Annotated in this window: 57 protein-coding genes (2 of these 57 only partly in view); 24 read left to right on the plus strand and 33 right to left on the minus strand. The window is 42.3% G+C overall.

All coding sequences use genetic code 11. The annotated features are described in order from the left end of the window. The 3 genes in view from CMAQ_RS10845 to CMAQ_RS04205 are tightly spaced (at most 50 nt apart) and all read right to left on the minus strand, a layout consistent with a single transcriptional unit that may run on beyond the window. Positions 1–495, minus strand: partial view of a helicase-related protein gene (locus CMAQ_RS10845; protein WP_012185876.1) — the 5' portion only. The gene continues 2166 nt to the left of window position 1, outside the view; only the first 495 of its 2661 coding nucleotides appear in the window; it begins with the start codon at positions 493–495; the stop codon falls past the left edge of the window. Positions 496–541: 46 nt separating this feature from the next. Then, positions 542–1510, minus strand: coding sequence for a DUF2208 family protein (locus tag CMAQ_RS04200; RefSeq protein ID WP_012185877.1), 969 nt, complete (start codon positions 1508–1510; stop codon positions 542–544). A 50-nt stretch (positions 1511–1560) separates the two neighbouring features. Next, positions 1561–1989 carry a YkgJ family cysteine cluster protein gene (locus CMAQ_RS04205; RefSeq protein ID WP_012185878.1) on the minus strand — a complete coding sequence of 143 codons (429 nt, stop codon included), beginning with the start codon at positions 1987–1989 and terminating at the stop codon, positions 1561–1563. 168 nt (positions 1990–2157) lie between these two features. Between CMAQ_RS04205 and cysS the strand changes: the two genes are divergently transcribed. Then, entirely contained in the window at positions 2158–3600 is a 1443-nt protein-coding gene (gene cysS / locus CMAQ_RS04210; RefSeq protein ID WP_048062925.1) for a cysteine--tRNA ligase, read from the plus strand. On the opposite strand, the gene CMAQ_RS04215 is transcribed toward cysS, so the two are convergent. Further along, positions 3597–3851: a hypothetical protein gene (locus CMAQ_RS04215; RefSeq protein ID WP_012185880.1), complete on the minus strand. Its 255-nt coding sequence runs from the start codon at positions 3849–3851 to the stop codon at positions 3597–3599. The genes cysS and CMAQ_RS04215 overlap by 4 nt on opposite strands. Positions 3852–3926: 75 nt before the next feature. Here CMAQ_RS04215 and CMAQ_RS04220 point away from each other — a divergent pair, with 75 nt between their 5' ends. Further along, positions 3927–4604 (plus strand): hypothetical protein, encoded by a 678-nt coding sequence (locus CMAQ_RS04220; protein WP_048062666.1) that lies wholly within the window; start codon positions 3927–3929, stop codon positions 4602–4604. Positions 4605–4607: 3 nt separating this feature from the next. On the opposite strand, the gene CMAQ_RS04225 is transcribed toward CMAQ_RS04220, so the two are convergent. From CMAQ_RS04225 to CMAQ_RS04235, 3 genes are all read right to left on the minus strand, one after another. After that, positions 4608–5102, minus strand: coding sequence for an Lrp/AsnC family transcriptional regulator (locus tag CMAQ_RS04225; protein WP_012185882.1), 495 nt, complete (start codon positions 5100–5102; stop codon positions 4608–4610). A 57-nt stretch (positions 5103–5159) separates the two neighbouring features. After that, a complete protein-coding gene (locus tag CMAQ_RS04230) occupies positions 5160–6275 on the minus strand; it encodes a DNA primase large subunit (protein WP_012185883.1) in 1116 nt (371 codons plus the stop codon). Positions 6276–6796: 521 nt separating this feature from the next. Beyond that, positions 6797–8191 (minus strand): alpha-glucosidase/alpha-galactosidase, encoded by a 1395-nt coding sequence (locus CMAQ_RS04235; RefSeq protein WP_012185884.1) that lies wholly within the window; start codon positions 8189–8191, stop codon positions 6797–6799. Between the two features lie 410 nt (positions 8192–8601). On the opposite strand from CMAQ_RS04235, the gene CMAQ_RS10370 reads away from it, so the two are divergent. Further along, positions 8602–9579 carry a BadF/BadG/BcrA/BcrD ATPase family protein gene (locus CMAQ_RS10370; RefSeq protein ID WP_012185885.1) on the plus strand — a complete coding sequence of 326 codons (978 nt, stop codon included), beginning with the start codon at positions 8602–8604 and terminating at the stop codon, positions 9577–9579. Between the two features lie 219 nt (positions 9580–9798). Here the strand turns inward: CMAQ_RS10370 and CMAQ_RS04245 are convergent, their stop codons facing one another. Continuing rightward, a complete protein-coding gene (locus CMAQ_RS04245) occupies positions 9799–10860 on the minus strand; it encodes an SIS domain-containing protein (RefSeq protein WP_012185886.1) in 1062 nt (353 codons plus the stop codon). Positions 10861–11357: 497 nt separating this feature from the next. Between CMAQ_RS04245 and CMAQ_RS04250 the strand changes: the two genes are divergently transcribed. The 3 genes from CMAQ_RS04250 (at position 11358) to CMAQ_RS04260 (ending at position 14907) form a co-directional block, all read left to right on the plus strand. Continuing rightward, a complete protein-coding gene (locus CMAQ_RS04250; RefSeq protein ID WP_012185887.1) occupies positions 11358–11999 on the plus strand; it encodes a PIG-L deacetylase family protein in 642 nt (213 codons plus the stop codon). A gap of 199 nt (positions 12000–12198) precedes the next feature. After that, positions 12199–13833, plus strand: coding sequence for an APC family permease (locus CMAQ_RS04255; protein ID WP_012185888.1), 1635 nt, complete (start codon positions 12199–12201; stop codon positions 13831–13833). Between the two features lie 93 nt (positions 13834–13926). Further along, on the plus strand, positions 13927–14907 hold the full coding sequence (locus CMAQ_RS04260; protein ID WP_012185889.1) for a metallophosphoesterase family protein: 981 nt from the start codon (positions 13927–13929) through the stop codon (positions 14905–14907). A 131-nt stretch (positions 14908–15038) separates the two neighbouring features. Here the strand turns inward: CMAQ_RS04260 and CMAQ_RS04265 are convergent, their stop codons facing one another. Beyond that, positions 15039–15617, minus strand: coding sequence for a hypothetical protein (locus CMAQ_RS04265; protein ID WP_012185890.1), 579 nt, complete (start codon positions 15615–15617; stop codon positions 15039–15041). Between the two features lie 438 nt (positions 15618–16055). Between CMAQ_RS04265 and CMAQ_RS04270 the strand changes: the two genes are divergently transcribed. From CMAQ_RS04270 to CMAQ_RS04280, 3 genes are all read left to right on the plus strand, one after another. Next, a complete protein-coding gene (locus tag CMAQ_RS04270; RefSeq protein ID WP_012185891.1) occupies positions 16056–17357 on the plus strand; it encodes a DegT/DnrJ/EryC1/StrS family aminotransferase in 1302 nt (433 codons plus the stop codon). Between the two features lie 3 nt (positions 17358–17360). After that, the gene (locus tag CMAQ_RS04275; protein WP_012185892.1) at positions 17361–18125 is read left to right on the plus strand and encodes a PIG-L deacetylase family protein; all 765 of its coding nucleotides are present in this window, start codon (positions 17361–17363) and stop codon (positions 18123–18125) included. 83 nt (positions 18126–18208) lie between these two features. Then, positions 18209–19000 carry an SDR family oxidoreductase gene (locus CMAQ_RS04280; protein ID WP_012185893.1) on the plus strand — a complete coding sequence of 264 codons (792 nt, stop codon included), beginning with the start codon at positions 18209–18211 and terminating at the stop codon, positions 18998–19000. On the opposite strand, the gene CMAQ_RS04285 is transcribed toward CMAQ_RS04280, so the two are convergent. From CMAQ_RS04285 to CMAQ_RS04310, 6 genes are read right to left on the minus strand one after another with little or no spacing between them, the layout of a single operon-like run. Then, positions 18984–20189 (minus strand): NAD(P)/FAD-dependent oxidoreductase, encoded by a 1206-nt coding sequence (locus CMAQ_RS04285; protein ID WP_012185894.1) that lies wholly within the window; start codon positions 20187–20189, stop codon positions 18984–18986. The genes CMAQ_RS04280 and CMAQ_RS04285 overlap by 17 nt on opposite strands. Further along, positions 20176–21471 (minus strand): RNA-guided endonuclease InsQ/TnpB family protein, encoded by a 1296-nt coding sequence (locus CMAQ_RS04290; protein WP_012185895.1) that lies wholly within the window; start codon positions 21469–21471, stop codon positions 20176–20178. The genes CMAQ_RS04285 and CMAQ_RS04290 overlap by 14 nt, the downstream gene beginning before the upstream one ends. After that, positions 21464–22054 carry an IS607 family transposase gene (locus CMAQ_RS04295; protein ID WP_012185896.1) on the minus strand — a complete coding sequence of 197 codons (591 nt, stop codon included), beginning with the start codon at positions 22052–22054 and terminating at the stop codon, positions 21464–21466. Before CMAQ_RS04295 ends, CMAQ_RS04290 begins: the two co-directional genes overlap by 8 nt. A 23-nt stretch (positions 22055–22077) precedes the next feature. Next, the gene (locus tag CMAQ_RS04300) at positions 22078–22935 is read right to left on the minus strand and encodes an N-glycosylase/DNA lyase (protein ID WP_012185897.1); all 858 of its coding nucleotides are present in this window, start codon (positions 22933–22935) and stop codon (positions 22078–22080) included. Next, positions 22922–23419, minus strand: coding sequence for a hypothetical protein (locus tag CMAQ_RS04305; RefSeq protein WP_012185898.1), 498 nt, complete (start codon positions 23417–23419; stop codon positions 22922–22924). The genes CMAQ_RS04300 and CMAQ_RS04305 overlap by 14 nt, the downstream gene beginning before the upstream one ends. Next, on the minus strand, positions 23416–24672 hold the full coding sequence (locus tag CMAQ_RS04310) for a M50 family metallopeptidase (RefSeq protein WP_012185899.1): 1257 nt from the start codon (positions 24670–24672) through the stop codon (positions 23416–23418). Before CMAQ_RS04310 ends, CMAQ_RS04305 begins: the two co-directional genes overlap by 4 nt. A 142-nt stretch (positions 24673–24814) precedes the next feature. On the opposite strand from CMAQ_RS04310, the gene CMAQ_RS04315 reads away from it, so the two are divergent. The 3 genes from CMAQ_RS04315 to CMAQ_RS04325 all read left to right on the plus strand — a co-directional run bounded on the left by CMAQ_RS04315 (position 24815) and on the right by CMAQ_RS04325 (position 28470). Beyond that, positions 24815–25807 (plus strand): 2-hydroxyacid dehydrogenase, encoded by a 993-nt coding sequence (locus CMAQ_RS04315; protein WP_048062667.1) that lies wholly within the window; start codon positions 24815–24817, stop codon positions 25805–25807. A gap of 114 nt (positions 25808–25921) precedes the next feature. After that, the gene (locus tag CMAQ_RS04320; RefSeq protein ID WP_048062668.1) at positions 25922–27112 is read left to right on the plus strand and encodes a glycoside hydrolase family 12 protein; all 1191 of its coding nucleotides are present in this window, start codon (positions 25922–25924) and stop codon (positions 27110–27112) included. Between the two features lie 44 nt (positions 27113–27156). After that, positions 27157–28470: a hypothetical protein gene (locus tag CMAQ_RS04325; protein WP_012185902.1), complete on the plus strand. Its 1314-nt coding sequence runs from the start codon at positions 27157–27159 to the stop codon at positions 28468–28470. A gap of 43 nt (positions 28471–28513) precedes the next feature. Here CMAQ_RS04325 and CMAQ_RS04330 read toward each other — a convergent pair whose 3' ends face one another. Further along, positions 28514–29812 carry an MFS transporter gene (locus tag CMAQ_RS04330; RefSeq protein WP_156769830.1) on the minus strand — a complete coding sequence of 433 codons (1299 nt, stop codon included), beginning with the start codon at positions 29810–29812 and terminating at the stop codon, positions 28514–28516. Positions 29813–30050: 238 nt separating this feature from the next. Between CMAQ_RS04330 and CMAQ_RS04335 the strand changes: the two genes are divergently transcribed. Further along, on the plus strand, positions 30051–30662 hold the full coding sequence (locus CMAQ_RS04335) for an alpha/beta hydrolase family protein (protein ID WP_012185904.1): 612 nt from the start codon (positions 30051–30053) through the stop codon (positions 30660–30662). On the opposite strand, the gene CMAQ_RS04340 is transcribed toward CMAQ_RS04335, so the two are convergent. From CMAQ_RS04340 to CMAQ_RS04350, 3 genes are read right to left on the minus strand one after another with little or no spacing between them, the layout of a single operon-like run. Beyond that, positions 30659–32140, minus strand: a complete 1482-nt coding sequence (locus tag CMAQ_RS04340; RefSeq protein ID WP_012185905.1) for a (Fe-S)-binding protein — start codon at positions 32138–32140, stop codon at positions 30659–30661. The genes CMAQ_RS04335 and CMAQ_RS04340 overlap by 4 nt on opposite strands. Then, a complete protein-coding gene (locus CMAQ_RS04345) occupies positions 32133–32918 on the minus strand; it encodes a respiratory nitrate reductase subunit gamma (protein WP_012185906.1) in 786 nt (261 codons plus the stop codon). The genes CMAQ_RS04340 and CMAQ_RS04345 overlap by 8 nt, the downstream gene beginning before the upstream one ends. Before the next feature lie 5 nt (positions 32919–32923). Then, positions 32924–34216, minus strand: coding sequence for a hydrogensulfite reductase (locus CMAQ_RS04350; protein ID WP_012185907.1), 1293 nt, complete (start codon positions 34214–34216; stop codon positions 32924–32926). A gap of 66 nt (positions 34217–34282) precedes the next feature. On the opposite strand from CMAQ_RS04350, the gene dsrB reads away from it, so the two are divergent. After that, complete coding sequence (gene dsrB / locus CMAQ_RS04355) at positions 34283–35515, plus strand: dissimilatory-type sulfite reductase subunit beta (protein WP_012185908.1); 1233 nt, start codon at positions 34283–34285, stop codon at positions 35513–35515. Here the strand turns inward: dsrB and CMAQ_RS04360 are convergent. Both CMAQ_RS04360 and CMAQ_RS04365 read right to left on the minus strand, forming a co-directional pair. Beyond that, positions 35512–36051 carry an NUDIX hydrolase gene (locus CMAQ_RS04360; protein WP_012185909.1) on the minus strand — a complete coding sequence of 180 codons (540 nt, stop codon included), beginning with the start codon at positions 36049–36051 and terminating at the stop codon, positions 35512–35514. The genes dsrB and CMAQ_RS04360 overlap by 4 nt on opposite strands. A 167-nt stretch (positions 36052–36218) precedes the next feature. Further along, the gene (locus CMAQ_RS04365) at positions 36219–36563 is read right to left on the minus strand and encodes a TusE/DsrC/DsvC family sulfur relay protein (protein WP_012185910.1); all 345 of its coding nucleotides are present in this window, start codon (positions 36561–36563) and stop codon (positions 36219–36221) included. 170 nt (positions 36564–36733) lie between these two features. On the opposite strand from CMAQ_RS04365, the gene CMAQ_RS04370 reads away from it, so the two are divergent. The 4 genes from CMAQ_RS04370 (at position 36734) to CMAQ_RS04385 (ending at position 40314) form a co-directional block, all read left to right on the plus strand. Beyond that, positions 36734–37264, plus strand: coding sequence for a winged helix-turn-helix transcriptional regulator (locus CMAQ_RS04370; RefSeq protein ID WP_012185911.1), 531 nt, complete (start codon positions 36734–36736; stop codon positions 37262–37264). Positions 37265–37519: 255 nt separating this feature from the next. Next, positions 37520–37804 carry a sulfurtransferase TusA family protein gene (locus CMAQ_RS04375; RefSeq protein WP_012185912.1) on the plus strand — a complete coding sequence of 95 codons (285 nt, stop codon included), beginning with the start codon at positions 37520–37522 and terminating at the stop codon, positions 37802–37804. A gap of 357 nt (positions 37805–38161) precedes the next feature. Further along, positions 38162–39262 (plus strand): MFS transporter, encoded by a 1101-nt coding sequence (locus CMAQ_RS04380; protein WP_012185913.1) that lies wholly within the window; start codon positions 38162–38164, stop codon positions 39260–39262. Between the two features lie 134 nt (positions 39263–39396). Then, positions 39397–40314, plus strand: coding sequence for a hypothetical protein (locus tag CMAQ_RS04385; RefSeq protein ID WP_012185914.1), 918 nt, complete (start codon positions 39397–39399; stop codon positions 40312–40314). Here the strand turns inward: CMAQ_RS04385 and CMAQ_RS04390 are convergent. Next, positions 40286–40741 (minus strand): hypothetical protein, encoded by a 456-nt coding sequence (locus CMAQ_RS04390; protein WP_012185915.1) that lies wholly within the window; start codon positions 40739–40741, stop codon positions 40286–40288. The two genes, CMAQ_RS04385 and CMAQ_RS04390, sit on opposite strands and share 29 nt — an antisense overlap. A gap of 344 nt (positions 40742–41085) precedes the next feature. Further along, positions 41086–41424 (minus strand): hypothetical protein, encoded by a 339-nt coding sequence (locus tag CMAQ_RS04395; RefSeq protein WP_012185916.1) that lies wholly within the window; start codon positions 41422–41424, stop codon positions 41086–41088. Between the two features lie 163 nt (positions 41425–41587). On the opposite strand from CMAQ_RS04395, the gene CMAQ_RS04400 reads away from it, so the two are divergent. Further along, positions 41588–43507, plus strand: coding sequence for a DUF460 domain-containing protein (locus CMAQ_RS04400; RefSeq protein ID WP_012185917.1), 1920 nt, complete (start codon positions 41588–41590; stop codon positions 43505–43507). A 327-nt stretch (positions 43508–43834) separates the two neighbouring features. On the opposite strand, the gene CMAQ_RS04405 is transcribed toward CMAQ_RS04400, so the two are convergent. The 5 genes from CMAQ_RS04405 to CMAQ_RS04425 form a co-directional block, all read right to left on the minus strand. Next, positions 43835–44542, minus strand: a complete 708-nt coding sequence (locus CMAQ_RS04405) for a class I SAM-dependent methyltransferase (RefSeq protein WP_012185918.1) — start codon at positions 44540–44542, stop codon at positions 43835–43837. 118 nt (positions 44543–44660) lie between these two features. After that, positions 44661–45887, minus strand: coding sequence for a methionine adenosyltransferase (locus tag CMAQ_RS04410; protein ID WP_012185919.1), 1227 nt, complete (start codon positions 45885–45887; stop codon positions 44661–44663). 6 nt (positions 45888–45893) lie between these two features. Continuing rightward, positions 45894–46154, minus strand: coding sequence for a U6 snRNA-associated Sm-like protein LSm6 (locus CMAQ_RS04415; protein WP_012185920.1), 261 nt, complete (start codon positions 46152–46154; stop codon positions 45894–45896). A 154-nt stretch (positions 46155–46308) separates the two neighbouring features. Continuing rightward, positions 46309–47760: an NCS2 family permease gene (locus CMAQ_RS04420; protein WP_012185921.1), complete on the minus strand. Its 1452-nt coding sequence runs from the start codon at positions 47758–47760 to the stop codon at positions 46309–46311. A gap of 182 nt (positions 47761–47942) precedes the next feature. Beyond that, a complete protein-coding gene (locus tag CMAQ_RS04425; protein WP_012185922.1) occupies positions 47943–48923 on the minus strand; it encodes an NAD-dependent epimerase/dehydratase family protein in 981 nt (326 codons plus the stop codon). Positions 48924–49013: 90 nt separating this feature from the next. Between CMAQ_RS04425 and CMAQ_RS04430 the strand changes: the two genes are divergently transcribed. Beyond that, positions 49014–49850, plus strand: coding sequence for an SDR family NAD(P)-dependent oxidoreductase (locus tag CMAQ_RS04430; protein ID WP_012185923.1), 837 nt, complete (start codon positions 49014–49016; stop codon positions 49848–49850). A 74-nt stretch (positions 49851–49924) separates the two neighbouring features. Here CMAQ_RS04430 and ftsY read toward each other — a convergent pair whose 3' ends face one another. The 3 genes from ftsY to rpl18a are packed head-to-tail and all read right to left on the minus strand — an operon-like array spanning position 49925 to position 51569. Continuing rightward, entirely contained in the window at positions 49925–50833 is a 909-nt protein-coding gene (gene ftsY / locus CMAQ_RS04435; protein WP_012185924.1) for a signal recognition particle-docking protein FtsY, read from the minus strand. A 2-nt stretch (positions 50834–50835) separates the two neighbouring features. Continuing rightward, entirely contained in the window at positions 50836–51309 is a 474-nt protein-coding gene (gene pfdA / locus CMAQ_RS04440; RefSeq protein WP_012185925.1) for a prefoldin subunit alpha, read from the minus strand. A gap of 2 nt (positions 51310–51311) precedes the next feature. Then, complete coding sequence (gene rpl18a, locus CMAQ_RS04445; RefSeq protein ID WP_012185926.1) at positions 51312–51569, minus strand: 50S ribosomal protein L18Ae; 258 nt, start codon at positions 51567–51569, stop codon at positions 51312–51314. Between the two features lie 125 nt (positions 51570–51694). Between rpl18a and CMAQ_RS04450 the strand changes: the two genes are divergently transcribed. Next, positions 51695–53005 (plus strand): crenactin, encoded by a 1311-nt coding sequence (locus CMAQ_RS04450; RefSeq protein ID WP_012185927.1) that lies wholly within the window; start codon positions 51695–51697, stop codon positions 53003–53005. Positions 53006–53028: 23 nt separating this feature from the next. Here the strand turns inward: CMAQ_RS04450 and CMAQ_RS10375 are convergent, their stop codons facing one another. Further along, the gene (locus CMAQ_RS10375; protein ID WP_012185928.1) at positions 53029–53700 is read right to left on the minus strand and encodes a helix-turn-helix domain-containing protein; all 672 of its coding nucleotides are present in this window, start codon (positions 53698–53700) and stop codon (positions 53029–53031) included. A 125-nt stretch (positions 53701–53825) separates the two neighbouring features. Between CMAQ_RS10375 and CMAQ_RS04460 the strand changes: the two genes are divergently transcribed. Then, on the plus strand, positions 53826–56111 hold the full coding sequence (locus CMAQ_RS04460; protein ID WP_048062671.1) for an ABC transporter substrate-binding protein: 2286 nt from the start codon (positions 53826–53828) through the stop codon (positions 56109–56111). Between the two features lie 69 nt (positions 56112–56180). Continuing rightward, positions 56181–56360 carry a hypothetical protein gene (locus CMAQ_RS04465; RefSeq protein WP_012185930.1) on the plus strand — a complete coding sequence of 60 codons (180 nt, stop codon included), beginning with the start codon at positions 56181–56183 and terminating at the stop codon, positions 56358–56360. 50 nt (positions 56361–56410) lie between these two features. Here CMAQ_RS04465 and CMAQ_RS04470 read toward each other — a convergent pair whose 3' ends face one another. Then, positions 56411–57265: an NAD(P)-dependent oxidoreductase gene (locus CMAQ_RS04470; RefSeq protein ID WP_012185931.1), complete on the minus strand. Its 855-nt coding sequence runs from the start codon at positions 57263–57265 to the stop codon at positions 56411–56413. A gap of 90 nt (positions 57266–57355) precedes the next feature. On the opposite strand from CMAQ_RS04470, the gene CMAQ_RS04475 reads away from it, so the two are divergent. Continuing rightward, a protein-coding gene (locus CMAQ_RS04475) for an aminotransferase-like domain-containing protein (protein ID WP_048062939.1) crosses the window boundary here: on the plus strand, positions 57356–57671 show its start. 833 nt of this gene lie beyond the right edge of the window; 316 of the gene's 1149 nt are visible here — the first part of the coding sequence; the start codon lies at positions 57356–57358; its stop codon lies off the right edge, out of view.

Genomic DNA, 57671 nt, shown 5'->3' on the forward strand with positions numbered 1-57671 from the left:
AAGTCTCCATTCAATTCTCCTACCGTAAGTCTCCCTTAGGGAATGATCATTCAGGAGTATTTTCACGGCCTCCTCAACGGCATCATCACTCTTAACCCCTAGTTTCTCCATCGCCTTACCCACAAGCTTAGTAACGTAATCCTCGAATGACTCAGCCTCAACGTATTCATCCTCCATTATGAGTTTAGCAACACATGGTACATTAACCCTATTACCCATTGCACACTGCTTAAACTCCTCCGGAACCTTAGGAACCTTAATTGATGCCTTAAGTAATGGCTTAACAATTAACTCATACTCACTGGCGCTTAACCTAAGTAGCTCCCTAAGCTTCTCAACGTCATTAATCCTACTTAATTTACCCACCCAGGTTGTATCACTGGGATTCCACTTAAACCCCATTCTCTTCAACTCATCCTTAACCTTGACTACAGTCCCCCAGTTCCATTGCCTCTTAATTAATACACCATTAACATTAACCTTAAACTCCACCACTGAGTAGCCATTCCCAGTGTGTAAGTTATAAACCTATGGTCACTGATTATTCATACGCCTTCCTTAACTCATCCCATGGAATCTTTCTACCGCATTTAGGGCAGTACTCCCAATCCTCGCTTAATAATGCACCACAGTACGGGCACCTGTATTCCCTTGGCTTTTCAGGTTCAGGTTCAGGGCGTTTAACCTCCTCAACCTTCACCTGTGTCTCAAGGTACTTACTTACGTACTTCTCCCAAACACCCCTGGGATCCCTGGTGTATATTCTGAGCCTACGGTATGGTAAATTACTCATTGGCTTCTTAAGAACAATCTCCACGAACCTCCTCTTCTCATCAACCATTACGCTATCCGCATCTAAGGGTGCCTTGAGTACGTAAAGGTCATCAAATATTACTGCATCCTTATAGAAGGTAATGCTCTTAGTGGGTATGTAAGGCATGTTCTGCATCATTGAGGTGTTTTGGCTTAGGTACGGTAAACCAGTATACCTAGCTACAACATAGAAGACGGCGAACCATATCCCAAACATTATTAGGTAGGTTATGAAGTATCTCAGGAACTCCACCGTTGACTGAGCCATTGATGTACTGCCCAGTAATGCTGATATGACTTCAGCTATCTTATTGAATAAGGTTGAGTAAACCAGTAGTACAGCAATCAGTAGAACTATCATTATGCCTAGGTTAAGGAACATCTTCTTACTTAAAGCTGAGTACTCCTTAGGTAACTCATAATCCCTCTCCATGGCCTTCTTAATATCATCACCAGTTAACCTACTTAAGGCCTGTCTCCTCCTATACTGTTCACCCTCCCTCCTATTCCTTGAGTATGACTTATAGCCAGCATAAGCTGATATACCGAATATTAGTATGAAGTATGCTATGAATAAGCCTATTGGCATCCAGTAATTCTTAATAACCTGCCCCCATGCGAAGAATGCCGCAAAGGCAACTGGGGTAGCTACCCAAAGCACATACGTCATAGGCTTAGATGTCATTGTGTAAGACATAGCTAACTACCATTTGCGTATCTCGTTTTAAACTTTTCCACAAGATTAAATTAACCATTTGAACTACCCTTACTAAGCCTAATCACAACCCTATGAAGCGCCTTAGCCTCCTCAGGGAAGTCACTTAGGTTAATGCCACCGTTCTTAACAGTCTCCTCAACCCATGGGCAATCCTTAGACACCAACACTTCACCAGTCCTTGGGTTAAACAATAGTGGATACATTTTGCAGGCAAGTGGCTTAACCGAATGTATTGTGCATAGTTTATTATCCTTATCATAGAATGGGCAGTAACCCAATATGATCCACCTATACATTGTAACCCCATTAACCTTAATCTCCCTGAAGGTTAACTCAACCCCCCTTTCTTTAGCTAATCTCCTAAGTCTCTTAACCTCATCACTGAACACTAAGGGTCCCTGCTCCTCACGTTCAAAGAAGCAGCAGTTGTCGCAGTGAAGGCACGTGAACTTACCCACATTACGCTCATGCAGCTTCCCTTAATAAGTAATTCACACTAGGGAACCGGTACTACCCTGAAAATAACGGGAAGAGTTTAAAATAGGCTTTAATTTAACTTAAAGCAGGTGGTGAAGAATTTGTCAACCATTAGTAAAGATAGGTATATAGGTGCCGTGGATTTACCGATAATGGTATTCAACACCGCCACTAAGATGACTGAGCAATTCAGGCTAATGAAGGCCGGGGTCGCTAGGGGTTACGTATGCGGTTTAACACCTTACGATGAGGCGCATGTGGGTCATGCAAGGGTAGCAGTATTCTTCGACTTATTTAGAAGGTACTTGGAGTACCTGGGCATTAACGTTAGGTTGGTGACTAATTTCACGGATATTGATGATAAGATAATTGAGGCTGCTAGAAAGGAGTTTGGGGATGATTTAATTAACCATTGGTATGAGGTGCCCTCAAGGTACATTAAGAAGTACCTAGACTACATGGATGCCCTCTACGTTAAGAGAGCTTACGCATACCCCAAGGTCACTGAGAACGTGCAGGATATGGTTAAGTGGATTGATGAACTAGTGAGGAGGGGTAACGCCTACGTCGCCGATGGTTCAGTGTACTTTGATGTAACCAAGGTACCTAATTACGGTGAATTCTCGGGGCAGAGGATTAATGAGTTAATTGCAGGGGCTAGGGTTGAGCCGGAGCCGGGTAAGAGGAATCCACTGGATTTCGCCCTTTGGAAGGCTTGGAAACCCAATGAACCCTGGTGGGATAGTCCATGGGGACCCGGTAGACCTGGATGGCACCTGGAGTGCGTTGTAATGTCGTCTAAGTACCTTGGAGTACCCTTTGATTTCCATGGCGGTGGACAGGACCTAGTGTTTCCTCACCATGAGAATGAGATCGCCATAGCCAAGGTTTACTATGGGCTTAGGTTATTCGCAAGGTACTGGATACACGTTGGTTTAGTTAACATTGGTGGTGAGAAGATGAGTAAATCCCTCGGCAACATAATACCGATAAGTGACGTACTCAGTAAGTATGATGCAGAGGCGGTTAGGTTATACTTCCTGAACACCCACTATAGGAAACCCATTGACTTCAGCTTCAGTGGTATTGAGGCTATGGAAAACACCCTGAGGGGTATTTACGCAAGCTTCGATTACTTAATCCAACTAATGAATGAGGCTTCTGAGAAGGGTACTAGTGATGAAGCAGTGACTAATGATGCTTTTAAATTCATGGTTAACTTCGAGAACGCACTTAACGATGACTTCAATACCCCTGCAGCCGTATCTGAGTTAATTAACTTAAGTAACTATATCAACTCAAGGATAGTTTACCAGCCTGAGAAGGTTTCCAAGTACTCTATTTCGCAATTATTAAATGTTTTATCATACATGAGTCAAATCTTAGGCGTGCTTAATAGGACTAGGATTAATCCAGTTCTCGTTGATTTAATAAATACGTTAATTAAGGTTAGGCAGAGTTTAAGGGAGAGGAAGCTTTACGACGCAGCGGACTTAATTAGGGAGGAGTTGGGTAAACTGGGTATTGTTTTAGGTGACTATGGTGGTAGGACTTACTGGTTCATTGATAGGAAGAGGCTTAACTTACCTTAACCCTGAGTCTTCTCAAAGACCAGTAAATCATCCGAGAACTTCACCAACCCCCTCCTCTGCAGTTCCCAAAGGATATCAACAATCATTGGCCTTAACCTAGCCTCATCCTCATCACTAAGCCTACCCCCCTTACTTAAATTAACCATGATACTGTTAACGAAGTCAATTGTCCTAACCTTATCCCCAGGCTTAAGTCTACTTAATTCATCATTAATAATCCTACTGAGCGCCTCTAACTCATCATTAGGCATTAGTTTACTGCAGTGTCTCGGTTTAATAATCTATCTCAAGAGCATGTTTTTAAACGGTAATTAATCCCAATGACCATGCATTACTACGCTGAGGTTCACCCCAGGATTAGTGGGAATCTAGCGTTCATAAAGGGATTAGGGGCGTATGATGGATTCAATATACCTGACTCCCCCCTTGGTGAACCGGCACCATTACCGTTAGCGGCCGCCTGCCTCATTAGGAGGATTCACGATGATAAGAGGATTATGGTTAATCAAAGGCTACTGGATGTTAATGAACTTCACTTAGTCTCAATAGCACAGGGAACCCTAATGCTTAATGCTGACTTAGTATTAACCAGGGGGGATAAGCCTAAGATTGGTAAGGAGGTGGGTTACTTAACGTCAGAGGAGGCCCTTAGGTTGCTTAAGAGTAGGGTTAAGGGTGTTAGGGTTGGGTTAATGTTAAGTATGAGGTATGGTAAGGAGCTTATTGAGAATAGGATGAGGAGTGGGGCTGATTTTTACCTGGTCCTTAGGTTAAGTAACCCGGTTGAATTAAGGGGATTAGACACCAGTAGGCTAATACCATATGTATTAATTGAGACTGAGAGGAATAGCAAGGTGATTAACAGGATTAATCAACCGCACTTCAAGTTAAGTGAATTAGGGGATTTACTCAACGGCCTTAGGGGGATTGGGGTTGAGGGTGTATTACTATCAGTGCCGGGGGATTATGAGTCTTTAATTAACTTAACAAGGTACTTTATTTAAACACTACCTAATAGGCATGTTCCTATTTCTCCAAGTGGCCACGTTCTCAAGAACAATCATGGTCTCAGACTTAACCACATCCGGGTGCGTGGGTAGGTATCTTATTAGAAAGTTTGAGAGCTGCTTAAGGTCCTTGGCCCAAACCTTAAGCACTAAGTCATATTGCCCAGTAACAACCTGAGCCTCCTCAACCCAGGGTAGGTCCTTTTCATTATCTGAATCATATATTATCCTCTCAGCTAAGGCGACTTGACTAGGCTTAGTCGCCCCAGGAACTCTCCTGACTGTTAAGAGGACATAAGCCTGTATCGTATAACCCATTTGAATTGGGTCAATAACAGTCTTATAGCCCAATATTATTTTACTTGACTCTAATCGGGCTAATCTACTCATTATCGTTGTCCTAGGTTTATTAAGTAACTCAGCTAACCTGGATACTGTGATTCTCCCATTTCTTTGCAGGGATTCCAGGATTTTAATATCTAATTCATCCATCATTAGCTAGCTTAAGGTCTGGAGATTAATTAACATTATGTTTCACAGAGATGAGACCAATCATTCCGCCCCCTCAACCTTAGTCGAACCACGTATGAATTGAATGGGATTCTTGACACCGCAGCCTAGGTTAGTTGGGCATAACCCTAGGCTATTCAACTCTTGACATGAGGGTGGGGTGTAGAATTTCCTACCACCCCTAAGGCCAGCCAAGTGCTCCACCTGGTATCTAGTTATCTTCTCATTATAATCAGCAGCATGCGTAAAGGGCTCTAGAACCTCATCAACACACTCCTCCCTCTCCTTACCCTCAGCCACACACCTGTGGAGCATGTAGGTGGCTAAGGTGAACCTAGCCATGTGGCTTGGGTTGCCACCAGCCTTAAGCTCATTAATTATAGCTGTTACACATGGTGGATCACCCTTAGGTAAAACCCTCCTACTAACCCTATACCTAACCTGGGGTGCAGACTCCTCAATAGCCTTAAGCCTATCATTAACACTATCTATGAGTTCCTTAAAGAGGTCTAGGTTACTGCCTAGTTTACTTATCATTGTAATCGCCTTATTCTCCACGGCTTCTTCAATAATCCTGTAGACATCATGCTGTGTTAGGAGGATGTAACCATGGATAATTGGTCTAGTACCCAGGACCCAGTTTGGATCATTCCTAGGGCTATTCCTTAAGTAATCCCAAATGGAGACCGCGTACATGAATGGCTTAGGCATTAGCACTTGACCCTGCAGGTTAAGCCGCTTAGCAACTAATGATGATACTTCACCAACACCTATAATCCTTAATTCAAGTTCCCTAGCAACCTCCTTAATGCATTCTAAGTTAGGCTTATTTAAGTAACTCAACTTAACCATGTTTGAGAATATTTTACTCTCTGAATCGGCTATTCTCCTCCAAATTCTCTTATCCATTGAGGCTGTTAGAACATAGGCTATGTACCTTGACACAGCCACATCCCTCACACTAAAGTTTAGCTTAGCGTGTTCACCATTCTTAATCAATGCCTCAAGCATTCTTAATGCATCATTAACAATTGGCTCAAACTCCCTGCTCATTAACTCACTAACTCTAATACCCACCTCCTCGATAATGCTTCGTCCACTCCTGGTAAATGGATACTTGCTCACCAGTTCACTAATTCCGCATGATTCAGTACGCATTAATTATAGTGGCTCTAAAACGCCTTTAATAACCAGTGGATAGTTAACTTAAAGTATTATCTAAGTGAGAGGTAATTTTAAGGTAAGCATAATAATTAGATTAAATGATTGCTAAGGACGCTAAAAAGATTATTACAAGAGAATTTTAAGATGCAGAGGTAATGCGGTTGAATTATGGATCAGTAAAATTACCTGGAAGCAATGCATTAAGGATAAGGAGGAAACCGGTGCTTTACTATAACCCTATCAGGGTAATATAGAAGTAATGTTATTTATGCATGATTATGCATAGCTAATAATATGTAAGTCACATCGTTTTGATGGTTCCTGCCTCATTGTTTTACTGATGGTGAATATTCGCTAGTGGTGGTTTTGTGCGTCTGCTCCTTATTCCTATTCCCCTCACCTCAAGTATCCTCCAACCACCCTATGAGTAAACAAAAGTAGTACTCATGTTTTTCTTCCATAAGCACTCTCAAGTAAAAACCCCAGAATAAGATGAGGCATATTTTTACTGTAAATTAACTGAAGTGTTTAGCCATTTCCTCATTTCCAGGTATTTTAAGTATTGCATCTATAACCTGGTTGACTTGATCACTGGACTTAGTCCTTGGATCAATTATAAGCCAGTTAAATAACGTGTCTCTACCACCCCCTAGGAATGCCTCAATCGCCCACTCACCCCTAATTACCCTAGGCATTATAGCGTACTTAAGCACCTTACCCCACGCCTTAGGTAGGTTACTGAAGCTTAATCTATGAACACCCTTAGCATCCACCCTAGCCGGCATTTCAACAGCCACATCACTGGGTATTCCAGGTATTGCATCCTGATTAGGTACATTAACCTCAATTACCTTACCACTATCCTCAACAATAGCCTCAATAACCATTGTAACCGGCTCACCCTCACTTCTAACTGGCGGTATGTAGTCTGTTAATGGCTTAGCCTCATTCTCAAGCGCCCTCTTAAGCTCATTGAACTCGATCTTATGCCACGTTAAGTACATGGCCCACCCAATCTCTGAGTCAGGTCCACCGAGTGGCCCATACCAGTATTGCTTGGTCTTAAGATCCCAGTGGTACTTCCATGTACCACTCCTAACGGTGTCCCCTATTGGCCATAGGCCATACATCCTATACATGTCAACCGCCACTGGTGAAACATGAACATCAAAGGGGTTACTCTGCTCCTCCCTCCACTTCTCGAAGTATTGACTGGACTTAGTGCTGATCCACTCATCAATAAGGTGGTATGCGTCTTCGCCATTGTACTTAAGCCTAGTTAACCAGTCATCATGATTAACACCAATAACCTCAACCTCAGCCTTACCCTCCTCGAGACCAAGAACCCTGAGTAAATCCCTATAGGCGTAGTAGCCGTCACACAACCCAATAACCCTAGCCTTAGTCTCCCTACTAATCAATGTTGTTAACTCGAAGACCGGGTTAGATACGTTAAGTAACCATGCATTAGGTGCGTAATCCACCACATCATTAGCTATATCTAGGGCTAGTTTAAACTGGTAGTAGCCCCATATTGTGTGGTAATCAGACACCATGTTCCACTCAACACTATTAATACCCCTATAGTACCCGTACTTCTCAGAAACCTCCCTCATCCTTTCATAGTGCCCATGCCCCTTAGCCAGGGTTGAGTTAACCACGAAGTCAGCATCCCTAATAGCCTCCCTCCTATCAGTGGTGGTAACTATGTTTAAATTACCCTTAACCTCAGAAACATACCTCTTGGCAAACCTACTAACTAAAGCTAACCTATCCTCATCAATATCCATTAAAACCACGGTACTACCGCTTAAGCTTGGTATTAGGGCTAGGTCCTTAATAAGACCAATAGCCCACGCCGCACTACCAGCCCCTATTAGGGCTATCTTAAAACCATGCCTAGATGCCATAAATACAATGTACTTAAGTTCTTTTAAAGTTAATTATATATTGATTAAGGACAATAATAAAAATATTATATAGTAAATCATTAATCAATATATAATTAATAATTTGAACTAAAGTATATACCATATATTGAATTAATTAGGGGATTAATATTCATGTTTACGCCTACTCATGCTGGTTTAATATTCACTATATCCATTGTTTTTATCTCTAAGTATCTCCTGGGTAATCTGTTTACTTAGTTACACGTGTTTTAACTATCCCTCATTATGCTGCACGAATCATCAATACAGCTTAAATTAAATATCCATAGATTTTTTAAAAGAGTCTAATTATCCCGTAATTTCCTCAAAAACGTATAATTAAGTTTATGAGGTTAACTTTAATTAAGTGGTTTTTATATGGAGTACTCATGGTTATTATTGCCTTAGATTCAGGTAAGACTAAGACTAATGCGGTGGCAATTGATGATAGTCTCAATGTGTTATGTAGGGTAAGTGATAGGGGTGGTGGGTTAATTTATAGTGATGAAGTTATAATGAATGCCTTGATGAATGTTATAGTAGAATGCATGAGGGTAATGGGGATTAGGGTTAATGATATTGATGTCATTGCCGTAAGTTGGGCCGACTTGGATACTGAGGCCTATTGGATTAAGGCAAGTAGAATCATTAATGAGCTGGCTAGGAGAATAAACATACCGCGTAGTAAACTGGTGTTTGATCATGATGCAGTTGCAGCATACTACGCTGTAACCCTAGGTGAACCTGGCGTAGCCGTTATAGCTGGTACTGGGGCTATTGCACTGGGCGTGAATGCACGTGGAGAGAGGGCTAGGTCCAGTGGTTGGGGTTGGTTAATTGGGGATGAAGGCAGTGCAGGCTGGATAGCGTTGAAGGCTCTGAATGCAGCCTCAAGGGCATATGACGGTAGGGGTCCCTGGACAAGTCTAGTTAATAGGCTTAAGGATTACTTCAAGGTTAAGGACCTGTTAAGCATACTTGACGTAATGTATGCCGAACCCCCTGAGATTGATAAACTAGCCAAATTAGCCATACTGGTTTCAGAGGAGGCTGAGGGGGGTGATGAGGTTTCGGTAAACATACTTAAGGAGGCTGGGAGAGAATTAGCATTAAATGCGGTAACTGTAGCTAAGAGACTAGGCATGATTAATGAGAGCATTGTGGTTGGGGGAGTAGGTAGCGTGTTTAGTTCAAGGATTGTTAATGAGGAGTTTAGGAAAGTAATCAGTAATAGTTTAGTTAAGGCTAAGGTTAAGGAACCCCTCATAGGTAATTACTCATTATTAGGACCAATAATCATGAGTCTAAGTAGAATCAATAAGAAGATAACTAATACTGATGTAGAGAAGTTACTAAAGGAACTATAAATTCAAATCACCCCTAACAGGGGTTAAGGGAATTAGAATCACTTGATGAGGAATATCTATCAGTAATAGGTTTCAAGAACATTGCAGTTCATGATACGTCAGTTTTGGCTTTAATAAATGAGGATTATATTAAGTAAGATATAGAAGAGTGTTGAAATCGGCTTTAAGGCTTAGGGGATTAAGAGATATTGGTATCATCAGTTCTTAACTAATGTATGTTTAAAAGTTCTTAACAACCCTAGTTAGGTTCCTTGGTTCTTCAATATTAATACCTCTCCTCAAGGCATATTGATTAGCCAACAGATACATTGGTAAAATTAACGCTAAGGCACCCCATTCCTCAGCCCCAGTCCTGCATGGTACATGTATTGCATCATCTAAGTCCCTTAAATTATCATCGGTAGTAACCATAATTACCCTAGTCTCAGTGCCTTTACTCCTCTCCCTTAATTCACTAAGCAACTTAACTGCAGCCGTGCTCATTACTCCTGATTGATTAAGCATAACTACAGCCTGCCTCTCGCCAATAGTGGCTATTGGTCCATGCCTAATCTCAAGGGTGTTTAATGCCTGAACAGCAACATATGATGTCTCCTCAAACTTTAAGGCTGCTTCAAGGGCTATGGGGTATGATGACCCATGACCAAGGAATATGAATCTACTAATACCATTATTAATCCAATCCTCAGTAATTCCAGTTAATCTATTGTTTAAATCACGGTCTTTAATAATATTCCCCATGCATGTTGATAAAACCTTAATAATACTTGTAAAGTCCTGTTCAATACCTGTAATGATTTTTAAGAGAATTGCCGCAGCAGCTGAGAGCGTAATGAAGCTCTTAGTCATGACTATGCTCCTCTCTTGACCAATATTTACGAAGACATAGTTATCAATATACCCTACATTGCGTCCACTATCACTAATACTTAGCATTATTGTCCTAGCACCATTACTCTTAGCAATCCTCAAGGCCTCAAGGGTTTCAGCGGTCTCCCCGGAGCGGGATACTGCAATTACTAGGCTTGATGAATCAATCATCTTAGAGTAGTTGTATATGAATTCTGATGATGGGATTGCGTAAATGCATTTACTTAACCCACTACTTAAAGCATGGGATGCAGCATACATTGAGGCGTAGTATGATGAACCAGCACCAACTAGAAAAACCTTCCCCAGTCCCCTATGCAATGAACCTAATTTCCTAATATCATTAATCATTAATGAAAGCGAATCCAGTGATCTAGGGATCTCCAAGATATCCTGGATCATGCTTGACATAGTTACACAAATTATGATTACTTAATAAGTATTAATATAAATACATTATGACTAAAACTATATAGTTATCATATTATTCTAAGGCTACGATAATAAAGATTTTTTACTAACATTCAACAATCTTAGTTATTACGTTATCATCACGTTTTAATATTTTAAGATACCTATTTTTACGTAAAGGTTTATTGAATAATCACTAATACCAATGAGTCTAAGTATCCATTACTTAGTTAATAGTTAATAAAAGTTACTTCAGTATGAAGCACTAAGATATACTTAACTTACTGAGTAATTGCATACTCCGTTCAAGGTATGCGTATAATGGGTATTTACGGTAAGAGAATCATTAACTAAAACTAAGATGTGTTATTAATGTTCACTGCATAACATGTCATCCTGACGCATAATTAAGTTGCCTATCCTTTAGTCATCATTTATAGTAAAGCTTAAAGTTAAATAGTGCAATGTTAGTCACGGAACGCTGCAGGTGATGTGTATTGTTCATTGAGGATAAGTTAACGGAGTACATTAAGGGTATTAGGGTTAATGGGAACTTGGTTAACTTGCTTAGGTCAGCTAATAGAATTATTGCTTTCTCCCCGCATCCAGATGATGTGGAGGTTATTGCTGGTGGTTACTTAGCAATGATGAGTGATAAGGGTGCTTCAGTTAAGGTTATTGTGGTTAGTGATGGCAGGATGGGTATGGGTTCCATGGAGTACGCTGTTGATGAGGTAGTGGCGATTAGGAGGCGTGAGGAGCTTGAGGCCATGAGGATACTTGGTGTTCATGATGTTGAATTCCTTAATTACATTGATTCCGAGGTTCCTGAACCGGGAATCCTTAGGAGGGATTTCATTAGAGTTATTAGGAGTTTTAAACCTGATGTTGCTGTAACGGTGGATCCAAGCCTACCCTATGAGGCTCACCCAGACCACGTGAACACCGGCCTAGCTGTAATGCAGGCGGTTTTGTTTCACGGTATCCCAAGGGTCTTAAGTGAGTATAAGGTTGAGTCTCAACCACCAGTATTAGCTCTAGGCGCCACCGTTAGGCTGAATGCCATAGTATGCATTAATGATGTGATCGATAAGGAAATTAACGCGTTAAGGACGCATAAAAACCCAATTCACCAATGATGTAATTGAATCAATAATAAACATCTCTAAGGCATTGGGTAATGCCATTAAGTGCAATTATGGTGAAGCCTTTAAAGTACTTATGTCAAATGAATTACATGTAAATATATTATCGTTAATATAATAATAGATAAAGTATATTTCAAGGGTTATTTAATATATAGAGTTAAACTTATAAAAGGCATTAAGCCATATTTTTATGGCTGGTTCCAGTGTACCTAAATTATTTGCAAGGGAAGCAACAGGTCTGGTGCGTGAGCTTGGTTTCTGGGAGCAACTTGTCCTTGCTCTTGGTATAATAAACATCACTGGTGGCTTTGTGTTAACAATGATTGTTGCACCATTTGCTTTCCCTGGTTCCAATATGATTGCTGTATTTGCACTTGGCGCAATTCCAGCGCTAGTTATTGCATGGGTTTACTCAATCTTATCAGCAGCAATACCTAGAACTGGAGGTGATTACGTATGGACTGGGCGTGTACTTGGGCCTGAGGTGGCTTCAATATTAGGATGGATGTATATTTTTGGAACCGCAGGTGCTGTAGCATCCCAGGCATGGTATATCACTAATTTCACTCTTGCTCAGCTGTTCTTTAACTTAGGTACTAGGTTAAATAATGCCACTTACTTAAAATGGGCTACAATGATATCAACTGCACCTTTAGGATTCATAGTAGACTTAATTATAGTTATTTTAGCTGCATTAGCCGGGATATTTAGCTTACGTACAGTTAGTAGAATTTTGAAGTATAGCATCGTAATATTCGGTATTACATTTATTTTATTTTTAATATCATTTATTTATGCTACACCACAGAAGTTCATACCAGCATTTAATGCTATAATGTCTAAGTATGGTGCAACCTATAGTTCAATAATGTCAGTAATTAAGAGTAATCCATCCATAGCTTCAACGAGCAATATAGCGGCAACTTTACTTGCTGCAATACCAATGGGGTTTATTACATATTCAGGGTTCAATTATGGCACTTACCTAGCTGGTGAAACAAGGCATCCTGTTGAAACATTTCCAAAGGCATTATTCGTGTCTGTTATAATAACTTTAGTGGGCCTTGTCTTACTTTCAGCCTTATCATACTGGGCATTTGGTGGTGCATTCTTAGGTGGCTTAAGCTACTTGTTTAATACAGGTAAGCTATCTGCACTACCGGTGGAACCAACGCCTAATCTCTTCATAGGCTTTACTGCACCATTATGGCTTGTGTTCTTAATCAATATTAATCTAATAATAGGTTTCTTCTTAGTTGCATTAACATATACCTTAACAATGCCTAGAATACTCTTTGCAATGGGTTTCGATAGAGTATTACCCGAGGGTATTACTAAGGTTTCTGAGAAATTCCATTCACCTTACTATACTATAATAGTATACATAGTTATAAATGCAATTTACACGGCATTAATATGGTATTGGGGCTATATGGTTACGTGGTTAAACACATCACTTGGTACCCCAATCGCATGGGCAATCCCTGGTTTTACTGCGTTATTATTCCCGTTCTTAAGGAGAGATTTATACGCTAAAATTGAACCATACTTACCTAAATGGATGACAAGAAGGGTTCTTGGTTTACCGGCGATATCATGGGGTGGTATATTGTTAGCTGCAGTATGGATCGCCGACATAGCATTTTTATTGATACCAATATCAACATATACGTATTTAGGTACATCAATACCATTAGCCGTAGGAGTAGCTGTTGCTATAGCAGCCGGTGCAGTCATATACTATGAAGTTAGAAGGTGGTATTTGAAGAAGAAGTATGGTATCGATATTCTTACCTTAACATTTAAAGAAGTGCCGCCAGAGTAGCTATAAGTTAAAAATCACTGTACTATTTAAAATAAAATTTATTCCCTAATTATAACAGTAATGTTTAAAAATCAAGATTGTAAAACTTAATATATGAGTAAGTTGAGGGTTGTGCTTGTTTCAGATCTCCATGGTTCAGGTATCGTATACGGTAAAATAGCTAATTTACCTAAATTACTTAAAACTGATCTAGTTGTTGTAGCAGGGGACTTAACAGGTAAAATCCTTGTGCCAATAGTTAGAAAGGGGGGAGAATATGTAACTAATTTGTTTGGGGAGGTTAAAGTAATTAATAGTGATGAGCAGGTCAAGACCATTTCAAAGACCTTAAGAGATAACGGATATTACCCGTATGTTACCGATGAGGAAGAGTACAATAATATCGCCAATGATAAAGATTACTTTAAGAAGGTTCTTCTTAAGGTCATGGAAGAATACTTTAGAGTCGATATAAGTAAGATAGAGAATAATTATCGTAAACTTGGAGTAAAGCTAGTGTATTTGGCAGGCAATGATGACCCTAAGGAATTCGTCAATAAAATATATGAGGAATATGACAATGATGTTTTAATACCAATAGATGAAAAAACCATGAATATTAATGATTATATGTTCTTAGGTTTTGGATATTCTAATGAAACACCATGGCATACTGCTAGGGAACTTCCTGAAAGGGAGATTGAAGAGAGACTTATTAAATTATTTAGTGGCTTAAACAGAAATGAATTAGATAGAACAATTGCGATAATTCATGTACCACCATACGGTACAACTATTGATCAAGCACCAAAGTTAACCAATGATCTTAAACCAGTAGTTGAGGGTGGTGTGGTTGCAATGGAGCATGTTGGTAGTACTGCTGTGAGAAGGATTCTGGAGAACTTCGGCCCATTAATTGGGCTTCACGGACATGTACATGAATCATACGGTATAGATTTCCTAAATGCTAAATGCTGCAATAAGAAGATACCTGTCGTTAACGCTGGTAGCGAATACCAGGGAGGTATGTTAAGGTTTGCCTATCTGATGCTTGAGGATCTTAAGCTTAAGGATAAGATTATTGCAAGAGCCTAATGTGAGACATAGCTTATTTAGCCCCTTTGTTTAGGCACCATGTCTGGCATCACTAGAGCAAGCTCAATCGCGCTAATTACCATGCTTATGAGTATCATTATCACTGCTGCTGTAATACTCATTGATGATAACTATGAAATAATCGAGCTTAAGGCCTCATCTATGTCGTTTGGGTTGTTGATGCTTATGCCGTAGGTTTCACTTAGCTTGTTAATGGATTGTGGGTTAATGTCGGGTAGTAGTGGGTCTAGTCTGAGGGCTCCCGTGAATAATGATTCATCGTACTCGGGTAGTGGTTCAAGTGGATTCAGTGTTAATACTGATTTCCTAACCCTTGATGAATCCCTAATAACCTTAACAGCCCTATCCTCATCACCCTTAACTGACTCAATGGCCTTAACAACATCATTAACATTACCCTCATTAATCCCACTAACCCTCAACCCATATAAATCATTCAGTATCCTCATTAAACCCCAATGCGTAGCAGTATTCCTAATACGCCTAAAGTAAGGTATTATTGGCTTCAATTCATCAAAACCCTTAACCTCACCAAACCCCAATGGAGCACCAGCTGAACGCAACTCAGTGACAATGTAGTGGTAAAGCAATACATCCTGGAAACCACTGGGTGACAGTGACCTTGGGTTTAAGTGATTATGAACATCCGCAACCGGAGACTCCTCAACAACATCCTGAACACTAACCATAAAAACACCCCAAACACAGCATTAATAAAAAACCACTCTAACCTATCCGATAATAATTATTAGCGCATAAGCACATAAAACTGTTAATTAAACCAGTGCTCGATTAAACTTAAGAGCTGAATACTAAACATAATCAACGTTTAATATTAATTTCCTTGGCAGTATCCTTGAGGAAATTCCAAAGGGATTAGAAAGTGAATTAAGAATATTTAGAGGAGTTTAGAGAGAGGTAGTAGGTGGGTTGTTCCACATTATAATTGTTCCCAGTTTATTCATTGATTGCCTTAGGTAGGATTGCTTCCAGTACTTATTTCAATGATTTAACTGTACTTAACTTAGTTTACCTTGATATTAATGTTGATTCATATTATTATATATAGGATTAGTCCTAGTCTATTTATAGTAATACTTTTAAAGGTAAGAAGTTAGAAAGACAGTATGCCTAAATTAGCCATTAATGGTGGAGTCCCCGTTGCCGTTGAGTTAAATAAATTCATTTCTCAATGGCCGATCTTTGATGAGGATGATATTAATGCTGTTGTAGAGACTATTAAGAGTAGGCGTTGGTGTAGACTTTACCCAGGTTCCAAGGCTGAACAGTTTGAGGAGGCCTTTGCTAGGTATCATGATGCTAAATACGGTATTGCAGTGGCTAATGGCACTGTTGCCCTTGAGTTAGCGTTGAAGACCATAGGTGTAACCTATGGTGATGAGGTTATTGTACCAGCGTACACGTTCATAGCCACAGCCTCAGCGGTATCTGAGGTTGGTGGTGTGCCAGTATTCGCTGATGTTGATCCGGAAACTGGTAATATTGATCCAAGTGATGTTGAGAATAAGATAACTGAACGTACTAAGGCTATTATAGCCGTACACTTCGGTGGTTATCCAGCGGACTTAGATGAATTAACCAGGATTGCTAAGAAACATGGATTATTTTTAATCGAAGATGCCGCTCATGCACATGGTAGTGAGTGGAGGGGACGTAAGGTTGGGGCTATTGGGAACATGGGTGGTTTTTCATTCCAGGAGAGTAAATCCTTAACCGCCGGTGAGGGTGGTATAGTGTTAACTAATGATGATAAGCTTGCGGAGAGGGCCAAATTAATACACAATATTGGTAGGGTTCCAGGCCAACCAGGCTACATACACTACATATTAAGCTCAAACTACAGGTTGAGTGAAATTCAGGCTGCATTACTCCTATCCAGGTTAAATAAGCTACCCAGGGAGGTTGAGATTAAGCATAGTAACGGTAAGTATCTTAGTGACCAATTAAGGAGGATTGGTGTGGTTAAGCCCACTAGGGATGATGAAAGGGTCACTAAAAGGGGCTATTACTACTATGTAATGCTTTACAATGAGGAGGAGCTTCATGGAATACCAAAGGATCTATTCATAGAGGCATTACGGGCTGAGGGTGTACCAGTGGGTGTATCCTATGGTCCACCACTCTATAGGCAACCAGCCTTCAGGAGAGAGAATATTAAGAATGTATTCCCACCAAATGCAAGGATACCTGACTACGAAAACCTATACCTAAAAGGTGCTGAGGAGTTTGCAAAAAGGGAACTTGTACTATCTCACTATGTCTTACTGGCGCCAAGAGAGGGGCTAGACCTTATAGTAGCTGCCATTGAGAAGATTAGAGATAATGTTGATGAATTACTGCAAGTATTGCCAAAGTGGAAGGAGAAGCGTACTGATACATGGATTGATACACTTTATAAGAGGGATTAATTTATGGATTTAAGTAAGCTAAGTAAGTATGTTGAATCTATTACTATTGATGAAAAGAAGGTTGATTTACTTAAAAGAGCCGGTAGAGTAATTGCGGTATCACCTCACCCTGATGATATTGAGATAGTAGCTGGTGGTTACTTAGCATTATTAGCATTAAGGAATGCATCCATAAAAGTAATCGTGGTTAGTGATGATAGGATGAGTATACCATTGAATGAGTTAACTGATTATGACGTGATTAAGATTAGAATGGAGGAGGAGATTAATGCCATGAGAGCCTTAGGTATTAGCAACGTGGATTATTTGAATTACATAGACTCAGAGGTTCCTGAACCAAGCATATTAAGGAGAGATTTAATAAGAGTGTTCAGATCCTATGGGCCGGATTTAGTCATTACAGTTGACCCATACCTCCCCTATGAAGCCCACCCAGACCATGTGAATACTGGAATGGCCGTATTACAGGCTGTATTATTTCACGAGGTAAGTAGGGTTATGAAGGAGTATTCACCAAAAACACCTCCACCAGCAGTGGCATTAGGTGCTTCACATAGGCCTAATGCCTTAATATGCATTGATGATTATGTTGATAGGAAAATGAATGCATTGAGGGCGCATAAGTCGCAGTTCAATGAGGAGTTGCTTAGGGGCATTGAATTAATTCACATGAAGCTGGGTGGTGCGGCTGGATGTAAGTATGCTGAGGCGTTTAAAGTTTTGACACCGGGTGAGTTGCATATGAATCCTTTAGCCGAATACTCTTGATGAATCCTTCTTAAACCATTAATGATTCCCTTCTTATTCTCCAGGTAACGTAATCTTTAAACACCTAACTTGCCTCTGCCCCCATGGATCTTGGCTTAAGGGGGAAGGTCGCCATCGTCACCGCCTCCAGTAGGGGTATTGGTAAGGGTGTTGCTAGGGTTATGCTTCAGGAGGGGGCTAGGGTTATGTTATTCGCCAGGAGTATTGATGAGCTTAAGAATACGGCTCTTGAGCTTAGTAGGGAGACTGGGGGTGATGTGGCTTATGTTCAAGGTGACTTAACTAATAGGGATGATGTAATGAGGCTTATTGAGGAAACCAGGAGAGTAATGGGTCCCATAGATGTGCTAGTTTACAACACAGGCCCACCTAAGCCTGGTTTATTCAGTGAATTAACCTTCGATGATTGGGATTACGCGGTTAAACTCCTCCTACTCTCAGCGGTTTGGTTAACTAAGGGTGTTGTTAATGATATGGTTAAGAGGGGTTGGGGTAGGTTAATCTACGTCACATCCCTAACCCTCAGACAGCCTATAAGCAACCTAGTACTCTCAAACACTGTGAGGCTTTCCTTAGCCGGCTTAGTTAAGTCACTGGCCAATGAGTATGGGCCTAAGGGGATTACCGCAAACGGTGTTATGCAGGGTTACGTTATGACTGATAGAGTTAGGAAACTAGCTGAGGACGAGGCTAAGAGGAGTGGTGTATCCATTGAGGAGGTTTTAAGAAGTATGGCTAAGGATATACCGGTGGGTAGGTATGGTAACCCTGAGGAAATCGGTTACCTGGTTGCCTTCCTGGCCAGTGATAAGGCATCATACATAAATGGCTCAATGATACTTATAGATGGGGGCTTCGTTAAGTGCGTCCCCTAGCCTTAATTAAACTAAGCAGTATCCTGGCTCCAATCCTCAGCATCGGATTCACTGAGGCAAGCATGGCCTCCTTAATAACCCACTTAACCGTTTCCCTAGGCATGATTCTAGTTAATTTAGCTAAGGCATCCTCATCGTAAAGCATTGGGTCAGCCAACTCCCTAAGCCTCTTAACGTCACTGAGAAATGAACCAAGCACCCTCCTCATTTCAGTACCGTAGCTTAATCCCTCTTTAAGCACCTTAGCTAATATTAATCCACTAACCATTGCGGTATTAATACCCGCCCCATTAGTTGACACAACAGTACCGGCAGCGTCACCGAGTAGATACACCCCATTACCCTCAATAGAGGCTCCAAGCTCACCCACTGGAATTGTCTTAAGGAGTATTGACCTTTGGGTTGGTTTAAGGTTCAGGGACTTGAGGAATTCACTATGCAAGTTAACTGGGTTAATACCCTTAACCCAAGCGTCATAACCCCTAATCCCTAACCCCACGTTACTTGAACCATCACCCCTCGGGAACACCCAGGCATAACCCCCTGGTGCTAGGATTGGGTCCATTATTACAACAGCCTCGTCAAGGCTTCCACCCCACCCCATGGCCCTTTGACTAGTGGCCACTGCAGTGTCCATTGGATTGAAGGGTGGGTTATTGGCTAGTTCCCTCACTACTGATGGGTAACCATCGGCGCCAGCAAGTAGGTGCGTCTCCACGTAGTGTTCACCATCATTGTCCATTACCCTGCATTTGAAGCCATCCCCATGTTTAATGCATCCTGTTACCGTTGATGAGAAGTTAACCCTAACACCCTTATTAGCTGCATCATTAATGATTCTACTTATCATTAATCCCTTATTAACTATGTATGCTGGGAAATTAATGCTACCAAGATCTATAATAGTACCCTTAACCCTAATTAAGACTCTAAGGGTCTTAATGTGGTTAACAATAATACTCCTCCTAATTGATTTATAAAGCGTGTACTCAATCATGCTCATTAATTCACTGGGTAAGTAATCCACCAGTAATTCGGCCTTAGGCATCATTTCACCACACACCACTGGGCCGTAGTTAATCTTCTTCTTGTCTAATAAAGTAACATCACCCAGGTTAACCTCACTTGCTAGGAATGAACCAGCCGGTCCACCCCCAATTATTAATAATTCAGTGTTAATTGAAACCACCGTTTCTCCCTACAGTTTCGTTCGGTGGTAGGGAGTTCCGCCTCGCCCATAACCCTTTTGGTAGGGTTATGGGGTCATGGGTGGCTGTCGAGCCCAACGGCACTGGGCTCCCATCTATGTGGGGGAGTCCGCCGGGGCTTGGAGCACTGCTCCCATCGCCCTGGCGGGCCCTTATGAGGAGGTTCCAGGTGGCGGTAACGTCGCGGTGCCATAATTCACCCCCACTGCTACACTCCCCAATTCTTGAGTCATTATAGGTTATTGGGGCTTTGTGCACTGGGCACATTTTTGATGTGTTACTTGGGTTTACGTAGACCACGGGTACACCGTACTCCCTCGCCTTCTCCTCAATCACCCTTTGGATTCCTCTAAATGCTGCCTGGTATATCCTGTGCCTCAATTGCTTATCCTTAATCCTGGAGATCATACTACCAGCTGGTTTCCTACCAAGCCTCTCAAGAACAATACCGTACCGCCTCTCCCCGGCGGCTTTAACTATGAGGTGGGCTATCTTCCACCTAATATCATCCTTCTTCCTCCTTTCCTTGAGCTTCCTCAAAACCCTCCTCTTAACTCTAGACTCGACACCATACACCTTATCATACTTCTCCTGCACACTCCTCCTGCGGTAGTAATAACCTAGTGTGAGCTTCTCGATATTCGTCTCCAGGAGGTATGCTGCGCCATCAATAAGTACGGTGACGTTATTCTCATTGACATCAACAGGTATGAAGTCCTTTGGTTTATATTCCTCAACCTCCTTGGTGAATGTAAAATAGATTATCAACCACCTATTCCTCCTATCCAGCCTCACCCTAGCCTCGCTTGCTAGCCTCCACCCACCGTTAATGTACCTCCAGTATTGCCTATGCGGCTCAATCCCCACCCTAACCCACCCCTCGTGAGTCGCCACCTCTATTGAGGTATAGCCATTGGGCCTCCATAGGTGGTCATCAAGCCATATGGAGACTGATTTAACCTCTGGGTAATTCTTCCCGGCAAGCCCCAGCTTCCTTAGTCTCATGAAGCTTTTAGCCCTAGCGCTAGCATCCTGGCATGCTGTATATACGTAGTGTGAGGGTAATTGTGGGTGGAGATTCCTCATTTCATGGTATTTAAGCGCCCTTAACCTAGTGAAGCTTCTAATGTTATTCGCCACTGCGTACATGGTTAACTGCTCTACAATACTACGGTACACATCCTCAAGCTCAATAAACACCCTAAACACACCCCTAGGTAACCTAACACTCCTAACAATAACAGTCCTTGCCACCCTAACCATTTTCCTCAACCTCCTCTAGGACTTTCCTGAAGCCCCCAATAAGCTTCTTTCTTCTACGGCTTCTCATACCGTAGAGTTTGCCGGTGAATTTAGGTTCTTCGCCATAGGCAACCTCTATCCCAACACCGTACTGCTTGAAGAAGTATCCTAGGTATTCAAACCCAAATCCAGTGAGTCTGTCCTTATAGGTTACGACTACAACATCTACTTGCCCATTAACAACGTAGTTGAAGAGCTTCAATAAATCTCTACGATTGGTCCTGAGACCACTGGCTACATCTCTTAGAACATCCACAATCTCATACCCTTTAGCAGAACAGTACTGGGTGAGGTACTGAATCTGTCTCTCTAGATCGTTCCTCTGGTCTGAAGAGCTAACGCGAGCATAGATAATGGCTTTAACCTCCTTTGCCTCTACCTCTCCACTAATGATTTTCTCTATTTCACTCTCAGGTATCATCCATCTACCACTAGGAGTTCTAACAGCCCTTATCCTACTAGAATAAATCCACCTCTTCAAAGTAACATAATGAATACCCAGCCGTCTGCATACCTCCCCTGGAGGTAACAGCTTCTCATCCATATACTTCAATCTACTATAAAATATTATGAATTGTTATATTTAAACGTTTCTGCCCCTCTTGAGCATTCTCTACTTAATTCAGTCACTAGCTCCTTAAAAACAGTAGCCTTACCTGGTGGTATTAATGAATCCTCCATTAACTTACGTAGGGCTGAATTAACGTTGAAGTTACTGTATATTAATGCGCCACCAATAACCCATAGTAGCGCATCAAGGTTAACTTGAGGTATCCCAGAGAGCTCCGCAACCCTTCCCCAAGTCTCCTGTACTAGGTTCTGCTTAGCCGCAAGCACCTTAGCCTCAGCATTAATTAAACCGCTGCACTTAGTCAAGGTAGCTATCCTGTAATCCACTGGTATTGGTAAATCCTCAGGGGGTTTTACGTTAATACCACATGCCCTGTAGGCGTAGTAAAGCATCTTAACTGCGAAGACTATGGTCTTACTATTAATGGGTGAATGTAGTCCACCGGCTAAGAGACTCCATGCCTCATTTAAATTAGTTAAACCCATTAACCTTTCATGGAGTTTAGCCCTACAGAACCTATCAATCCTATCAACCTTAACTTCCCTACCCCTCGCCAAGTAGGGGCTTTTCACCACGTATGCCTTAAAATCCCTACATAGGTCACTAGGCTTATTATGACTGAAGTATTCACTGAAGTAGCTCCAATGCCTCTCCCCCCTGCCGGTTAACATGTAGCTTACAATGGAGTTCATAGCAACCAATACCGCCACAAGTCCTGGGTTATTTAATGCCGTGCACAGTTCCTTAACAACAATGAATTGTGGATCCCTCTCCTCGAAGGCTAATACATCGCTTAGGCTTAATTCCCTTAACACAGTGCTTAGCTTAATGACCCTCTCCTCACTTACCTCCACGCTTAATCTTGATTAGGTTGTTTTTAAAAGCCCTCCAGAGTGCGTAAATTAAGGCTAATTGCCCAACATCAATGAACAGTAATGGTTTACCTATTGTGTAGAGAATGTATGCTAAGGGGAGCATAATTACCTTAGCTCCAATCGAGTATAGGTAAACGTACTCCGACGCAGCGAATATTACTGCTAGTATTATTGATAATACGTCCGCGGTCTTAAGGGGTTTGATAACGTATATTATGATTACTGCTATCCAGAGGAGGAACATTATTGCTGAGAACCTCCAGGCGTAGATGTAGAATGGGGTGTAGGTTACCCAGGATATTGAGTTATCATTATAGACTACGTATATTAAGTTACCGTTTGGGGCTATTAACCTAGACTCCACTGAGAATAATAATTCAACGGGGGTTGCTGCTGACACCGCTATCGTCATAACCACTAGTATTAATGCTATTATCAACGAGTACCTTAACTCCCCCTTCACGGTGGGGTCACCGCAATCCTCCAGAGACCTGATGATAAGCTTACTAGTAGTGTGAATACGAAGAGGACCCATAAGGCAGCGCTAATGATGTACATAATCCAATTAGCCCAATCCTCCTTAAATCCAGGTATGCTTAAGAGTATGTGGTATAGGAATTGGCCACCATCAAGAGGCCACGCGGGCATGGTGTTAAGTAGTATTATAACCACGTTTATTGTCCATAGCCAGTATATGAATTGGTAAAATAACCTGTCACCAATGGTAATGCCTATGAAGGGCAGGCTTGGGTCACTTGGGTTACTGGAGGTGACTATCGTGTAGGTGTGTATTATGCCTGAGTGAAGTATCGTTAAGGTGACTTGACTACCTGGCTTAAGGCCCTCAAGCACGTAAAGTAAAGTCAGTGATGATATTATAGGCTTCCCATTTACTGCGAGGAGTAGGCTATTGGCCGGTATGTTGGCGTAGAAGGCTGGTGAATCCTTAACAATACTCGTTATGACTATTCCTGATAAGTATGGTTGAAGCGCCGGTATTAGGGCTAGGTACATTAGGCCTATGGCAATTATTGATAGGATCATGTTGGCGAAAACCCCTGCGGATAACATGGCTAACACACCCCTTAACCCAGCCCTCTTCCTAAGGTCAACCTCATCAACTTCAACGAAACCACCGTAGAGTATGAAGAGTGATAGGAATACGCCACCTGACTTTATCCTACCCCCATACCTAAGTGCAACTATGCCGTGGGAGACTTCGTGAACAAGTATACTTATGCCTATGGCTATTAACACTATTATGAACACGTTAACGCTAATTGTGACACCAGGTATTAACGGTGTGGCTGGTGTGAACCTACTCTGCACCAATTGAGTTGCCGCCTGTTGACCTGATACAGTGTGTAGGCTCGTTAGGACGCTTACAGTTGCGGCTATGTTAATACCCAGTATTCTAATGAATGATGGTACAAAGCCCACTAATTCACCTATAACCTGAATAGGCATAGGCAATAGGACTGGTACCGCGTAAACCATGGCTAATGCGAAGAATACCACAACAATCACGAATATGACTATTGCAGGAACACCCTCTATTAAATCAGCCAGGGGCCTAAGAACCCTCTCAACACCACTGCTCCTAGCCATTAAAGCAATGTAGTAGTAAATCCTAACCCTATTCCCCAGTAAAAGCTTAACTAACCCAATGAAGACGAACCAAGCAACCACGAACCACACTAATGGTGATATGTTCATCACTGATCCCATATCCTTGGCTTAATATATTTTATTCCCAAGTAAATCCTAACCGTTTCTTCACCTCATCTCCATATTAATACAATAGGCTACTGGATTCTTTAGGGTTTAAAGCATAAAAAGTGATGCCTAATAGACCCTTATGGGTTACTGCGTGTATTTAACTAGGTCGACTTTCCCTAAACTACTCTATGACACCTTAAGAAATGCGGGTTTTGATCTCGAGGTCTGGGATAATAAGGGTCATGGGATGTGGGATAGGGCAGCGGCACCGCCGAGGGATGTGTTGAGGGATGCTGCCTCAAGGTGTGATGCATTGGTTGTTACTATTGGTGATAGGGTTGATGATTACGTGTTAAGTAACGCCAAGGTTAAGGTAATAGCCACGTATAGTGTTGGTTACGATCACATAGACCTTGATGCAGCCACAAGGAGAGGTATACCAGTTGGCTACACACCTGAAGTATTAGTTGAGGCTGTGGCTGACTTGGCTATAGGCTTAATAATAACCTTAGCCCGCAGGGTAATAGAGGGTGATAGGCTTGTTAGGAGTGGTGAGGCGTATAAGGTGTGGGGTGAATTCCTCGGTACAGAGGTTTGGGGAAAAACCCTTGGTATACTGGGTCTTGGTAACATAGGTGCTGCAGTGGCTAGGAGGGCTAAGGCATTCAACATGAATGTCATATATTGGTCAAGGACAAGGAAGCCTTGGATTGAGGTCGCCTTAGGCTTAAGGTATGTGGACCTTAATGAATTATTCAGACAAAGCGACTATCTCGTATTAACGGTAGCACTTAGTAAGGAAACGTACCATATTGTTAATGAGGAGAGATTAAGACTAATGAAAAACACATCATACCTAGTAAACGTAGCCAGGGGTGCTGTTGTTGACACTAACGCCCTTGTTAAGGCACTTAAAGAAGGCTGGATTGCAGGAGCAGCATTGGACGTATATGAGGAGGAGCCAATACCTAATACACATGAGTTAATTAAACTCAATAACGTTATACTAACTCCACATATTGCATCAGCCACCGTGGAGACTAGGAATAAGATGGCTGAAGTAACGGCACTTAACGTAATAAACGTACTATTGAAGAATACTAAACCAGTATATCAAGCAAATATGTCTTAACATCAAACAGGTAAGAATAATACTTATTTACACTGGAAATAGCCCCTAATTAATGCCGGGGAAATCACGTACGTGGATTATTCCATTAATTGCAGCATTAATCCTATTACACTTATGGTTGCTCACTCAAGCCCACTTAATCCAAGTAATACCCTAGAGTTAACGCTAATACTTGAAAATGGGATTACAACCACTGTTACTGTTACTGCTACTCCACGCAACACGTATCCAATGATATCTCTCGGTTACATTAACATAACCCCAAACTTATGGAACCTGAATACAGCATCATCAAGTGGCTACGCGTCAATGGTTTATGATGCTAGCCAGGGTGCATTATACATTCACGTAAACTTCACTAAGGTTTACCTAAATCAGCAGGTGGGTGTTGCAGCCTACTCCGAGTTCATTTATGGTTATAAGCCGTGGGGAACCCTAACCAGTGAGGCAGGGGGCTTCAATTTCCCAGTTAAGTTAACTGAGCTTGGTTCACTCTTATCCTTCATAAACTACTCACTAATAAGCTACTCACCCCAAGTGGCCATATTTGACTGGGCCTATGACCTTTGGTTAACCACAAGCCCCAACTTAACCAATGGACCTCAGCCTGGTGACGTGGAGGTAATGATTTGGTTGTACTATCACTTACAGCAGCCCGCTGGATTCCCCGTGGCTAATGTAACTGTTCCCATTTGGGTTAATGGATCCTTGGTTAATGAAACCTTTGAAGTATGGATAGGTAGTCCACAGATTGAGCCAGGTACCCATGCAATAGTCTCATTTAGGCCCACTAACCCAATACCAAGGGGTTTAGTTGGGGTTAATGTAACCAAGTTCCTGCAACTGGCCGTGAATTACCTGGTTACACTGTATCCAAGTTACTGGAATTACACATACCTAGAGTCCAAGTACCTTAATGGTATTGAGTTTGGTTCAGAATGGGGTAATCCCTCAACATACAACATAACCTTAAACTGGGTAATATATAAAGCATACTTAATTAAAGTACCCTTAGAATCGCAGGGAACCGTAACTGTTACGTATACTACGACTGTTACATCAACAATGACCGTCACCAGCATTTTAGCAACAACCAGTACTGTAACCACCACTAGTACATTAACATCAACCGTAACGGCTACAAGCGTCTCAACATCTACGGTTACGCAAACCTTAACCACAAGCATAGTTAAGACGGTAATACCAGTTTACTATACTGCAACAATAATCGTGCTGTTGATTATTATTGCAGTAGTAATTGCACTGGCGTTCGCGCGTCGTGGTATTAGGGTCAGGTTATGCTAAAGCATAATGAGAGAAATTTAAAAATAGTGAACCATATTTGAGTCATGTATCGGTTAAAGTACTCCCATTTATCAATACTCGTGGGATTAGTCTTAATCCTAAGTATACCATTAACCTTGGGTTACTCAATGCCAACAGTGCCTCAGTGTCCATTGAATTCCAGTGTTGTCCTAATGATTACTACTCAGCCATTATTACCATCAGGCAACATGATTGTCTCATATGGTCCACCCGGTCCATGGACCGTGGTTAAGTATGGTGACTTGGAGTATTTGCTTCAAATCAATATGTGGAATCTGGCCAGTATAGGTTATGGTAATGAAACCTTAACCTTCAATAACGCCACTGGGGAAATATGCTTCAGCTCAATGATAGGGAATGTGACTTTAATAAGCCCAAGTGGCGGTGTTTGGGGTTACCCTGGCATATACCTTGTCGGTGTGTTTCCAGGTGGTCAAGTGAATATACGTAATCCCCTGCTTCCATTACCCTTAACAGTCAATGATTTAGTTAATGGATCATACTCCAATAGGTTAATAGCGTTGAACTACTCCATGTGGATTCCTGATGATGAGCCAATGGATTGGTCGTACGACATCTGGTTAACCACATCACCAGCACCATCAGCTAGCTTAAACCATGGTGCTGAGTTAATGATTTGGCTATACACTACGACGCCTGTGTTCTCATGGGCTGACACTGGGATTAAGGTTAATATTCCTGTTACTGTTAATGGTTCGCTTATTAATGAAACATTTGATATTCATGTTGACTGTTACCATGGTTATGATAGCACCTACTGGACCTACATAGCCTTCGTCCCCCTTAATGGTGGCTTTAAGAATGGTTACGTAAGCATATCACTTAAACCATTCCTACAGTACATGGTTAAGGTTTTTCCAGAAATCTGCCCAAGCCTCTGGTCCTCTCAGGGTGAGGTGAGTAAACTATGGATGGATGTAATAACCTTAGGCAGTGAATACGGTAATAACCAATGGGTTAACTACCCTGGATGGGGTGTAATAGCCTGGAGACTTTATGAGGCATCAGTGTTAATACCCGGCCTTACACAAGCCACCAGTACCACTACTACAACAACCACAGTAACTGCAACGGTAACTACAACCGTTACTTCACCCACTCTAGTTACTTCAACATCACTGGTAACCGAGACCTCTACATTAATTGAAACCACTTCATCCACAACAACACTGGTTACTACGTTAACCAAGTTAACCACAGTAACATCAACGGTAACTATCATTAGGCAGGCCATTAATGAGGCTGTGGTATGGGTGGTCCTGGTGATAGTAATAGTGGTGGCTGTGGCTTTAGTGGCTGTGAGGAGAATATTATAAGGGAGGGTTTAAATCCAGTGTGCCTAATTTATTGGCTTATGATTCATTCCCTAAGGCTTTCCTTAACCTTATCTAATTCGATTCCAGTATTATCCCTAGTTATTGCCACGCCAATTAACCCAATTACGTATCCAATTATCAGCAGTACTACGTAACCATTTACCACACCGAAGGTCTTTAACCAGTACTGGGAGGTTAATAAGGCCCCAGTGGCTCCAATACTAGCCATATTCCATAGGAAGCCAACGGCACTTCCCCTGAATCTTGTTGGGAATAATTCAGCCAAGTAAGCCAGCATAACACCACCAGTACCTATTACGCTTGTTAATACACCGGCTGAGATTATGAGTGAGGTGTAGCCTAGTTTAAGCGCAATGGTTAATGGATACGCTAACACTATGCCTACCACTATGAGTACTAGGAAGGCCCTCCTCCTCCCAGTGTAATTGCTTAACACACCACCGGCTATGGTTAATACACCACCTATTAAGGATGCATACGCTAACCCCCAGAACGCTTCATTAAGTGGTAGCTTCATGAAACTTGTGAGGTATGTTGGTAGGAAGCCCAGCGTCGCGTACGCCACCCAGAAGATTCCAGCTAATAGGAGTAGGGCCACTAAGGCATCCCTGGTACTGGCTTTAAATAACTCAGCTATGGGTATCTTCGCTATATTGCCTGTTGCCTTAGCCCTCTTATAGATTTCAGGGTCATCAACAGTCAACCTAAGGATAACCCCAATGAGAGCAACCACGAGACCTACTAGGAAGGCGTACCTCCAGCCGAAGGCCACGAAATTACTTGTTCCAAAGTAGTCCCTAAGCAGTGCGAATGTTAATGCCGCTAACGCGTAACCCCAGTAGTAGCCGCTTTCAATAACACCACTAACCAATCCCCTAAACCGGGGTGATGAACTCTCCACCGCTATTAAGTGTGAGCCTGAGACCTCACCACCAACGAATATTCCAACAATTAGCCTAAGGGTTACGAATAAGGCAGTTGCGATTAAGCCCACTTGGGCATACGTCGGTAATGCCCCCGTTAATGCTGAGAATACACCGAGGCCGATTAGGGTTATTAACATTGTAATCCTCCTACCAACCCTATCCGCAACATGGCCGAACACAATACCACCCAGTGGTCTGGCTAGGAGGGTTAAGGAGTATGAGGCGAATACGTAGAGTAATTGAGCAGTGGGGTTAGTTTTAGGGAAGAAGGCTCCCCCAATTATTGAGGCTATGAAGAGTATGAGTGTTAAATCAAATACATCAACCATCCAACCTATTGTACCACCTAACAACGCCCTAACGTTTATCTCACTTACCTTAAGCTCACTACTCATATAAAATAGGAGGTGTGTAAATATTAAAGTTTTACCCAATATTACACTTAATGATAGTTTAAGGTAATTGATTAATTTACGTGAATTCAAGAGCATTAGTGATAAAGCTGCATTATTAGTAAGGTACTTAATGAATGAGTAACTTACTAAAATCAATACAGTATTAAGGCATCATAATTGAGCACGAATGAGCACTTAAGGAAGGTTTTAAATCAAGCCAAAACTAACCTTAGCCTTAATGCTTGCCCTACTATTCCACGGTAAGGGTTCAAGCCCAGAGAAGATAAACTGGTTAACTAGGCCCTTTAGGAACATGGGATTCAGGGTTGAGGCACCTAAAATAGATGAGGTTGCTGATGGAGTCTTAATTGGATCCAGGATTATTGAGAATGAGAAAGACCCAGTAATCACAGGTGGCCACTCCATGGGTGGTACCGTGGCTTTACTATTAGCCGCCAAGTACCCTAAGAAGGTTAAGTGTGTTATTGCTGTTGCGGCACCGGTTGATAGGGTTCTTCAATTAAAGTGGCTTGAGAAGGGGGAGGAGGGATCCGTGAGGAGGGCGTTGTATAATGATATAGTGGCTAGGTTAAGTATGAAGGATCTTGAGGAGTCTTCACCAATCAGGTACATTAATAGTGAATACCCGCCAGTAATATACATTAGGGGTAATGCTGATGATATAGTGCCTGCCGAGCACCTTGAGCTACTTAAGAGGAAGGCCAGTGAGTATGGGTTTAAGGTTATTGAATTAACAATAGAGGGTATGGGGCATACCCCCAGGTCTCAGCATGTTAAGGTGATTGAGGACTTCATTAAGAGTAACATTAATCAATGCCTAACTTCTTAAACGGAATCTATGTCAATACCATATAGGGCGGCGTAGACGAAATCAGACACACCCCTGAACTTCAAGGGAACCTTATGATACTCTATCACTAGAGGGAACTGGGCCTTATCAATACTACAGGGCGCAACCATGTACTGTGCCCCAGTGCGGTAGGCATCGTACACCGATGGCCAACCTGCCCAAACCCTTAGGGGCATTAATTCATCAAGCAGTAACCCGCCACCAGCCCCACAGCATAGGGTTCTCTCCCTATTATGCTCCCTCTCCCTAAATTCCTTAACAGTTGACTTAAGTATCTCCCTGGGTTCCTCAATTAAGTCCCCTGCCCTGGCTAGGTTACATGGGTCATGGTAAGTCACCACTGCATCAACCTTATTGCTTATCTTCAATTTACCCTTCTTAAGAGCCCATGCCGTTAACTGCGTTATGGAGATTCCATTAATGCCATGTTCAGCAAGCCTGGGGACTACGTAGTTCTTAAAGGCTCTCCACCCATGTCCACATTCCCCGAATACAACTACCTTAGCCTTCCTCCTCAAGGCCGCATTAACAATATTATCCCCAAACCTCCTTAAGTGGTATTCATCCTCAAAGAGCCCGAAGTTACCCACCTCAAGGGCCTGGGAGTCCATTGTCCAATTAAGACCAAGCTCAGTCATTACTGCTATAGCCCCCTTTAACGTACCAATGTTAGTGAAGAAGTCGGTGGATGATGGTATGTAGAGTACATCAGCCTTATCCTTATCCACCACCCCCTCCATTTTCCTACCAGTCTGCTCACTTATCTCACTAACAGTGAAGTCTATTACATTAAGTGCTGCATCCTTAGTAATACACATGTTATTGCCAGTCTTATAAACACACTCCATTGTCTTAGCTATGAAGGGGGGCATCATACCCATTTCAACGAATATTTGCCTAATAGACCTAGTTATCTCAGCTTGATCAATGCCAAAGGGACAGAAGTACGCGCATCTCCTGCATTCAGTGCACTGGTAGTAGTAGGTCCATATCTTATCCAAGTCAACACTATCCATTAACCGCTTTAATTCCTCCTCATCACTCAACTTATCCACTAGGCCAAAGGTTAATTTACGCATCCTCCTGTATATGTTTCTAATTAAGTCAGCCCTACCAACGGGGCTATTATTGGGGTCCCTTGTGGCCAGCCACATTTGGCATTTATCTATACAGAAGCCACAGTGGGTGCATGACTCCATGTAGTTTCTAAAAGCCCTACTACTCCTTGCTAATTCCCCTATCCTATTAATGAAGTAGAGTTTCCTATCACTTAAATTAGGCTTAACCTTAGTTAATTTATTCATCTCTATTGTACCTAATGTACCTTCATCAGCCTCAACCCTAGCCTTCAAGTGACCACTACCTTTACTGAACTCCTTAACCCACTCACTGTAGCGTGGGCTAGTCTCCAGTATATCCTTGTCCTCACCCTTATACTTAACTTTAACATTAACCATGACTACCACCCCAGATTCCCGTAACCCTCTCCTCAACTTCATTAACGTCTTCAAACTTACCATAAAGGGCTGGGTTAACGGGCATTGAGAATGGGTGAATCATCTTAGCGAAGGGGATATACATCATGAATAGTTCCACTGCAAGCACATGCGCGTAGAAGAGTAGGTTACTGGGTGGGGGGATGTATTTGAATGATACTAAGCCAAGAGCCCACTTAGTGGCTTCATTAAATAATGAGGAGGGTGCGGTTAATCTAAGAGCTAACCCAAGCACCACTATTGCTATGACCCATGAGATCGCCACGTAATCATCAAGGTAATTAATGAAGACCCTATAAATCCTCTGAACCCTAATCCTCCTCACAAGTAGGAATACGCCTGCTGCAAGCGTTAATGCACCCACGGTGGTTCCTAGGATGAACATTAATTCTTCAGGGACCATTAATTCAGGTAACCATAGGTGTAGGTGGAAGGCGATTAGTAGGAATATTCCCCAGTGAAATAGAAGTACGCCAAGCCAGGTTGAGTAATCCCTACGGTAGCTAGTGCCTAGTATCGTGTAGTATGTGAACATTCTGGCTAAAATATGTTTAACCGAACCAAGGAAGCTTTCCTGCCTTGGCCTAATCACAAGCCTGTATAAACCTAGGTAAAGCCCAAGTGGACCCTTACCGGCATTAATCCATAGGGCAATCCTATACGATACACCGCATACTAGTACTATTAATGATACGTATGGTAGTATGAAGTATAAGGAGTACGTTACCGCATTGTACATTTAAGTCACTGCCATGACTCCATTGCCTTCTCCAAATCCTCAAGGTACTTTTTCTTCTGTTCCTCACTCATGTTGAAGAACGTTATGCCGTAGGTGTAGTATGGTTCAGTTGGCTTAGCCTTAGTTATCTTAGCGGCTAAGTCTGGGTCAAACTTAGCGAAGTCACTTAGGAAGCGGTGCCAAGTCACCCTTATCAATGTATCCCCAATCCTCTCCCTCCTCCAACCCTCCTCATCCCACTTAGGTACAATCCTATCCCTAATTACTTGGAACATGGTCATTAAAGCCTCCTCTAGTTTATCGGGGCTAGGCAGGGGTATGAATGGTATCAGTACCTTGGCTAACTTAGGCCCAGTCCTACTCTTAATGGTACCACCCACCAGTACAGTTAACCCCTTCTCCCTGCCGGGCTTAATGGCTGGGTAAGTCCTCCTAATGCATTCCATGCATTTAACGCACTTTGATCCATCAATGTTTAATCTCGATCCATCCCAACTAATGGCGCCAGTGGGGCATGATTTAACCAATTCCTCAACATCTCCACCTTCCTCAATCCACTGCTTCAGTCTCTCATTATCAATATCGGGTGCGCCTCTCCATGTACCAATCACCACGTAGTCTGCCCTGGCTTGAGCCTTAAGGCAGTCTATTGGGCAGCCTGAGTACTTGAACTTTATCTTATACGGGAATTGAGGGTAGGTTGCCCAGTCTATTAGACAACTATAAGTGAAGTCTCTGGCCTTCAACGTGTCGTATATTGCGTAGGGGCATAGTAATGGTCCTGGGCATGATACTGTGTTCCTCATTACATCACCTGAACCACCTATGTCTAAGCCTATTCTCCTTAGGAATACATCTAATTCAATTAACTTCTCCCTAACTACGTTTAGCACTACATCACCTGTCCCTCCTATGAACTGCATTAAACCCCAGCCGTATCTTCTGGATGCCTCAATTAGGAATCTAAGTAATGTTGTTGTGAAGACTTGGGCTGATGGGATTAGGACACGTGCGTGATCCTCGAAAATAGGTGGATTTATCCTAGTCCATGGGTGGCTCATCCTAGAGAGTACACCTGAGTATATTCCAGGGGCCTTAGCTGCACTTGTGGCCCATGGGGTTACACCGGCCACAAGCCCCATGCCGTATATGTAGACTGGGTACTTCGTCTTCTTGAGTTCAGTGACGTGGCTTGGCCATGGCCCCTTCTCTAATTCGGCTAAGTATTCCTCAACCTTCTCCTTAGGTGGTGGTTCAGGCCATAATGATGGATCTATCGGCAGTTCTTCAGAGGCCATATGAGGTACTTTAACTTTGTTTAAAAACCCTTATTCCTCATTAAATGTGAAATAATTCTAATATAAATGCCTGCAAACACCTCAAGCATGGGTGATACTGCGGATCAGAGGACCAGGATAAGGATTGTGGTTCATAAGTTAGCCTTCAGGAGCGGTGACTTAACACCAGTTAATCACCCTGAGAAGCTTGCCCCAATACCATACACTAATTATGTCCCCGAGACACTGCTTAGGAACATGGGTAAGTGGGTTAAGACTGAGTTAATAACCCCAGCCATAGTTAAGCATGTTTCAGAAACGGGTGAGGAGGTTTACTCAGTTAAGGTTATTGGACCCCCAAACTCAAGGTTTAGTGCAGATACCCTTGAAAAGCTTTGCGACTTAGCCGACATGTACGGTATTGGTGTAATTAGACCTACGCCACAGGGTAATGTTGAGATACTTACTGATGAGGAGGAGAGGGCTAGGAAGCTTGAGGAGGAGCTTAGGAAGAATGGCTTCCTAGTAGGTGGATGGGGGAATCACCTGTGGAATATTCAACCATGCACAGCCTACTTAACCTGTACCACGGCTGTTATTGATGCACCAAGCATAGCTAAGGCACTTGGAGACGCATTAGTGGAGTATGTTTATGAGAAGGAGACTCCAGCCCACTTATCAATAAAGGTTTCAGGCTGTCCAAACGCCTGCGGTGGCGCTATTGATGTTGCCGATGTCGCAGTGGTGGGTTACCCTGCTCAAACACCCATGGTTGATGATAAGTGGTTCTCAAGCATTGGATCACCATTAGATGTAACTGCAGCGTGCCCGGTTGGTGCAATAACCCCTAAGAGGGATCCATCAACAGGTAAGGCATATGGCATAGTAATTAGGCCTGAATTATGTATAGCCTGTGGTAGATGCCGTGATACTGTGGATGCCATTGTTTACGATCCCAAGAAGACTGGGGTAATGGTGCTTGTGGGTGGTAAGGCATCTAATACTGGGCCTAATGGTCAATTAATGAGTAGGATAGTGGTCCCGTACATACCGAGTGAACCACCGAGGTGGCCGACCTTAGTTAAGGTTGTTAAGAGGATTGTGGATACTTGGGTTGTTAATGCCAATAAGGGTGAGCGTATTGGGGACTGGATAAGCAGGATTGGTTGGGATAAGTTCTTTGAGTTAACCGGGCTTCCTGACGTTAGGAAGTACTTAAGGTTCTCGGAGAAGCCTGGACCATTGTATCAACCCCTCTACAGGAGGAGGTTAACAGAGACCTACGCCTACCTATTCAGGGAGTACGCCAGTAAAATCTAATTCCTCATAGTATTCCCCTCTCCCTTATACATGTTGTAGAGCCTACACAGTATTCTCCTAGTCATACCCCATATAATCATGTCCCCTAGAATTATGGCCTTTCTGGCGTTACCCTTAACCACAGTAACCTTGTCTGCGTTAGGTAATTCACTTAACTTAATCCACTTAAGGTACTCGAATTCACCACTAGCCGTGTTAACTACATCAACATTGCAGTCAACCTTAAACACTATGGGTAAGACGTTAAGGTTAGGCATATTCCTTGGGTGCTCAACATTAAGTACAGTCACCACTCTACCTACCTTCCTTAAATCTATCCCCGTCTCCTCCATGGTTTCCCTAATCGCAGTGTTAAGTAAATCCCCATCACTAGTCTCATAATGCCCACCAGGTAAGGCAGCGTCCCCGCTCCATGGATCCCTTGGATTCATAACTCTCTTACCCACCAGTACCATGGCGTCTGGGCACTCCTTCAATATTACAGCAACCGCCGCCCATGCTTCCCCATTACTTGGCTTAAGTATGCTAGAGGCCATAATTTATGCTTTGACCTAAGCACTCATTTAAACACTTTACCGTGACTTACTGGGGCTAGTGTGGATTATAGGTTAGTTATAAAATAAATCTAGGGTTTTAAGCCTTTCACCAAGGACCTTCGGTATAGAAGTTTCCTTTAAGGCAGGTAAATAATGTCACTTTGATTTTACACGCAACCAGTGGGTTTGGGTGCACCAGCAACCCTACAAGCTCCCTTAGCTGGCCCATTTGGGAATAATTGATATATCCTCTGAAGCGGTATTCCCGTTTCCTTAACGAGCATCCTTATTGGTGGGCACATGCCGAATCTCTCCCAGTATTGTCTTAAGTACTTAACAACCTTCCAATGCTCATCCTTCATAACGCCCATTTGCCCAGTATCTGGGTCACGGCACTCCTCCCTGCATAGTATTTTAGCCACTTCCTCATTCCATGTTGATGGATCCTTTAGGAAACCATCCTCATCTAGCTCAATCTTCCTTCCGCCTACCTCCATGTACTTGAGGGACATGAGTGTTTCAGTATGGTTAATAATTAATCCTTAACTATTGTGAAGCCTTATGTGGCCTTTTATGAGGGTTTCTTTTTTAAACTTGAGTGCTTATAAATACTTAAAATATCACTTAGAATGGGGAAATTAACGTGAATAATCTTTAAGGCAAGTAATGTAGTACTAAGCTTATGGGTAGCGTGAATGTAACTGATGATTATAGGGAGGAATTGAATGAAGTAGCCGCATTATGGGGTAGGGTAGTACCCTACTTAGATGAGCAGGAGTCAAGCATCCTAAAGGCTGTAGTGGAGAATAACGGTATAACACTCTACAGGTTATCAAGGGTAACTGGGTTAGCCTTCAGTACTGTTTTTAAGAAAACCAGGAAGTTAAGTAGTAAAGGTGTAATAACCATATCTAAGAATGGTAAGTGCAATAGCTACAGCGCCACTGTACTGGGGCTTATAATATGCCTAGCCAAGTCCTGTCTAGATAAGGAGTATGTTGCATTTAAGCTACTTAGAATAATGAGCGACTTAGGTATAAGTAACATAAATGAATTACTTAAGATACTTAAGGTAGCGGGATCCTCAGTATCCGCTAAGGAAGTAACTAATATTAGGAATCCAAGTGATTTACTCTACATGGTGTTGAAAGGTACTGCTAACATTGATAGATCAATAATAAGCCTAATAAGGTACCAGTTAATGTCCTCCTAATTATCTCATAGCCTAAAAGCCTAAATCAACCACCTAGGGATTCTACCACATGGCCTACTCCTTAAGGGTTATGTTTAGTAAGATTAATTAGGAGGGTGTTTTCAGGATTAGTTGGCTGTGATAGTGTCCTGGGGTATCTGATGATTGATGAGTGACATGCCGAATGAGCCGCTTAAATTAATCTATAATTGAGATTGTGTAGAATATGCATACCTCATGATCCTATAAATAAGGATGCATTAACCAGTAAGCGGTATGAGTACAGTGTTAAGTGGTAAGTTAAGTAAAGTTAATGATAAGTATGTGGTGGATTTAAGGGGTTTAATCTGCCCATACCCTCAACTCTACACCGCGAAGGTTATCAAGTCCGTGGAAGATGGTGCGGTGATTGATATTTTAGTGGATTACCCCGCATCTTGTCAAACAATACCATTAGTTGCAGGTAAACTGAACTGCAGCGTCCTGGATATAATGCAGGTTAATGAATACTGGGTTATAAGGCTTAGAAAAAACAATGAATCAACTAAACCTTCACTTTAAGCTATTAAACTTTAAACCTTCACTTATTCATGTTAACTTACTTTAATTAACCTACATTTATGGTTATTCACCGGCGGTACAGTTATCATGCATTATTGATTACCTTAAATTATTCATTAAACTGAGTCCCAGTATTATATTTAAGTAATGTAATTAAAGTGAATGGTATTAAATCCATTCGTAAGAGTACCATCATAGTGAAGAATGAAGCCTTAGCAGGAAGTAAAGGTGAGGCATTAAACCAAAGTGCTTCACAAGTTAAGGTAAGTATACGTTATTGCAGGTTAGGTTTATGTAAGGTCTTGCTTTGGGTGATTTAGGGATTAATTTAATAAATGATTCACCTATGGGTGATTAATGGATCGAGGCTTCATCATTGCATGGAGTGTAACATTCCTGCAATTAACCGTGAGGTTAGGTTGGGGGGTTGTTAGTGTGGCTGTGGCTGAGTTACTGAGGCTTAGCTCTGTGCAGATTGGGCTCGTCCTAACTCTGTTTTACATTGGTTACGTAGTCTCCTCAATACCCTGGGGAGTATTCATTGATAAGGTTGGGCCAGGTAAGTCAATACTTATTTCAGGAACTTTTTCCAGTATCGTGATCCTAGCGCTTTTCCTAGCAGGTAACTTCACGCAAATCCTACTCCTTTACCTAGCGGCTGGTTTCCTAACCGCTGGTTTATTCCCATCGGCAATGAAGATAGCCAGTTACTCAACCCAGGAGAGAGTGCATGGTAGGGTTGCATTACTGGAGAGTGCGGCGCCAATAGCCTTGATTGCACTAAGCGTAGCCTCTCCATTAATAATCACCCACTGGAGGATCTTTTACCTAGTAGTATTCTTTGCATTGCTTATAGCGTCATTATCCTCAATAGGCCTCAAGGTAAGTGGCAGCAAAGACGCAAGACCTAGGAAAGTACTAATGAACCTAAGGGTAGCGAAGGCTGTGGTGATAAGGGCAGGGGAATTATGGGGAACATGGGGAACATCTAGTTGGCTCCTGCCATTCCTGATTCTATACAATGGAATTAATGGAATGTTATCAGAATTATTCTTCTTCACCTACTCCCTTGGGCAATTAGTCTCCATATTCCTAGCATCAGTATTGCCTAAATTAATCGGTGAGAGGAGGGTAATCGAGATCTCACTAATAGCCTTCATAATCTGCGACTTACTGGCAGTGACCCTAATTAAGGTTACGCTACTCTTCTTCCCCATCTTCCTGGTGTTGGGTATAAGCTCATTCCTCTATAGGCCACCAACTGATGTACTGATAATAAGGATCATGGGTAATGAAAACGCTGGTACATCCACAGGTTACGCAAATGCAGTGTCTCAAGTTGGCTCCATGGTGGCTCCAATATTCGTGGGTATTGCAATAAGCGTACGCCCAGTATTCGGTATCCTAAGCCTGGCATTGGGACCTCTAGTATCATTAATAATCCTTTACATGCTTTAATGGGTATTAACTATTTACGATCTAGTAATCACCTAGGTCATTGCACATACCCTAAGCGTTAACCTTACTCTACTCCCAGAGATTATTCGGTTAACCCGAAAGGTTTATAAATCAATTAGGGTAACCCGAAAGATATGAATATACTCCAACTACTCTTAAACCCACCAACTGGATTAGGGTTATCGGAAATACTGTTCATCAGTCTCCTACTGGGTATGATGCATGGTGCAACCCCAGATGAGCATACTTGGCCAATAACCTTCAGTTACGCAATAGGGAAGTATAGCACTAAGGGTGGTATGGCGGCTGGCTTCCTATTCTCCCTAGGCTTCACTATACAGAGGGCTTTACTGACGACACTGGGTTACATTGGATTAGCCTACTTTTACCAGAGGTATAACCTAGATGGCCCAGTCTACATAATTGTTGGCTTAGTGATGGCTATTGCCGGCTCATATATACTAAAGGGCAGGTACCTGCACCTACCCATTGATGTAGCGCTTGGTGGTAGGGCGCATCATACTAATAAGGCTAGTAGGTTACCGCTGCATGAGGTTCATGAAAGGGATATACCATTAAAGATGACTATAGTTCATGGTTTAATAGCAGGCTTTGGTTTTGGGGCTTATGCAAGCATAATCACATTCATACTAGCTCCCCAGGTTCCTGGGTTAATATACGCCCCATTACCTGGAGTAATGTTTGGTGTTGGAACAATGATCATGCAGATTATATTCGGTGCAGTGTTCGGTAATATTCTTAGGGTTAAGAAGTTTAATGAGGATGAGATTAAGATTATTGGCAGGAGGGCTGCCGGCAGGGTGCTTTACTATGGTGGGTGGGTTTTCGTGCTTGCTGGCTTACTAATAATGCTATTTCCATCAATAGACTCATGGGCAATATCCACCGGCTTACCAATACCCAACTTGGATGCCGTGGGTATTGGCTTCCTACTGGTGGTTGTGGTTGTTGGTGCATTAGGCGTATACAGTATAATTAGGGGTTACCAGGAGGCTGTGGTAATTAGGAACCAGAGGTTGAGTTCTGCTTAGGATTAATTAAATTAATTAAGTCACTTAACGTGCTTTCACTAAGGCTATGTATTATCATTATTGGCACTTCATCCAGGTAAATTATGATTAAATGACCATTAATATTCATTCTACTCATTGACGTCATCAGTGAATTTAATGACTCACTTAACGTTACGTAGTAGTGCCTTAATTGATTTAATGACTCATAATCAACATTACCCATAATCCCTATGTAAAGCAACCTATATAACTCCCTCCCCTTCTGGTCGAGAACATTGTACGATTTAATGGTTAATACACCTTGACTAATGGTTCTTGCCTCATTAGACTTAATGTACTCTATGGTTGTATTTATTTTAGTAATCATATTGGCTGCATCATCAGCAATCTCCTTAAGCCTATTTATCGCCTCATCCTGACTCTTATAATACTCTACCCTTAGCATTTAACCAGAGACTTAACTCAACTGGGGGTTTAAATTTTCAGCCACTGACCCTAAGATCATCAATCTCCCGCTGAAGCCTCATCACTTATTAAAGCCGCTTACTGGCGTTTTTAAATTCATTACGAGCCAATCACTGAAATTGTTACCTATCTATGGTTTATGGGAGTGTGGTAAGGCTAGGGGTTATTGCTTTTCATGAGTGTTGGGGCTTTCATGTAATGTTTAAGAGGCTTCACGGTAATGTTCATTACGGATTTATGGATTAGGAGACTATGGGATTATGGTTAAACAATGAAAAGCATTGACCAGATATATGGCAGCAACCTGAATTAAGCATCGTTCACTTAAGCTGTGGCAAACCCAAGTTCCTTAAGCACTCTGCTTGAGGCCTCATTGATAATCCTATCTCTATTATTTCTAATAAACTCAATTACACTTCTATGTTTATGCACATACTCATCCACCTCCTTTTTTACACTTAACTCTGCATTCAACTTATACTCATTAACTAATTTACTAATCTCATCATTAAGAGTTTTACGTAAATCATCCTCAACTTGCCTTAAGTATGAGTCAAGCTCACTCTTCACCTGTTCCCTAACCTTCTCAACATCGGATATTGCCTCATCCAGCTTCCTCATTATTTCATAAAACTTAGTTAAATTACTGGAACCACTGGACATGTTTTGCGGTTCCCCTTAAGGAATATATAAGCATTCCTCATTATTACCCACCCCTAAGTGATTATGGGAAACGAAATATGTGTGTTAACTAGGATCATGCCCAGTGGCTTACTATGAGTTAGCCTAAGAATAAAGAATTAATACCCCTTTTCAGTGCTTCAACGTGTCCTCTAGAGTACTGGGTATTGATATTAGGCCTGGTGGTAACTTCTCCTACATAGTTATGAATAGTGATGGAGCTATTACTGCTGATGGTGTAGCTAACCCAGATGAGTTAATTAGGGTTATTAAGAGGTATAAGCCATCCCTAGTTGCTGTTGATAATATTAGGGAGATTTTAGAGTTAGGTGGCCGTTTCCTGAAGAGGATGAGTAAATTACCCAGTGTTCCTCAGGTAATTCAAGTCACCAGATTACCTGATGGTTCCGAGGTTAAGATGGAGGATTTAGTTAGGAAGTACCTTGGGATTAACGTTGGCTTATTAACACCAGAGGAGACCGCGAAATACACTGCTGAGCTTGCCTTAAGGGGTATTGGCTCCACGGTTAAGCTTTTCGAGAATGAAACCAAGATAATTGTTAAGGCATTAATATCAACAAGACAGGGCGGGCAGAGTAGGAGGAGGTTTGAGAGGAATATTGCAATTAGGGTTAGGCAAATTGTTAAGAATATTACTGAATCCCTCAATAAGGCTAACCTGGATTACGACGTGTTTTACCACAGGGATAGTGAGGGTGTTAGGTCAGCGTTAATAATTGTGTATGCTGATAAATCCATTGTTAGAAGATTCGTGAAGCCCATTAAATCAATGGATGTTAAGGTGACTTTGGAGCAGATAATAAGCAGTAGCATTAAGTTCCTCTCACCGAATTCAAGTTACGTTGAGGCTTCCCCAAAGTCTAAGACTAGGCTAATAGTGGGTGTTGATCCAGGTATAGTAACTGGCTTAGCCTTAATGAGCCTTGACGGTAAAGTGCTTGCCCTATTCAGTGGTAGGAACATGAGTAGGAGGAGGGTGTTAAGCCTAGTCTACGAGTACGGTACACCAATAGTAGTTGCTACAGATGTCTCGAAGCCCTCTGATTACGTTAAGAAGCTCTCATCAATGATAGGTGCAGTTCTATATCACCCTGAGAGGGATATGCAGATTGTTGAGAAGGCTAATATTGCGCTTAAACTATCCGAGAAGGATAATGTAAAGGTGAAGACACCGCATGAGAGAGATGCCTTAGCTGCAGCCTATAAGGCATTCATTAATTATGTTGATAAGTTCAATAAGATTGATGAAATATTGAATGAATTACCAATACAGGTTAACTCAGACGAGGTTAAGGAGCTTGTGGTTAAGGGATTACCAATAAGGGATGCGTTATCTAGAGTACTCAGTAGGAGCATTAACCAGGAGTGTAAGACTGAGGTTATTGTTAGGAATCAGCAGCAGGAGTGTAAATGCGCGGATGAGGTTAAGGAGCTTAAGGACTACGTTAAGCTACTGGAGGAGAAGATTAGTAGGCTTGAGGATGAGAACATTAGGCTTAAGGATGAAGTCAACAGGCTCTATACCCTTAAATACAGTCCACCTGACCAATCCCTTGCATCAAAGGTTAGGCTACTGGAAAGTAGAATTGAGCTTGAAACTAAGAGAATTAAGGAGCTTAACGATATTTTAAACAATGTGAAGTCCATTATTGCTGAAGCATTATTCAACAATAATTACGCCTTCGCGGTGAGGGTTAATAATACCGGTGAGTTAAACCAAGTAATCAGTAGGGGTTACTTACCCATAATGAGATTCCAGGACATAGCATCATTGGTGGATTTAAGTAAGGGATGGTCAGGCATAGTGATAACAATGGATGAAGCTGGTTCAAGGGCCATTAGGCAATTATTTAAAATGGGTATAACAGCAGTACCATTACCTAAGGTACTAGCCCTGGATGTAAACGATAATATTAAGGTAATTGACATGAATAAGTTAAGTGAATACGTAAATGAGTTAAAGAGTGTGCTGAGTGAGGTGGATTACGATACACTTGAGAATTTAATTAACGAGTATAAGATCGGAAGAAAAAGGATTCAGTAAACCCTACTAATTCTCTATGATGAACCATCAGTAGCATGGGTAAGTAATGCGATGGCATTCAGTTTACTGAATAAGGCATGTTCTTTAGCCTGTATCCTAAGGGCCTGGTATAGGAAGAATTCAGTCTTCATGATGATAATATTTATCTTAGATTATTAGTCACTCAGCCTTAGGTTCCAAGACTTACTTTCCTTATCCGCAGGGTGGTGATTTTGAGTTGACTATGATCAGTGAGGGCTTACTTAAGTGAAGCCAGTGGGCGATTAAGTTAATGCCAAAGGATTTACGCGAAAAGGAAGAAGCATGCGTTAAGTTTAGCTAATCAAGTTAGGGTTTCCAACCCTTTATTGCAACGTAATCCCCCTTATCATAACCATCAATCGGGTATTCAACCTCATTATTAGAGTACTTCGGGTGCCTAGTTAAGGTTTGCATAGTCTTAACTATAATGAAACCTGCACCCTTAACTAGGTTCATTAATTCATCAACGGTATGCCACTTAGCCTGCTTAACATACTCTATTGGATAGGGGTTCGGGGGTTTGATTCGTGAAATATACGGGTTACTCCAGTCACCTAATACCTCAGCTAACTTATAGAGAATGCCGTAAGCACCCTCAGCTATAACATCAGCCACTACTACATGACCACCTGGCTTAAGTACCCTATACGCCTCCTTAATTGCCTTGGCATCATCATTAACGTAGTCAAGTACTCCATTAAGAAGAACAGTATCAAACACCCCATCATTAAACGGTAATTCCTCAGCACTCCCAATCCTAACATTCAACCCCCTATACTCAGCCACCTTAGCCATATCCTCAGATGGCTCAACGCAATCCTGAATAATCAACCCGTACCTAGTTCTTAAAATATACTCAAATAAACCTGAACCACAGCCGATGCTGAGCACCTTACCTGGATTAGGTTCAAGCATATGCTTAATTAATAAGACTTCAGATTCAAGGATGTTCACGTTACTTAGGAACCATGAATCATACTTACTTGCTTGAAATGTGGGATTCATGTTATTCATTGGTTATTGATATAAGATAACTTATTTATAAGGATTACTCCCCAGTGGCTTAAGATCATTGGCATTATGTTGATTTAGAAAATTACGGTATTAATTTAAAAGGCTGACCTACCTTGGCTTAGAATGGTGTTATTTCACCCTTAACGAACATGCTTGTTAACCTTGTTACCCTACTAATCTCCTCATCAGTTATAGCCTCGGCTTCCCTCTTCATTTCACTGGTTACTTCACCCTCATTAGTTATTATTTCAACGTTAGCTATCAGTGGGTTATCAATGGGTTTACCTATTTGGCTTAGTAAGTATACGTAGACCTCCCTAGTACCCTTAACCTCATCGTGAATACGCTTAGCTATCATGTTGGCTAACACGTAGTATATTTTACCTATGTGTGATACTGGGTTCTTGCCTGCGGTAGCCTCCATGGACATTGGCCTCATTGGTGTTATTAACCCATTAGCCCTATTACCCCTACCGGTCATTCCATCATCCCCATGCTCAGCAGAGGTACCGGTGTACGTGAGGTAGTATATCCCATGTTCAGGATTATCAGCGGTGTTTAAGTGAACCTCCACCTCATATCCATTAGCCAGTTTAACCGCATTATCGTAGATAGCGTTCACAACATCCTCCTTAACACTTATGTAATGGTCCTTATCCTTAATGAGCCTTGAAACTAAGGCCGAGGCAACTGTGAGCGTTATCTTCCTACCCCTCCTAAGGCCCATTACCTTAACATCCTCACCCACCTCAGGGTACCTTGCCTTAAACTCCCTTGAGTTAAGTAGTCTCTCAGTCTCGTAGACGAGCCTCTCTGTTACTGTTAATGGTGCGAAACCAACCCCTATGGATGTATCATTTGCAAGCGGCACCCCTCCACTGGATACTCCAAGTTCATAGACGCCAACTAAGTCAACTGACCCTTGCCCAACCTTATAATCTATTACGAGGTGTTGATCCGGGTTAAGGAATCGGAAGTTATCTATTATGAATTTCCTCGCCGCTGATAGAATAATACTACCTATGGGTACCTTAACCACCCCTGTACTTGACTTAACCTCAGTGGTCGCTCTACCGGATACAATTATCCTAATTGGTTCTATTATCTCTCCTCCACCGAATTTAACCTGGGCGTTGCCTCCAATTACTAGAACCTTATCAACATTATGATGGAGTATTGTGCCGAAGTTCTCCATGTAGTATTTCGATAACTCCCTACTAACGTACTCGGATATTGAGTCAGCAATGTAGTCAGGGTGACCTAACCCCTTCCTCTCAACTAACTCAACCGGTAAATCCTCAGTTGGAGGTCTCCTTATCCCTGAGACTACTATGTTCCTGGCCATATTGGGTCACTCTAATTCATTCCTTACGGATACGTAGAGTACTTGATTCCCCCTTATTAGTACTTTACCATACCTAACAATCACTTGATTAGTCCTAGTGTCTAACTCCTCCGCATCATCAAGCACTATGTTCATGCATTGGTCTATGAATCTTAAAGTACCACTGAGAACTCTACCTGCCTTAAGCTTAACAACCACGCTCTTATTAACCATCATGCCTAAAGCCCTTAAAGGCTGTACACTATTAACCTCTGTTTTCTCCTGCATTCAGCCCATTTCATTGGTACTATATAAAAATATTACGCCTACTCTTAACTCATCTCTGTTAATCTGCATTATGAGGAAGCTTACGCATACTGTATACTTATGAATCACTGTCTTAGGTCTGAGGAGGTGAGGCTTATGGTTATTATTTAAGGATTTAAACACCAATGGTTGCCACTAATGTAAAGTACACTATGAATAATGCAGCTACAAGCCACATGCCCCATGTAACTTCCCTATACTTACCCATCAGTATCTTTAATGCCACGTAAGTCAAGATAGCTAAACCAATGCCTGTAGTTATACTGTAGGTGAAGGGTATTGATATTATAGCTAGGAAAGCCGGTATAACTTCACTTAAGTCGTCACTCAACTTAAGGTCAGAGGCCATTGAGAGGAACAGTAAACCCACCATTATCAGTACCCCTGCGGTTGCAAAGGAGGGTATTGATGCGATAAGTGGTGCGAATGGTATTGAAACCAGTAGCATTAAGGCCGTGGTAAGTGCAGTTAACCCAGTTCTACCACCAGATTCTATGCCCGTTGAGCTTTCAATATAAACTACTGTGGTTGATGTACCTATGAATGGTGCAATTATCGACGCCAGTGAATCACTTACTAATGCCCTATTAATGTTTACTATTCTCCCATCCTTAACTAAGTTAGCCTTAATAGAAAGCCCAGTTATGGTACCTATGCCGTCGAAGAAGTCCACTATGAATAATGAGAAGGCTATGGGAAAGCCTAAGCCGAATAATGAGAAGTATAGGTAAAATGAGTTAGGAATACCATTGATTATCGAGGTTGTTAAAGGCATTTTAGTTATTAAAAAAGCCTCAGGCCTAATGTAGCCTAAGGCAGCACCCACTATAGATATCACCACTATTGAGATTAGGAAACTCCCAGTAACCCTTAGAGCATATAGGGTGGCGGCTAATATGAAACCTACTAAAGCCAGGTATAGCGGTAACTGTGAAAAAGCCTTCGTGTTCAACTGTACAGGTGTTGCACCAGGTATCCCTGCAGTTACTATTCCAGCTGATGAGAAGCCTATGAAAGCTATGAATAAGCCAATCCCTATCGCTATACCTAATCTAAGCCTCTCAGGAATAGAATTTATTATGGCTTCCCTAAGTTTACCAATAGAGAATACTAGGAATAGAATCCCATTGAAGAGAACAGAGATTAACGCTAAGTATACCCCTAGGAGCGCAGCGTTAACGCCCACCACATGCCCCCTATTAACCAGTATTTCAGTGAATAGTGGTATTACTGAGAACGCTATGAAAGAGTTCTCACCCATGCCTGGAGCCAGGCCAAAGGGCATGTTGGCGTAAAGCCCCATGATTAACGTAGCTATAGCCGCCGCTAAGGCTGTCGCCACCGTGAAGCTTAACTTAACATTAAATATTAAACCAGCGTAAGTTGCCTCAACAACTGATACTGAGGTGTGGGTTGCGGCACTTAACGCAATCTCGAAGCCTGCTGTTAATATTGATGGGTTAACAATAAGTATGTATGCCATTGATAGAAACGTTGTTAACCCAGCTAAAACCTCCCTCCTAACATTACTCCCCCTTTCAGTTATATTGAAGTATCTTAAGCTCACGTTGAGGCGTTATTGATGCGTTTTTTAAATTCTCCCTAAATGAACCATTATGCTACTTAATACTTGACTAAACTTAAATTAAATGCATAAAACCTTGAGATTACTCTCTAAGCAATAACATTTACTGCACTGTCGTTATTAATCAATAACTTAATAGCTTATGATCATGAGTCCTATTAGATTCACTTGGCTCTCGACTTCTCATACTCAATCATATCAATTAAGCCACCTTTTAAGCCGTACCTCTCACTAAAGCCTAATTCATCGTATAGTCTACTACAGTCTACGTCTAGGCCTGCTGGGCCTGGTACCCTTGATGATGTTTCAGTGGGTTTGCTTAATGGTTCGTAATCAATCCTAGCGTTCGGTATCAGTTCCTTAATGGTGTTAATAACGTCAATTACCGTGAACGGCTTCATTGAACCAGTATTGTAGACTGGTCTCCTAACCTTAGCCTTATCCACTAGGGCTAGGTGAATAAAGGCCCTTGCAGCATCCTTAACGTAAAGCCACCTATACTTAGCCCCACTGTAGGCGAAGTCCGGAGGTACTTTACCGTAACCCTTAATTATAACATCCCTTAGGAAACTATTAAACTGGCCGGTGTAGCCACTATACCTACCTGGACCCCACGCGGTCGTTAACCTACCCCCAATCACGCTTAAGCCATAAGCCTCACTGTAGTATGATCCGAATAACTCATCGGCAAGCTTAGTTATGTGGTATGGGTCAGGCGGTGTATGGGGGTAATCATCCTCATTAACACTACCCTTACCGTAAACCAATGGTGAACCGTAAACAGACTCTGAGCTTGCGTAAACAACGCGTTCAAGGTCCATTAACCTAGCGGCCTCGAAAACATTCAATGTACCGATGATATTAACCTTAGCAGCCTTAAGGGGCCTATTCCTTGATTCAAGAAGTATCATCGCAGCTAAGTGAATAATACGCCTAACGTTAAACCTCTTAATAATACTAATGAGCTCATCAAAATCACTTAAATCCGCATTAACCAACTCAAGGCTAGGCCCCCTCAATCTAATTAACTCATCACTAAACCTAACATCAAGGGCAATAACCCTATAACCCATGTTAATCAACTCCCCAACGGTGAAACCACCAACTTGACCACTGGCACCAGTAACTAGGATTGATTCAGGCATGCGTAAGCTACTTAACTAGGTTATTAAGTATTAATACCATAAATACTAGTGCCACGTAAGCTTAATAAGGTAAGTGTGATGAGCCTTAATATGACTGGTGAAGTTAACTTCAACTTCAAGGGTTGGTGCATATTCATATCAGGTTCCACTGAGGGTATTGGTTTAGCCATTGCAGAGGAGTTCGGTAAGGCTGGTGCCAGGGTTATTGTGAATGGTGTTAGGAGGGAGGTGGCTGAGAACGCGTTGAATTACCTTAGAGGTAGGGGTATTGAACCCATCCTATTCCTCGGTGATGTGGCGGATAGGGGTAATGTGGTTAAGTTAAGGGATTTAATTGAGGGGGAGTGCGGTAGGCTTGATGTACTGGTTAATAATGCGTCTATTGAGGTTGATAAGCCCTTTGAGGATTATGACTATGAGACTTGGAGGAGGCTTATTGAAGTTAACCTAGACGCCTACTACATGCTGGCTAGGGAGTTATTACCATTGATAATTAAGGGTGAGGGTAAGGTTATCATTAATATCTCCTCAGTGCAGGGGGTTGAGTGTGAGCCAACGACGGGAGCCTACAGTGTCACTAAGGCTGCTGAAATAGGTTTAACAAGGGTCATGGCCCTTGACCTAGCTAAGTACGGTGTTAGGGTTATTACCGTGGCGCCAGGAGCCATTGATACCCCACTTAATAGGGTTAAGTCAAGCAACCTAGACCCAGGCGGTAGTTGGGAACACGCATACAGTGTAATCTCCGAGGCAATACCAATGGGTAGATTCGGTAAGCCTGAGGAGGTTGCAAACGTTGTGTTATTCCTATCATCAAGGGCAGCCAGCTACATGACTGGTACAACGGTGTTTGTTGACGGTGGCTTAACAGCATTATCACCAACCGGGGTTAAGATAAAGGACTTAACTAAACCTAAGGTTAAGTAGGAATGCGTTTCTCAGCATCCCTATAAACCCTAACATTAAGCCTCCATAATGTTAAGGCATTCTTACGCAAGTAACTACTCCAGTAGTTTATTTATGAAGTCTAGTTTATTGAATTTAATTAAGTCGTCGTAACCCTGCCCAGTACCCAGGAAGATTATCGGCTTCTTAAGTTCATAAAGTAGGGTTAATATTACGCCACCTTTAACGTAGGCGTCAACCTTAGTGACCACAACGAAGTCAATGGGTATGTATTTACTGTATGTTCTAGCAACATCAACGGCATCATTACCCATTAATGCGTCAACTATGAAGATTGAGGCGTCTGGTGATGAAACCCTGTGAACCTTCCTAAGCTCCTCCATTAGGTTCCTATCAGTGTGCATTCTACCAGCGGTATCAATCATAACAACGCTAATCCCCCTAGCCTTAGCATGCTCTATTGCATCATAGGCCACTGAGGCTGGGTCTGAGCCGTATGGGTGCTTTATGACCCTTACCCCAAGCTTAGCAGCATGCCCCTCCAATTGCTCAACAGCCCCAGCCCTATAGGTGTCTGCGGCAGCCCAGACAACGCTCATGCCCCTCTTAAGAAGCATATTAGTTAACTTAGCTATTGTGGTTGTTTTACCGTAGCCATTTGGGCCAAGGAATAGGAGTACTATTGGCCTCTTCTTAACGCCTTTAATGAATTCATCGAAGTCCACGTCAGGGATACTTGATAGTAGATTCATTAATGTATCCCTCACCAGAGCCTTAACGTAATCATTATCACTGAACCTAGGTACCTTAACGCCAATTAACTTAGCCTTAAGTTCACTAATTAAGGCTTCAGCGGTATCTAAGGCTACATCGTATTCTATGAGCCTTTCCTCAAACTCCCCCAGGAGCTTATTCACATCATCCTCTGTTAATTCCCTTTGAGTTACTGCATCACCAATAGCCTTCACTAGGCTTGAGAAGGCTGACTTAAGTCTATTGAACATGGTTACGGACCCGCCTTAGGCCCTACCGCACCACCCTGTGGGCGGGCTAGGGATGAGTATATGACTGTTAATAGATCCCTCACCTCACTACTGCTCCTAATCGCCTGAGCCAATTCCTGCTCAAGTCTCTCCCTTGCTGCATTGAGTTCATTCAACCTACTGTTTATTAACTCAATGGCCTGGGGTATAGGCATTTCAGCCACGTAATCCTCCCCAATATCCACAAGTACTTTACTAGTGTCTTTAGCCTCAGCCTTAACGTAAACCCCAGCACCTATTGTAACGTATGAGTCACTGACAACCCCCTTACTCAACTGCTCAAGCACGGCCTTAGCATTATTCAATTCATTAATAGTCATGTTGAGTACCGTTAAGTTTTGGGATAGAGTGTTAACTAGGTTAACTAACTCATTATACCGCTCAGTCAACTCCTCTAACTGGTCCTGCGTTATGACTACCCTCCTACCCTCACTCATATTCACCACGTCACCAATCTATCAAGGTTCATGAGCTGCTTAATGTAACGGTTCTTGACTTCACTGGGGTTAATCTCAGTGATTGATTCAATCTTAATTAGGTTCCTGGGTACCTTATGGCCCCCACCAATCCTAGTGTAAACCTTCTCCCTGGCATCATCCTCATTAATGGCGGTAACCTCAATTCTAAACCTCCTCCAGGCATTACTCCTATCCTTAAACCGCCCTGAGACACTATACACCTTAACCAAGCCTATCACTGATTCAGCCGAGTGCAGTGCCTTTTATAAATTATAACACCAACATCTAGCCACTTCCCCTCATGCATAATGCATATGCGGGTAGTGAGCACAATTGTTTTTAAGGAGTATGCCCAGTCACAGTTGTGGAGGATGTTAGGTATAAGGCAAGGTTCGTCTACGCTGAGGATTACGGTACGGGCTACTTCAAGTATGGTCCAATAACCCTAGGTGAGGTACCGAGGGTTATGCCCAGTAGAGGCTTATTGCTTAGGGATCTGCCTGAAAGCATGAAGCTTCTCGTGCCTAGGGATGTTTTAAGTAGGGGTGTTGTGGTTGGTGATGAGGTATCCAAGTACCTTAGCTCACTTAGGGACGCCATAAGGAACCTCAAGTACCCTCTACATGATGGGATAGTGAGGAGGGAGGATGAGGATGCTTGGAGGGTTGTTAGGGAGATGACTAGGTTCACTATTGCTCAATTCCACAGTGAAGCCGTTAAGCAAAGCGACTACAGGGGCTTCCTAATCGTGGCCGCATTATCGGCACTGGCGCCAGACTACATGAAGGAGAGGTTTATTGAGCTTCACGGTGACGTTAATAGGGAATTGGGCGGTAACGCCGTTAGGGCTGTGACTGTTATTGACCAACCCTTCGCAGTGGCCATAGCTGAGAAGGCTGTTACATGCATAGTTATTGAGGCTGGTCACGGTAATACTCAGGTTGTTCCAATTAGCTACGGTCCAATTAGGGATGGTATAGTGGCCTTAAACAGGGGTGGGGCTGAGGCTAATGCAATAACCAGGGAGGTTCTTAAGGACGCAGGCTACGGGGACCTGGCTAGGGATGATTACGTAGTTGAGGTTGTTAAGAGGGAGGCCGGCTTAATCCCAAGGGACCTTGATGAAGCCATTAATAAGGCTAAGAAGGAGCCTGATAAGTACGCGGTATCAGTTAAAGTTAACCCACTGGTGACTATTGAGCTTAAGGAGTACTCCTGGATGAGGTTCCTAATAGGGGAGATACTCTTCAACCCGAATCATGAAATATTCAGAAGCTACACTCAACAGGGTAGGTTAACCATAGAGGACGTGACCGTTGGAGACATGGTGTTCCACGGTGAAATGAGCCTATCAGACGCAGTGATAAGTAGTGTTAGGAGGACACCAGTGGAGATTCAGGATAAGGTGCTTGAAAACATAATACTGAGTGGAGGCTCATTCAACTGGAAGACACCACCGGAGGGTCTTAGGGACGTTGCGGTAACGAGTCCGGAGAAGGTTAAGGTGATGATGAGTAAGTTGTCCCCTGAATTGGCTGAGAGGGTTAACGTTAGGTTGGTTAATGATCCCCAGTTCAGTGTTTGGAAGGGTTCAATAGTTTATGGTTATGCACTACCGCTTAACGTTAAGTGGAGTGAGAGGACTAAGGAGGGTTGGTACTTCCTAAACCAGTGAATCCAAGTAACGCTTATCCTCAGTCACCTACTTAAGTATAATTTAATTATCTTCCTAACCGCCGACCTTATGTGGTGACTAACCGTAGACTTGGAGAGCCCAAACTCCCTAGCCAACTCACTCAACCCAATACCCCTTGTATCATCGAAGAAACCGGCCTCATAAGCCCTCCTAAGTACTTGAAGCTCCCTATGCGTTAACATGGTGCCTAAGGATAAGCCATTACTAAATGACTCACCCTTAACCCTCACCAGTGAGCAATTCATTAAATCAACGTCACCACGCCTAGTAAGGGCTCTGCATGATGACTCTGCATTAGACTTATCCGTGAAGTATGCCGTGAACTCCTTAACACCATTATGAACACGTGATTGAACGGTTAAGCAGCCATTATTAATTAATACGTATTTTAAAACACCATCATACTCACTTAGGAGGACAACCTCACGGTACCTACGTGAAACATTATTAACATAAAGCACCTTAACAACATTACCCAACCCACCCATTAATGCATGAGTAAAATCCCTAATTAATGATGAATCCAAGGCATGAACAGCAACAACCTCAAGGGTAAGCTCACTGGGCTTAACAACATACGACGATAAACCAACCACACTTAAACCAGGGTAGTTACGGGACAACTCACTCCAATCACCACGGTGAATAAGGGAGACATGAAGCCTATAAGGCATAATAACACATTAAGAAAACTACTTAATAAAGATTATTCAACACCACTATTCAAATCGCAATTAAATAAGTTAATGGAACAGGTTCTATGAAAAACTTAAATATACATTGCAATAAATGTTATGCTATGGGTAAAAACACACCCCTAACCCTAGTAGTAGCAGCAGTAATAGCCATAAGCATCGCCGTAGTAAACATAGCCTACGCAGCTTCAAATACGGTAACAATAGTTACTACAGAGGGTACGCTCATTTACACTCCTGGTCAACCTATCTGGAATCCATACGCACCCAACAACTTCATAGGCGTTGTGGGGACATACATGTCTCTCGCATTCTACAATCCACTTACAGCTAAATTCTATCCTGTTTTGGCTGAGAATTGGACTGTTGAGGTTTTGCCTAATGGTAGTGGTATTTTAACTATCTATCTTAGGCATAACTTGTATTGGTTTAATGGTTCAGCGGTAATGCCCTTCACTGCTTGGGATGTTTACGCTGAATTCTACATTGGTGTTAAGGTGTTCAGCTGGTACTACCCATTCATGCAACCGCAATACGCCGATGAAGACATTAGAGTATTGAATAATTACACAATACAATTCCTATTCCAAGAGTGGAGCCCACAGCAAATATACTACGTGTTAACTACCTGGATTGATACACCATACGCCGTATGGAAACCAATAGTGGATAAACTCAAAACAATGAGCGTCAGTCAAGCAGCAGCATACGGTAATAATGTCACTAAGTTTGCTCCGCCATACTGGGGTTTAAGCCCATATTATGTTCAATTATCAACATTGAGCGCAACCTACCAGACACTGTTACTTGAACCAATGTACTTCAATGGTGTCCCATTACTGGCATCATGGGATAAAATATTCCCATTCAATGATTGGAGCATCTACCCGAAGTACGTTATATGGGCGGTTGGTGGTAATACTCAAGCAATGACTGCCCTTCTGGCTCGTAAGGTTAATTTAGCGTTCATTGGCTTGTCACTGCAGCAGGAGGCTACGATAAATGCTAGTGGCCTCGGTGAATATAATGGGCCGAATTATGCGACTAATGGCTACACGCTTAATCCAAACATTTACCCATTCAATATTCCTCAGGTTAGGCAGGCATTCTGCTACATTATTAATAGAACGGCTGAATCATTGGCCTGGGGTGGATTATATGCACCTGACCCATACCCAGTCCCTGTAGCCAACTTCCAGCCATCAATACAATCATACCCATCAAGCGTGTGGAGTATTGTAACTGTGCATTGTACAACAAATTGGACTAAGGCAGCTCAATTACTGGAATCAGCCGGTTTAACCTATAAGAATGGTCAATGGTATCTGCCTAATGGGACTCCATTTAAGTTAACTTTAATAGTGCCATCAGGTTTCACTGACTGGGCTACATTCTCATCAGCTGCCGCTGTCTCAATAAGCCAGTTCGGTATACCTACAACATTATTAGCCTTGGATACCTCAACATACTGGAGTACAATATTCCCTAATGGTGAGTATGAAATGGCTATGACATGGATGACGTGGTCAAGGGGTTACGGTGACTTCAGTTTCCTAGCATCACCATGGTGGACTTTCCCAGCATTCAATCTCTCCAAGGCTTGGCCATTCCAGTGGCCTAATGGGACATGCACACCAGTAACAGCACCTAGCATACCAGGCTTTACTCCACCTAATAGTACGATAGTATGGTGTGTTAATTCAACATTCGGCTACATTAACTTAACCAACTGGGGCGTAGTATTTGCGGCCACTGTCCCAGGGATGCCTCAGTATGATGAGCTTCTGAAGGTATTATTCGCCTGGTATGAATACTACATGCCAGTGATACCAAACTTAACCCAGAACATGCAGTTCAACTATAATCCAGCTGACTTTGATATTATATGGTGGATTAAAGGCTTACCACCATCCTCATGGTTACTCTTTACACAGGGAGCATGGGGTGAAACACTATCCGTAATGCTTTGGAATATTGGATTCGGCGCATTAGCACCACCAGGTGTAGTACCACCGTTGGCGCAGGCTGCCGTCAATGGTTCACTATGGAGAATTGACCCGCAGTTAGCTGCATTCGCAGGATGGAGCCCAAGTACAATGAACCTAGAAGCCATAGCCTCATACTTCCATATACCGTATACTCCAGTGACTACTACTTCAACTACTACTACCACTTCAACTACAACTGTTACTTCAACTGCCGTTGCTACTGTGACTTCAACAGTCACAACCACTGCAGTTAGCACTGTGACTAGCACAGCAACAACCACAGCAGTAAGCACAGTAACCGTGACCAAACCAGTGGTAAGCACAGCATTAATAGCAGGAATAGTAATCATAGTAGTAGTTATTGCCATTGTTGCAGCAATAATAGCATTAAGAAGAAGATGAGGTAAGAGGTAGAGTAGTTTAAAATACTCTTCATTAAAATGATTTATTCTTTTATTCAATACTACTGTAATGAGTCAAGTGGATGATTCTAAGTGGTGGGTTGGGTTTTTTATTCATCATGGGCTATTGAGACTACTATGGTGTCTGGAGAAGGTTAAGGTGATGATGAGTAAGTTGTCCCCTGAATTAGCTGAGAGAATTACTGGATTATACTTCAGGAGGGTACTTGAAATACGGATTAAGTATTGATCCAAAAGGCATGATTCTTCCAGTAATGTTTTCTCATGGTTTCAAGTATTTCACTTCTTTTCATTAACCTTAAGCACCTCGGCTATTTCTGAGAAGTCTTTTGAGCCGTATCCTGTGGTTTCTGCTATTCTGAGTAATTCATCTATCAGGGTTGTCATGGGTAGTTGAATACCGATGGATTGTGCGTACTCAAGGGCCTTATCTATAACGTCCCTGGCTAATCTTAGTGAGAAGGATTCACCGTAATTACCCTTAAGCATCCACGGCAACCTAGTTCTTAATTGTGCTGAATCAGAACCACCCATGGATAATGCCTTAACCACAGTATCTGGATCCATCCCCAGTTTACGAATTAAAACTGATACCTCAGCTAACACCACTGTATTGGCGGTTAATATTACGTTACTTATCAGTTTAAGTGCGGTGGCTTGTTCATGGTTACCAACGTATATCGGTGTACCTATTTGGCTTAGTATACTGTTCGCCTCCTTAAACAATCCCTCATCACCACCCACGTATAGTACGAGTTCACCCCTCTCAGCCTCCCTAGGCCCCTTCTCAAGCCTAACTGATAGGTACCTTAACCTCTTCTCCTCAATAATCTTAAGCACGTTACTTAATTCACTAAGGCTCATTGTGGTTGTATCCAGTATAATGCCCTTAGCCGCATTGGCTATATTACTAATAACGCTGATTGATTCTCTACCCGTTGGAACAGCTATGATTACGTAATCAACACCATCAGTGCACTTAACCATATCATTAACCACCACTACATTACTACCGCTAAGCCTACCTGCGGCGTTTGGGTCAATATCGAAGCCCAGGACCTCATGCCCCTTCCTTGATAAGTTCACTGCAATACCCCTACCCATTCTACCTAATCCTATGACGCAGATTCGCATGGATCCGGATTAGGCTTTATTATTTAATATTTTTTCAAGTCAATTCCCTGACCGTTAATGCAATTAAAGGTAAGCTCCAGTGGCTCCCTAATGGTTAAATTCAAGTTGCCTAGGGTTGATTGGTCACCCGTTGAGTTAGCCAGTAGATTAACTAGGCGTGGTGTGGCCTATAATTTCGCCAGTGGCTCACCTGACCCAGGTCTAATACCTGTTATTGATGTTAAGGAGGCTGCGGAAGACGTTTTAAGTGAGTATGGTTCAGGCGCCTTATCCTACCCTGGAGCTGGTGGATTAAGGGAACTTAGGGTTGAGGTGTCCAGGTACCTTAGGGAGTATTTGGGCATTAATGCTGACTGGAGGAGTATAATAGTAACCAGTGGTGCTCAGCATGCAATTAAGCTATTGA

Source organism: Caldivirga maquilingensis IC-167 (assembly GCF_000018305.1).
Taxonomy (GTDB): domain Archaea; phylum Thermoproteota; class Thermoprotei; order Thermoproteales; family Thermocladiaceae; genus Caldivirga; species Caldivirga maquilingensis.

Coding starts and splice junctions, on each gene's coding strand:
- CMAQ_RS04425 (WP_012185922.1), bottom strand. CDS start 48,923: ATGCCTGAATCAATCCTAGTTACTGGTGCCAGTGGTCAAGTTGGTGGT.
- CMAQ_RS04245 (WP_012185886.1), bottom strand. CDS start 10,860: ATGTCAAGCATGATCCAGGATATCTTGGAGATCCCTAGATCACTGGAT.
- CMAQ_RS04365 (WP_012185910.1), bottom strand. CDS start 36,563: ATGTCCCTCAAGTACATGGAGGTAGGCGGAAGGAAGATTGAGCTAGAT.
- CMAQ_RS04350 (WP_012185907.1), bottom strand. CDS start 34,216: ATGGCCTCTGAAGAACTGCCGATAGATCCATCATTATGGCCTGAACCA.
- CMAQ_RS04220 (WP_048062666.1), top strand. CDS start 3,927: ATGCATTACTACGCTGAGGTTCACCCCAGGATTAGTGGGAATCTAGCG.
- CMAQ_RS04310 (WP_012185899.1), bottom strand. CDS start 24,672: ATGAACATATCACCATTAGTGTGGTTCGTGGTTGCTTGGTTCGTCTTC.
- CMAQ_RS04260 (WP_012185889.1), top strand. CDS start 13,927: ATGAGTAAGTTGAGGGTTGTGCTTGTTTCAGATCTCCATGGTTCAGGT.
- CMAQ_RS04265 (WP_012185890.1), bottom strand. CDS start 15,617: ATGGTTAGTGTTCAGGATGTTGTTGAGGAGTCTCCGGTTGCGGATGTT.
- CMAQ_RS04330 (WP_156769830.1), bottom strand. CDS start 29,812: ATGAGTAGTGAGCTTAAGGTAAGTGAGATAAACGTTAGGGCGTTGTTA.
- CMAQ_RS10375 (WP_012185928.1), bottom strand. CDS start 53,700: ATGCCTTATAGGCTTCATGTCTCCCTTATTCACCGTGGTGATTGGAGT.
- CMAQ_RS04470 (WP_012185931.1), bottom strand. CDS start 57,265: ATGCGAATCTGCGTCATAGGATTAGGTAGAATGGGTAGGGGTATTGCA.
- CMAQ_RS10370 (WP_012185885.1), top strand. CDS start 8,602: ATGGTTATTATTGCCTTAGATTCAGGTAAGACTAAGACTAATGCGGTG.
- CMAQ_RS04465 (WP_012185930.1), top strand. CDS start 56,181: ATGAGTCAAGTGGATGATTCTAAGTGGTGGGTTGGGTTTTTTATTCAT.
- CMAQ_RS04270 (WP_012185891.1), top strand. CDS start 16,056: ATGCCTAAATTAGCCATTAATGGTGGAGTCCCCGTTGCCGTTGAGTTA.
- CMAQ_RS04370 (WP_012185911.1), top strand. CDS start 36,734: ATGGGTAGCGTGAATGTAACTGATGATTATAGGGAGGAATTGAATGAA.
- CMAQ_RS04340 (WP_012185905.1), bottom strand. CDS start 32,140: ATGGTTAATGTTAAAGTTAAGTATAAGGGTGAGGACAAGGATATACTG.
- CMAQ_RS04430 (WP_012185923.1), top strand. CDS start 49,014: ATGACTGGTGAAGTTAACTTCAACTTCAAGGGTTGGTGCATATTCATA.
- CMAQ_RS04225 (WP_012185882.1), bottom strand. CDS start 5,102: ATGATGGATGAATTAGATATTAAAATCCTGGAATCCCTGCAAAGAAAT.
- CMAQ_RS04395 (WP_012185916.1), bottom strand. CDS start 41,424: ATGTCCAGTGGTTCCAGTAATTTAACTAAGTTTTATGAAATAATGAGG.
- ftsY (WP_012185924.1), bottom strand. CDS start 50,833: ATGTTCAATAGACTTAAGTCAGCCTTCTCAAGCCTAGTGAAGGCTATT.
- CMAQ_RS04385 (WP_012185914.1), top strand. CDS start 39,397: ATGAATATACTCCAACTACTCTTAAACCCACCAACTGGATTAGGGTTA.
- CMAQ_RS04315 (WP_048062667.1), top strand. CDS start 24,815: ATGGGTTACTGCGTGTATTTAACTAGGTCGACTTTCCCTAAACTACTC.
- CMAQ_RS04460 (WP_048062671.1), top strand. CDS start 53,826: ATGGGTAAAAACACACCCCTAACCCTAGTAGTAGCAGCAGTAATAGCC.
- CMAQ_RS04275 (WP_012185892.1), top strand. CDS start 17,361: ATGGATTTAAGTAAGCTAAGTAAGTATGTTGAATCTATTACTATTGAT.
- CMAQ_RS04290 (WP_012185895.1), bottom strand. CDS start 21,471: ATGGTTAGGGTGGCAAGGACTGTTATTGTTAGGAGTGTTAGGTTACCT.
- CMAQ_RS04390 (WP_012185915.1), bottom strand. CDS start 40,741: ATGCTAAGGGTAGAGTATTATAAGAGTCAGGATGAGGCGATAAATAGG.
- pfdA (WP_012185925.1), bottom strand. CDS start 51,309: ATGAGTGAGGGTAGGAGGGTAGTCATAACGCAGGACCAGTTAGAGGAG.
- CMAQ_RS04380 (WP_012185913.1), top strand. CDS start 38,162: ATGGATCGAGGCTTCATCATTGCATGGAGTGTAACATTCCTGCAATTA.
- CMAQ_RS04335 (WP_012185904.1), top strand. CDS start 30,051: ATGCTTGCCCTACTATTCCACGGTAAGGGTTCAAGCCCAGAGAAGATA.
- CMAQ_RS04230 (WP_012185883.1), bottom strand. CDS start 6,275: ATGCGTACTGAATCATGCGGAATTAGTGAACTGGTGAGCAAGTATCCA.
- CMAQ_RS04320 (WP_048062668.1), top strand. CDS start 25,922: ATGGTTGCTCACTCAAGCCCACTTAATCCAAGTAATACCCTAGAGTTA.
- CMAQ_RS04200 (WP_012185877.1), bottom strand. CDS start 1,510: ATGTCTTACACAATGACATCTAAGCCTATGACGTATGTGCTTTGGGTA.
- CMAQ_RS04325 (WP_012185902.1), top strand. CDS start 27,157: ATGTATCGGTTAAAGTACTCCCATTTATCAATACTCGTGGGATTAGTC.
- dsrB (WP_012185908.1), top strand. CDS start 34,283: ATGCCTGCAAACACCTCAAGCATGGGTGATACTGCGGATCAGAGGACC.
- CMAQ_RS04375 (WP_012185912.1), top strand. CDS start 37,520: ATGAGTACAGTGTTAAGTGGTAAGTTAAGTAAAGTTAATGATAAGTAT.
- CMAQ_RS04215 (WP_012185880.1), bottom strand. CDS start 3,851: ATGCCTAATGATGAGTTAGAGGCGCTCAGTAGGATTATTAATGATGAA.
- CMAQ_RS04405 (WP_012185918.1), bottom strand. CDS start 44,542: ATGAATAACATGAATCCCACATTTCAAGCAAGTAAGTATGATTCATGG.
- CMAQ_RS04410 (WP_012185919.1), bottom strand. CDS start 45,887: ATGGCCAGGAACATAGTAGTCTCAGGGATAAGGAGACCTCCAACTGAG.
- CMAQ_RS04345 (WP_012185906.1), bottom strand. CDS start 32,918: ATGTACAATGCGGTAACGTACTCCTTATACTTCATACTACCATACGTA.
- CMAQ_RS04295 (WP_012185896.1), bottom strand. CDS start 22,054: ATGGATGAGAAGCTGTTACCTCCAGGGGAGGTATGCAGACGGCTGGGT.
- CMAQ_RS04235 (WP_012185884.1), bottom strand. CDS start 8,191: ATGGCATCTAGGCATGGTTTTAAGATAGCCCTAATAGGGGCTGGTAGT.
- CMAQ_RS04415 (WP_012185920.1), bottom strand. CDS start 46,154: ATGCAGGAGAAAACAGAGGTTAATAGTGTACAGCCTTTAAGGGCTTTA.
- CMAQ_RS04360 (WP_012185909.1), bottom strand. CDS start 36,051: ATGGCCTCTAGCATACTTAAGCCAAGTAATGGGGAAGCATGGGCGGCG.
- CMAQ_RS04280 (WP_012185893.1), top strand. CDS start 18,209: ATGGATCTTGGCTTAAGGGGGAAGGTCGCCATCGTCACCGCCTCCAGT.
- CMAQ_RS04255 (WP_012185888.1), top strand. CDS start 12,199: ATGGCTGGTTCCAGTGTACCTAAATTATTTGCAAGGGAAGCAACAGGT.